The organism is Lacticigenium naphthae DSM 19658 (assembly GCF_000425865.1).
GTDB lineage: Bacteria > Bacillota > Bacilli > Lactobacillales > Carnobacteriaceae_A > Lacticigenium > Lacticigenium naphthae.
On sequence record NZ_AUEG01000002.1, the window covers coordinates 230,687 to 288,357 of the forward strand.

At 38.0% G+C, this 57,671-nt stretch carries 51 protein-coding genes and 1 pseudogene (2 of these 52 running past the window's edge); 36 read left to right on the plus strand and 16 right to left on the minus strand.

The window, feature by feature from the left end; translation table 11 throughout:
• The 5 genes from H626_RS0103870 to H626_RS0103890 all read left to right on the plus strand — a co-directional run.
• A protein-coding gene (locus H626_RS0103870; protein WP_027108168.1) for a hypothetical protein crosses the window boundary here: on the plus strand, window positions 1–564 show its 3' portion. Its footprint begins 39 nt before the window's first position; only the last 564 of its 603 coding nucleotides appear in the window; the start codon falls outside the window, past its left edge; it ends in the stop codon at window positions 562–564.
• A gap of 283 nt (window positions 565–847) precedes the next feature.
• Complete coding sequence (locus tag H626_RS0103875; RefSeq protein ID WP_051237787.1) at window positions 848–1,501, plus strand: DUF2238 domain-containing protein; 654 nt, start codon at window positions 848–850, stop codon at window positions 1,499–1,501.
• A 183-nt stretch (window positions 1,502–1,684) separates the two neighbouring features.
• The gene (locus H626_RS11735) at window positions 1,685–2,296 is read left to right on the plus strand and encodes a putative immunity protein (protein WP_035618448.1); all 612 of its coding nucleotides are present in this window, start codon (window positions 1,685–1,687) and stop codon (window positions 2,294–2,296) included.
• 615 nt (window positions 2,297–2,911) lie between these two features.
• Complete coding sequence (locus H626_RS0103885; protein ID WP_027108170.1) at window positions 2,912–4,369, plus strand: DEAD/DEAH box helicase; 1,458 nt, start codon at window positions 2,912–2,914, stop codon at window positions 4,367–4,369.
• A 201-nt stretch (window positions 4,370–4,570) separates the two neighbouring features.
• On the plus strand, window positions 4,571–5,374 hold the full coding sequence (locus tag H626_RS0103890; protein WP_027108171.1) for a ZIP family metal transporter: 804 nt from the start codon (window positions 4,571–4,573) through the stop codon (window positions 5,372–5,374).
• A gap of 397 nt (window positions 5,375–5,771) precedes the next feature.
• Here H626_RS0103890 and fabV read toward each other — a convergent pair whose 3' ends face one another.
• The gene (fabV, locus tag H626_RS0103895) at window positions 5,772–6,968 is read right to left on the minus strand and encodes an enoyl-ACP reductase FabV (RefSeq protein WP_027108172.1); all 1,197 of its coding nucleotides are present in this window, start codon (window positions 6,966–6,968) and stop codon (window positions 5,772–5,774) included.
• A 276-nt stretch (window positions 6,969–7,244) separates the two neighbouring features.
• Between fabV and H626_RS0103900 the strand changes: the two genes are divergently transcribed.
• Entirely contained in the window at window positions 7,245–7,718 is a 474-nt protein-coding gene (locus H626_RS0103900) for a YbaK/EbsC family protein (protein ID WP_027108173.1), read from the plus strand.
• A gap of 195 nt (window positions 7,719–7,913) precedes the next feature.
• On the opposite strand, the gene rluF is transcribed toward H626_RS0103900, so the two are convergent.
• Window positions 7,914–8,621, minus strand: coding sequence for a 23S rRNA pseudouridine(2604) synthase RluF (gene rluF / locus H626_RS0103910; protein ID WP_027108174.1), 708 nt, complete (start codon window positions 8,619–8,621; stop codon window positions 7,914–7,916).
• 208 nt (window positions 8,622–8,829) lie between these two features.
• Here rluF and H626_RS0103915 point away from each other — a divergent pair, with 208 nt between their 5' ends.
• Complete coding sequence (locus tag H626_RS0103915) at window positions 8,830–9,540, plus strand: DNA alkylation repair protein (RefSeq protein ID WP_245570069.1); 711 nt, start codon at window positions 8,830–8,832, stop codon at window positions 9,538–9,540.
• Between the two features lie 268 nt (window positions 9,541–9,808).
• Here H626_RS0103915 and H626_RS0103920 read toward each other — a convergent pair whose 3' ends face one another.
• Window positions 9,809–11,167: an FAD-dependent oxidoreductase gene (locus tag H626_RS0103920; protein WP_027108176.1), complete on the minus strand. Its 1,359-nt coding sequence runs from the start codon at window positions 11,165–11,167 to the stop codon at window positions 9,809–9,811.
• A gap of 476 nt (window positions 11,168–11,643) precedes the next feature.
• Between H626_RS0103920 and H626_RS0103925 the strand changes: the two genes are divergently transcribed.
• Both H626_RS0103925 and H626_RS0103935 read left to right on the plus strand, forming a co-directional pair.
• A complete protein-coding gene (locus H626_RS0103925) occupies window positions 11,644–12,042 on the plus strand; it encodes a cytidine deaminase (protein WP_027108177.1) in 399 nt (132 codons plus the stop codon).
• A gap of 312 nt (window positions 12,043–12,354) precedes the next feature.
• On the plus strand, window positions 12,355–13,746 hold the full coding sequence (locus H626_RS0103935) for an L-cystine transporter (protein ID WP_027108179.1): 1,392 nt from the start codon (window positions 12,355–12,357) through the stop codon (window positions 13,744–13,746).
• 45 nt (window positions 13,747–13,791) lie between these two features.
• Here the strand turns inward: H626_RS0103935 and srtB are convergent, their stop codons facing one another.
• The gene (srtB, locus tag H626_RS10595; protein ID WP_051237789.1) at window positions 13,792–14,559 is read right to left on the minus strand and encodes a class B sortase; all 768 of its coding nucleotides are present in this window, start codon (window positions 14,557–14,559) and stop codon (window positions 13,792–13,794) included.
• Window positions 14,560–14,693: 134 nt separating this feature from the next.
• On the opposite strand from srtB, the gene H626_RS11270 reads away from it, so the two are divergent.
• The 11 genes from H626_RS11270 (at window position 14,694) to H626_RS0103995 (ending at window position 26,040) form a co-directional block, all read left to right on the plus strand.
• Window positions 14,694–15,347: a fasciclin domain-containing protein gene (locus H626_RS11270; RefSeq protein ID WP_211221944.1), complete on the plus strand. Its 654-nt coding sequence runs from the start codon at window positions 14,694–14,696 to the stop codon at window positions 15,345–15,347.
• A 337-nt stretch (window positions 15,348–15,684) separates the two neighbouring features.
• The gene (locus tag H626_RS0103950) at window positions 15,685–17,556 is read left to right on the plus strand and encodes a DUF6792 domain-containing protein (protein ID WP_027108180.1); all 1,872 of its coding nucleotides are present in this window, start codon (window positions 15,685–15,687) and stop codon (window positions 17,554–17,556) included.
• A gap of 164 nt (window positions 17,557–17,720) precedes the next feature.
• Window positions 17,721–18,881 (plus strand): ABC transporter substrate-binding protein, encoded by a 1,161-nt coding sequence (locus H626_RS0103955; RefSeq protein WP_027108181.1) that lies wholly within the window; start codon window positions 17,721–17,723, stop codon window positions 18,879–18,881.
• Between the two features lie 68 nt (window positions 18,882–18,949).
• Window positions 18,950–19,828 (plus strand): branched-chain amino acid ABC transporter permease, encoded by an 879-nt coding sequence (locus H626_RS0103960; RefSeq protein WP_027108182.1) that lies wholly within the window; start codon window positions 18,950–18,952, stop codon window positions 19,826–19,828.
• Between the two features lie 9 nt (window positions 19,829–19,837).
• The gene (locus tag H626_RS0103965; protein ID WP_027108183.1) at window positions 19,838–20,815 is read left to right on the plus strand and encodes a branched-chain amino acid ABC transporter permease; all 978 of its coding nucleotides are present in this window, start codon (window positions 19,838–19,840) and stop codon (window positions 20,813–20,815) included.
• Entirely contained in the window at window positions 20,812–21,585 is a 774-nt protein-coding gene (locus H626_RS0103970; protein WP_027108184.1) for an ABC transporter ATP-binding protein, read from the plus strand. The genes H626_RS0103965 and H626_RS0103970 overlap by 4 nt, the downstream gene beginning before the upstream one ends.
• Window positions 21,586–22,290, plus strand: a complete 705-nt coding sequence (locus H626_RS0103975; protein WP_027108185.1) for an ABC transporter ATP-binding protein — start codon at window positions 21,586–21,588, stop codon at window positions 22,288–22,290.
• 3 nt (window positions 22,291–22,293) lie between these two features.
• Window positions 22,294–22,935, plus strand: a complete 642-nt coding sequence (locus H626_RS0103980) for a CBS and ACT domain-containing protein (RefSeq protein ID WP_027108186.1) — start codon at window positions 22,294–22,296, stop codon at window positions 22,933–22,935.
• 168 nt (window positions 22,936–23,103) lie between these two features.
• Window positions 23,104–24,003 carry a metallophosphoesterase gene (locus H626_RS0103985; protein WP_027108187.1) on the plus strand — a complete coding sequence of 300 codons (900 nt, stop codon included), beginning with the start codon at window positions 23,104–23,106 and terminating at the stop codon, window positions 24,001–24,003.
• A gap of 15 nt (window positions 24,004–24,018) precedes the next feature.
• Entirely contained in the window at window positions 24,019–25,020 is a 1,002-nt protein-coding gene (locus tag H626_RS0103990) for an acrylyl-CoA reductase family protein (protein WP_027108188.1), read from the plus strand.
• 24 nt (window positions 25,021–25,044) lie between these two features.
• The gene (locus tag H626_RS0103995; protein WP_027108189.1) at window positions 25,045–26,040 is read left to right on the plus strand and encodes a hypothetical protein; all 996 of its coding nucleotides are present in this window, start codon (window positions 25,045–25,047) and stop codon (window positions 26,038–26,040) included.
• Between the two features lie 84 nt (window positions 26,041–26,124).
• Here the strand turns inward: H626_RS0103995 and aspD are convergent, their stop codons facing one another.
• Window positions 26,125–27,759 carry an aspartate 4-decarboxylase gene (gene aspD / locus H626_RS10605; protein WP_051237791.1) on the minus strand — a complete coding sequence of 545 codons (1,635 nt, stop codon included), beginning with the start codon at window positions 27,757–27,759 and terminating at the stop codon, window positions 26,125–26,127.
• 188 nt (window positions 27,760–27,947) lie between these two features.
• Between aspD and H626_RS10610 the strand changes: the two genes are divergently transcribed.
• Window positions 27,948–30,806, plus strand: coding sequence for a DEAD/DEAH box helicase (locus tag H626_RS10610; protein WP_035618451.1), 2,859 nt, complete (start codon window positions 27,948–27,950; stop codon window positions 30,804–30,806).
• 103 nt (window positions 30,807–30,909) lie between these two features.
• Here the strand turns inward: H626_RS10610 and H626_RS10615 are convergent, their stop codons facing one another.
• The 4 genes from H626_RS10615 to H626_RS0104025 all read right to left on the minus strand — a co-directional run bounded on the left by H626_RS10615 (window position 30,910) and on the right by H626_RS0104025 (window position 33,724).
• Window positions 30,910–31,056 carry an NUDIX domain-containing protein gene (locus H626_RS10615; protein WP_035618561.1) on the minus strand — a complete coding sequence of 49 codons (147 nt, stop codon included), beginning with the start codon at window positions 31,054–31,056 and terminating at the stop codon, window positions 30,910–30,912.
• Between the two features lie 102 nt (window positions 31,057–31,158).
• Complete coding sequence (gene ald / locus H626_RS0104015) at window positions 31,159–32,271, minus strand: alanine dehydrogenase (protein ID WP_027108190.1); 1,113 nt, start codon at window positions 32,269–32,271, stop codon at window positions 31,159–31,161.
• A gap of 109 nt (window positions 32,272–32,380) precedes the next feature.
• Window positions 32,381–32,764: a VOC family protein gene (locus tag H626_RS0104020; RefSeq protein WP_027108191.1), complete on the minus strand. Its 384-nt coding sequence runs from the start codon at window positions 32,762–32,764 to the stop codon at window positions 32,381–32,383.
• Between the two features lie 24 nt (window positions 32,765–32,788).
• A complete protein-coding gene (locus H626_RS0104025) occupies window positions 32,789–33,724 on the minus strand; it encodes an alpha/beta hydrolase (protein ID WP_027108192.1) in 936 nt (311 codons plus the stop codon).
• Window positions 33,725–33,832: 108 nt separating this feature from the next.
• On the opposite strand from H626_RS0104025, the gene H626_RS0104030 reads away from it, so the two are divergent.
• The 4 genes from H626_RS0104030 to H626_RS0104045 all read left to right on the plus strand — a co-directional run bounded on the left by H626_RS0104030 (window position 33,833) and on the right by H626_RS0104045 (window position 37,977).
• Complete coding sequence (locus H626_RS0104030) at window positions 33,833–34,573, plus strand: nucleoside/nucleotide kinase family protein (RefSeq protein ID WP_027108193.1); 741 nt, start codon at window positions 33,833–33,835, stop codon at window positions 34,571–34,573.
• Window positions 34,574–34,649: 76 nt separating this feature from the next.
• Window positions 34,650–35,546, plus strand: coding sequence for a mechanosensitive ion channel family protein (locus H626_RS0104035; protein WP_027108194.1), 897 nt, complete (start codon window positions 34,650–34,652; stop codon window positions 35,544–35,546).
• A 30-nt stretch (window positions 35,547–35,576) separates the two neighbouring features.
• The gene (corA, locus tag H626_RS0104040) at window positions 35,577–36,533 is read left to right on the plus strand and encodes a magnesium/cobalt transporter CorA (protein ID WP_027108195.1); all 957 of its coding nucleotides are present in this window, start codon (window positions 35,577–35,579) and stop codon (window positions 36,531–36,533) included.
• 34 nt (window positions 36,534–36,567) lie between these two features.
• Window positions 36,568–37,977 carry a DUF2254 domain-containing protein gene (locus H626_RS0104045; RefSeq protein WP_027108196.1) on the plus strand — a complete coding sequence of 470 codons (1,410 nt, stop codon included), beginning with the start codon at window positions 36,568–36,570 and terminating at the stop codon, window positions 37,975–37,977.
• A gap of 61 nt (window positions 37,978–38,038) precedes the next feature.
• On the opposite strand, the gene H626_RS0104050 is transcribed toward H626_RS0104045, so the two are convergent.
• On the minus strand, window positions 38,039–38,773 hold the full coding sequence (locus tag H626_RS0104050; protein ID WP_027108197.1) for a glucose 1-dehydrogenase: 735 nt from the start codon (window positions 38,771–38,773) through the stop codon (window positions 38,039–38,041).
• A 234-nt stretch (window positions 38,774–39,007) separates the two neighbouring features.
• On the opposite strand from H626_RS0104050, the gene H626_RS0104055 reads away from it, so the two are divergent.
• Window positions 39,008–39,901 (plus strand): DUF4349 domain-containing protein, encoded by an 894-nt coding sequence (locus H626_RS0104055; RefSeq protein WP_027108198.1) that lies wholly within the window; start codon window positions 39,008–39,010, stop codon window positions 39,899–39,901.
• A gap of 56 nt (window positions 39,902–39,957) precedes the next feature.
• Here H626_RS0104055 and H626_RS10620 read toward each other — a convergent pair whose 3' ends face one another.
• Window positions 39,958–41,367: an MATE family efflux transporter gene (locus H626_RS10620; protein ID WP_051237792.1), complete on the minus strand. Its 1,410-nt coding sequence runs from the start codon at window positions 41,365–41,367 to the stop codon at window positions 39,958–39,960.
• Between the two features lie 187 nt (window positions 41,368–41,554).
• On the opposite strand from H626_RS10620, the gene H626_RS0104065 reads away from it, so the two are divergent.
• Window positions 41,555–42,898: a M20 family metallopeptidase gene (locus tag H626_RS0104065; RefSeq protein WP_027108199.1), complete on the plus strand. Its 1,344-nt coding sequence runs from the start codon at window positions 41,555–41,557 to the stop codon at window positions 42,896–42,898.
• A 131-nt stretch (window positions 42,899–43,029) separates the two neighbouring features.
• Here the strand turns inward: H626_RS0104065 and H626_RS0104070 are convergent, their stop codons facing one another.
• Entirely contained in the window at window positions 43,030–44,499 is a 1,470-nt protein-coding gene (locus H626_RS0104070) for a UDP-N-acetylmuramoyl-L-alanyl-D-glutamate--2,6-diaminopimelate ligase (RefSeq protein ID WP_027108200.1), read from the minus strand.
• 202 nt (window positions 44,500–44,701) lie between these two features.
• Between H626_RS0104070 and H626_RS0104075 the strand changes: the two genes are divergently transcribed.
• A complete protein-coding gene (locus H626_RS0104075; protein WP_027108201.1) occupies window positions 44,702–46,255 on the plus strand; it encodes a Mur ligase family protein in 1,554 nt (517 codons plus the stop codon).
• Window positions 46,256–46,331: 76 nt separating this feature from the next.
• Here H626_RS0104075 and H626_RS0104080 read toward each other — a convergent pair whose 3' ends face one another.
• Entirely contained in the window at window positions 46,332–47,546 is a 1,215-nt protein-coding gene (locus H626_RS0104080; RefSeq protein ID WP_027108202.1) for a carboxylate--amine ligase, read from the minus strand.
• 173 nt (window positions 47,547–47,719) lie between these two features.
• On the opposite strand from H626_RS0104080, the gene H626_RS0104085 reads away from it, so the two are divergent.
• From H626_RS0104085 to H626_RS0104095, 3 genes are read left to right on the plus strand one after another with little or no spacing between them, the layout of a single operon-like run.
• Window positions 47,720–48,178, plus strand: a complete 459-nt coding sequence (locus tag H626_RS0104085; RefSeq protein WP_027108203.1) for a CopY/TcrY family copper transport repressor — start codon at window positions 47,720–47,722, stop codon at window positions 48,176–48,178.
• Window positions 48,175–50,649, plus strand: coding sequence for a heavy metal translocating P-type ATPase (locus H626_RS0104090; protein WP_027108204.1), 2,475 nt, complete (start codon window positions 48,175–48,177; stop codon window positions 50,647–50,649). Before H626_RS0104085 ends, H626_RS0104090 begins: the two co-directional genes overlap by 4 nt.
• Window positions 50,650–50,670: 21 nt before the next feature.
• Entirely contained in the window at window positions 50,671–50,889 is a 219-nt protein-coding gene (locus H626_RS0104095; RefSeq protein WP_027108205.1) for a heavy-metal-associated domain-containing protein, read from the plus strand.
• Window positions 50,890–50,939: 50 nt separating this feature from the next.
• Here the strand turns inward: H626_RS0104095 and H626_RS0104100 are convergent, their stop codons facing one another.
• From H626_RS0104100 to H626_RS0104115, 3 genes and pseudogenes are all read right to left on the minus strand, one after another.
• Window positions 50,940–51,797 carry an alpha/beta fold hydrolase gene (locus H626_RS0104100; protein WP_027108206.1) on the minus strand — a complete coding sequence of 286 codons (858 nt, stop codon included), beginning with the start codon at window positions 51,795–51,797 and terminating at the stop codon, window positions 50,940–50,942.
• 228 nt (window positions 51,798–52,025) lie between these two features.
• Window positions 52,026–53,823: pseudogene (locus H626_RS11605) on the minus strand (ABC transporter permease/substrate binding protein).
• Window positions 53,816–55,018 (minus strand): quaternary amine ABC transporter ATP-binding protein, encoded by a 1,203-nt coding sequence (locus tag H626_RS0104115; protein WP_027108209.1) that lies wholly within the window; start codon window positions 55,016–55,018, stop codon window positions 53,816–53,818. The pseudogene H626_RS11605 and the gene H626_RS0104115 overlap by 8 nt, the downstream one beginning before the upstream one ends.
• Window positions 55,019–55,757: 739 nt before the next feature.
• Between H626_RS0104115 and H626_RS0104120 the strand changes: the two genes are divergently transcribed.
• From H626_RS0104120 to H626_RS0104140, 5 genes are all read left to right on the plus strand, one after another.
• Window positions 55,758–56,123 carry a thioesterase family protein gene (locus H626_RS0104120; protein ID WP_035618454.1) on the plus strand — a complete coding sequence of 122 codons (366 nt, stop codon included), beginning with the start codon at window positions 55,758–55,760 and terminating at the stop codon, window positions 56,121–56,123.
• A 98-nt stretch (window positions 56,124–56,221) separates the two neighbouring features.
• Window positions 56,222–56,521: a membrane protein insertion efficiency factor YidD gene (gene yidD / locus H626_RS10625; protein ID WP_035618457.1), complete on the plus strand. Its 300-nt coding sequence runs from the start codon at window positions 56,222–56,224 to the stop codon at window positions 56,519–56,521.
• Complete coding sequence (gene trxA / locus H626_RS0104130) at window positions 56,502–56,822, plus strand: thioredoxin (RefSeq protein WP_027108211.1); 321 nt, start codon at window positions 56,502–56,504, stop codon at window positions 56,820–56,822. The genes yidD and trxA overlap by 20 nt, the downstream gene beginning before the upstream one ends.
• A 42-nt stretch (window positions 56,823–56,864) precedes the next feature.
• On the plus strand, window positions 56,865–57,125 hold the full coding sequence (locus H626_RS0104135; RefSeq protein WP_027108212.1) for a metal-sensitive transcriptional regulator: 261 nt from the start codon (window positions 56,865–56,867) through the stop codon (window positions 57,123–57,125).
• A 182-nt stretch (window positions 57,126–57,307) separates the two neighbouring features.
• Window positions 57,308–57,671, plus strand: partial view of a response regulator transcription factor gene (locus H626_RS0104140; RefSeq protein WP_027108213.1) — the 5' portion only. Its footprint extends 326 nt past the window's final position; 364 of the gene's 690 nt are visible here — the first part of the coding sequence; the start codon lies at window positions 57,308–57,310; its stop codon lies off the right edge, out of view.

The window sequence follows — 57,671 nt, forward strand, 5'->3', positions numbered from 1 at the left end:
GATGAACGGATTGCAGCAACAGACGAACAAATTTATAAATTAATCAAACAGCGTAAAGAAATATCGTGTAATAACCCTGGCTTTCCGACTAAAAGATACATTACAGAATTTTCAAAAAAATACAAATTTGATGAAAATTTTCTAAATTATATTTTCGTAAATTTATTAAATGAGGATTTATATAAACCTATTGTAGAACCAAAGAATTTTCTTAAAAACACACCTATTTTAAAGGCTTTTGAAAAAGATGATATTTTTTATTCGGTTACTTTCATCCGTCAGTTTGAGAATGCAAGTGTGGTTCATTTAAATATTAATAGCAATTTTACAGGTGATGTGTCTGACTGGAATCATTCTGAAGATAGCCATTTTGAACTTTCAATAAAATCAGAAGATACCCAATTTGAATGCCGAAACGAAGGAGGCGGCGGTACTTTAGGAAACGAAACTTATTCATTCATAGTATCTCCTGCTTTACCTGATGACGTATCTAAATATAAATTGGTCTTCAAAGAATATAAAATGCCATTTAAAAAAGAAACAGCTTTTGAAGTTGTTATATAAACAATATAAAATAAGTTAGTAATTTATACTCAGCTAGAATTAACCGATGATGAATCAGGAATAACACTTCTGATTTTCTAGTCTGGATAAAGGGGTGTCACCATTAATTCCTAGAAAAACTTATGAAAATCCTACCATAAGAGAATGAAGGCTTTTTCGAGAATTTTTTCTCTTCAGGGAGAGACTAAAAACTCATTTAGACGTACTATGGAGAACCTGTATAATTAAAAATGAAAATTATGGTAAGTGTAATTTGAAAATGGAACAGGGAGGAGCAAAAGACATGGTGGATCATGAAAAAAAGTCTAAAATATTACACCTTATTCTTTTGGCGTGTGTCGCCGTGGCCTATGTTTTCTCGGCTATCCATCCCTTTGACCGCTTGGCCTGGTTTGGTCAAATGATGCCAGCGGTCCTACTCGTACTTTTACTCGTGGCTAGTTACCATCGTTTTCGTTTTAGTACATTCGTCTATGTGATGGTATTTTTTCATGTCTTGTTATTGTTATACGGTGCTCACTATACATATTCCCAAAACCCCTTATTCAATTATTTTCAAGAGCAGTTTGCTTGGCAACGCAATCATTTCGACCGTGTGGGGCATTTTGCCCAAGGATTTGTACCGGCCTTTTTGTTCAAAGAATTTTTTGTTCGCGGTGGTTATGTAAAAAAGGGGAAGGTCCTGTGGTTGATCGTAATCCTATCCTGTCTCGGTTTAAGCGCAGCCTATGAGCTGAGTGAGTTTGCTCTTGTCAAAATTTTGGCTGTACCCGCTGATTTAGTTATGGGAACACAAGGAGACTACTTTGACAGCCATTGGGATATGCTGTGGGCACTGATTGGTGCAAACACAGCTACCGTTATGTTTGGGTCATTTCATGACAAACAGATGGTAAAGATGGAAAAGCGTTCAATTAAGGGGAAAGAGTCCAAATAAATATATGTATCAAAAGTGAATACTGTTTTTTTAAAAAAACAGAGCTCAATCTGATGTGGTTCGCTAAGCTGATTTTAAAAGTCAGTCACAATTGAATTCGATGGAAATGAATTAGGCTTATGATAAATAAGGAGAGCCATTTCAAAGCGAGAGATCCAATGAATTATTGAGGGGATTGATAGGATGTTTTCTGATGTCAAAGCTAAATTTAAACGAAAGAATAAAATATTATTTTCTCGAGACAGCGAATGTTTACAAGAACTGATCCAGTTAATTCAAATACAGACTCATCGAACACTAGTGATGTGGACTTTAGATTGTGCGAGAATACCTCTAATAGAATTTGAAGAAAAATATCCTGAAGAGAGGAGACCAAGAATTTGTCTGGACATATGCGAAGATTGGGCTAGGGGAAAAACTAAAATGGGTAAAGCCAAACGTGCTATTTTAGATTCTCATGCTGTAGCGAAAGAAATTAACGACCAACGGTATGAGACCTTATGTCATGCGATCGGACATGCCGGAGCAACTGTCCATGTTGAAACACATGCTTTAGGATTGCCCATGTATGAATTAACTGCACTTATTTTAAAATATGGAATCGATAATTTTGAAGAACCAGTTCATGATAAGATTGAATTTTATCAGAAACGTCTATTGTATTGGCAAGAAAATACGGATAAATTGAAACTTGAGTGGGCCGACTTCCTATTGGATGATACGAAACCGAATAAAGAGTGGTTGTTGAGTAAAAAAGAAAACAAGGCGCTAAATGAAAATAACCAAGAGTTATAAAATGTACATGTATTTCTCATAGGGACTAATCGATTAATTAAATGAGTTTAGACGAAAAGAGTCAACAGCAAACAAAAATGCTGTTGGCTCTTTTGCTGTGAGGAGGTCATTAAGCTAATTATTTATAGGGGATATTACGGTATAGTCATAGAAAGAATCTAAATAGTTGATACGATAACCCTAATGATTTTGATGATATTAAAAATCTGATTTATTTGTGATACGGAGAACCGTACCATAAGTAGATGTTGTCATTTTTTGAAGAAAACAGGGTTTGAAGGCGTTCCTGATGGGATGTGCGGTATGGATATAAGCATAAATAAGCCTAGGCAGCAACCTTGTATTAAAGGGTTTACTGCCTTTTTTTCAATCCAATTCCATGAACGATAGTACGTTTTCAAGGAGTAAAAAGGGTAAAACTTCTGTTACACTAGAGAAGGAGCAACAATAAATTTTAGAAGTGATAAAACCATGTATTGATACGTATCAGAATGGTATACTCTAGACCGTGGAAGAGTCAGTATGAAGATTTTACGCATTTTTAGAAAAACAGTCAATCGGTTGAAATCTGTAACAATAATTCAGTAAAGAAAAAGAAAGCAGGAGAATATGAATATGAACAAGAAATCATTTGAAACATTTGGGATCAGTCCCGAAATAGTAACAGCGTTAACGAGTTTGCGTTACTTCAATCCAACAGCAGTACAGGAAGCAGTCATTCCATTGGCCTTAGAGAAACAGGACATTATCGTCGAGTCCCAGACGGGCAGTGGCAAGACCGTTGCTTTTGGTATTCCGATTTGTGAACAAGCAGAGTGGGAAGAAAATAAACCGCAAGCCTTGATTTTAGTTCCTACTCGGGAACTAGCCTTACAAGTCAAGGACGACATCATGAATATCGGTCGGTTGAAGCGGATCAAAGTTACTGCGGTATTCGGTAAGTCTTCCTTTAAAACACAGAAATCTGAACTGAAACAAAAAAGTCACATTGTTGTCGGTACTCCCGGTCGGATACTGGAACATTTAAAAGAAGGCACATTAGTAGTAGATAAAATCGGTAGCTTGGTTTTAGATGAAGCGGATGAAATGCTCAATATGGGATTCATTGATCAGGTAGAAGAAATTATTGGCTACTTACCGAATGAACGTCAAACGATGCTCTTTTCTGCCACTTTGCCACCACAAATAGAGCGGTTAGCGAGTTTTTACATGAATCCTGATCGGGCTTCTGTCCGAATGGAACCATCAGCCGAGAACACGCCTAAGATTTTACACTCTTATATCAACGTGGAAGAATCATCTAAGGAAAAACGACTCTTAGATTTATTAACTATTGAAAATCCAGATTCTTGCATTATCTTTTGTAATACTAAAGATGCCGTGGATACGGTTGAAAAGTATTTAAACAAAGCTGATTTACCCATCGATAAGTTGCACGGCGGTATGGATCAAGACGATCGCTTGGAGGTCATGGATGAGTTCCGTTCTGGGAAACTCCGTTATTTAGTAGCGACCGATGTTGCTGCTCGTGGGATCGATATTGACAATGTGACACATGTCATCAACTATGATGTTCCTTTTGAAAAAGAGAGCTATACGCATCGGACAGGACGGACAGGTCGAGCAGGCAAAACGGGACTGGCTCTAACGATGGTAAGCGATCAAGACAGAGGACGCTGGCAGGAAATTCGTGACTATGCCTTCGATGATAGCCTTGAGCTTACAGAAGTATTTGCTCCTAACGAGCGCTTAGTCAACCGTTCAAAGGCAGCTTTTGAAAAGAAAATAAACGCACGAGTTGCACCGAAAATCGCCCGCAATAAAGAGTTAAATAAAGACATTACTAAGGTTTACTTTAACGGCGGCAAGAAGAAAAAACTGCGCGCTGTTGATTTCGTCGGAACGTTGACGAGTATCAAGGATGTGTCGGCCGAAGATATTGGCATTATTACGATTCAGGAAAATGTCACCTATATTGAAATTATGAACGGTAAAGGGCCTTATGTCATTTCCGAAATGCAAGACCGTACGATTAAGGGAAAAACGTTGAAAGTCCGTAAAGCACACAAGTAAATAGAAGAATAAATTGAAGAAGCCGTTTAAATTGATAGAGAATAGCACGTTATAGTTAGCGGGAGTATCTCAGTAGTTTATATGAAAACCGTAACGATTTAATAACGAGTAGAAACAGCATTCAGGAATCATTTCTTTTGGTGTTGGTTTCAGCTTTGATTACAACGGAATTTACAATCTATAATATAAGGAGAATGAGCAATGGAATGGTTTATCGAGCAACATCCTGTAATGCAAGCTTTATTGGCGACATTATTTACTTGGGGCGTCACAGCATTAGGTTCAGCTCTAGTATTCTTCTTTAAGGAGATCAATAAAAATGTATTGACTGGTATGTTGGGATTTGCGGCAGGCGTTATGATCGCTGCGAGTTTCTGGTCATTGCTTGCGCCGGCCATTGAGATGACAGAACTGACAGACACACCCGCGTGGTTTCCTGCAGTCGTCGGATTTTTACTGGGTGGTTTGTTTCTTCTCGTCACAGATAAAGTACTTCCTCACTTTCATCCAGGAACTGAGGTAAAGGAAGGGATCAAAACAGACTGGCAACGAAGCGTCTTATTAGTGTTAGCTATTACGTTGCATAATATTCCGGAAGGGTTAGCTGTTGGGGTAGCATTTGGAGCAGCGGCCGCTGGTTATCCTACGGCTACAGTAACAAGTGCTATCGCCTTAGCTATCGGTATCGGCCTTCAAAACTTTCCTGAAGGGGCTGCAGTCTCTGTACCTTTAAGAAAAAATGGATTCAGCCGAATAAAAGCCTTCACATATGGCCAGGCTTCAGGGATTGTTGAACCAATCGCTGGAGTTGTCGGAGCGGCTTTAGTCATAATGATGCAACCTCTCTTGCCCTATGCTCTTTCATTTGCTGCCGGTGCGATGATTTATGTTGTTGTCGAAGAGCTCATACCGGAAGCGAAACTTGAACGTTGGAACGATGTCGGAACGATTGGAGCCATGCTTGGATTTGCAGTCATGATGTTCTTAGACGTGGCTTTAGGATAAAAATAGTCTAAGTGGTTTAATTGGTGAGAAAAGAAAATTGTTCTATTATAAATTGAACACAATGAATCCCAGGACGTTTTTTCTTCTCCTTTTGAGCTGGTTCTAATGTACTTGCAGCTTCTCAAAGGGTTGCAGGACCCTTTTGGTTTTCTGATGTGATTTCATTCATAAGAAGGCTCTTGATCTAGTGTGTCGTGATATCTAGATCAAGAGCCTTCTTTCTTTTATACATAGGATTCTAAGCTGAAGATCAAATAAAACACTGAATAAAGTGGGTGAAAGAACATGTATGCCCATCGCCAGCAGAGTAATAGATCACAACAAAAAGAAGGGTATGACTTCACAGTCATACCCTTTAGCGTTCATATCGGGATAATTTGATGCGGCACCAAAACAATCAATAGGTTAATGCTTTTAATTCTTCTAAAGTAACCTCTTGATCAACATAGTTGTCGACCATAAATCCACTTAAAATGGAAAATTCTTTATAGAAAAGGTTATATGCTGTGAGATCAGAATTAAAATTATCTTCGTTTAACTCTGCAATCAATGCTTTTGTTTTAGCTTGTGTGTCACTATCTAACTCCCAGCTATCGGGTCTGAGACGGCCAACTTCATCATACTCAGCTTTATCACCGTAAATCATTTCCCGGTAAATGCGATCCTGATGCATGATGGGTGTTTCGTGTGTGCCTTTTTCTGACATTATTTTGTAAAGGCCGATACAATACACTGGGAAAAACGGAATAACGGAACTTGCTTTAGTAGTGACTGCAGTAGCTACCACCATTAGGGCCTTACCGTTGATGTCATCCAGTAAGCCATTTATAGTATTCGCTTTTTCATCGCAATCTGCTTTGGCACGGCCAAGCGTACCACCGCCATAATAGGGGTGATTCAATTCTGTTCCTAGATATGAATAATTAGTTGTCAAAACGTTATCAGCCAAAACGTCGGCTTCTTTTAGTGCTCTCATCCAGAGTTCCCAATCTTCTCCACCCATCACCTTAACTGTATCAGCGATTTCTTGGTCAGTTGCGGGTTCTAGCGTTTCAGTGTAATAAGTCTGCTTTTGCATATTGATATTCGGACCGACCACGGGCTCGCCGATGGCTTTGATCGAGGAATAGTATGTCTCCCCAGTATCGGGATCTGTTCTTCGACCACTTGCCAGACTATAAACGACTAAATCTACTTTACCCCCAAATTTGTTCTTTATATAATCGATGACCTCTTGCTTGGTTTCATGGCTAAATGCGTCTTGCACAAAATTCTTGGCAGTCAATCCTTCTTTTTCAGCTGCTTCTCGAAAAGCGATGTTATTGTACCAGCCAGCTGTACCCAAAGATTTTTCGCTCTTGGGTCCCTTTTCAAAAGAAATACCAATGGTATCTGCTCCTGTACCAAATGCTAGGCTGATTCGGGTGGCTAAACCATAGCTGGATGATGCACCGATGATCAGTACCTTTTTCGGCCCGTGATAAGACCCTTTATTTTTCACATAGTCGATTTGATTTAATACTTCTTGTTTGCATCCAAGTGGATTTACCCCTAAGGCTACATTTCCCCGTATATTTTGTTTGAATTTCACCATAATTAGTTCTCCTCCATTACATCGTCTTAGGAATATAATAGCAGAAAATGATTCCTAAGAGAAATTACTTGCCATGATTTCAAGGGAGACGTACACTATGTGATAAGTAAATAATGAGGTTTTATAGAAAAGAACGACAGCGACATAGTACGCAGAACTGTACTATAAGTTAATATGGGTTTTTGAAAAGATGGAAGTAGATTTCAATGCATATTGTGATCAACTAGTCTCTAAAAACGACAAGGGAATAGATACATATAAGGAGGAGTATCAAAGATGCTAATCGATCTGGAAGAATTCTTAAGAGAACGATCCATTTATTTTGAACTATACAACCATGATCCTATTTATACAAATGAAGATGCTGTGCGCATGAAAGAAGAAAAAGGATTTACGGGTACTGAAACCAAAGCCCTTTTTCTGAAAGGAAAATCTGGGCAATACTATTCATTTATAACCTTCACAACAAAACGTACCGACTTCAAGCGATTAAAGCAAATTGTAGGTGAGAAAGTGACCATTGTGAAGTCAGATGAAATGGAAGAGATCACTGGTCAAAAAGCAGGAGCAGTCACACCCTTGGGCTATGAAGCGACCATTCCGATGATAGTAGATGAGGAAATGCTGGAACAAGAAAAACTTGTTTTTGCTCCTGGAAAGCCCAATCAAACCATGGTCATCCTGGCTAAAGATTTGAAAAAAATCATCGGGTTAATTGGAAATAAACTCTTTATTTACAGTGAAAAATAAAGAGGGGCAGAAATGGACACTCACCTGAGCAGGAAGGTTTCTGGTAGGAGAAAAATGATTCAAAAAATAATAAAACAGCAGCGCAGTTTGAGGAGAATAGACTCAAAGTGTGATGCTGTTTTATTAAAAAACGACAGAATCATTTTTAATTGGCCACGTGCTTATCGATAATTTGAATAGACTATCCATAGTTTTTTACCATTCTCGTGGCGTATAGTTTAGTTCTTTAAACAACTGGGTTTTCTCTTTCTTGGATAAGTAACGCCATTGGCCTATAGGGAGGTTGCCTAGTTGAATGTTCATGATTTGAAGTCTCTGTAATCGGTAGACGTTGTAGCCCAATTCTTCACACATACGACGTATTTGTCGATTGAGTCCCTGAGTCAGAATGATTTGAAAATCATATTTGGAAATTTGTTCTACTTTGCAAGGAAGTGTCGTTGTACCTAATATTTTGACACCTTCCGACATATTCTTCAGAAATTCCGGAGTGATGGGGCGATCAACGGAAACAACATATTTCTTTTCGTGCTTATTCTCAGAGCGCAGAATTTCATTAACGATATCTCCATCATTCGTAAGAAGGATCAATCCCTCAGAATCTTTGTCGAGCCGCCCAATATTAAAGACTCGAAATGGGTGATTGACTAAATCAACAATGTTCCCTTTGACATCTTTTTCGCTAGTACTCGTAATACCTACGGGTTTGTTTAAAGCAATATAGACATTGTTCCTTGCTACGTAGATTTGGTTTCCACCGACTCGCACATCGTCACCTGGTTCAACTTGACTACCTATCGTTGCCCGTTTCCCATTAACGGTAACTTGGCCTTCAGCAATCAATTTATCGGCACCTCGTCTAGAAGCTTTTCCCGCTTCACTAATATATTTATTTATGCGCATATTGACACTTCCTTAAATGTGAGTAATTATTATTCAATACTCACTATACTTCATATTAGACGTAAATCAAGCTACTCTATCAAAAAGTTAAGATTAGCAGTGTAAATTTCACCTTTATTGGGGGATCGCTATTCACTTGTTATTTCTAAAAATGAATTTGCTTTTTTTACAATAAGGTTGTTATGAATAGTACAGAAGGAGATACAAGATGATGAATTTCCATACGGTTATGCAAGAACTGGAATCTTTGAGTAAAGAAAGAATGAAGAAAATATATTTATCCAATGGTGCACACGAGCCACTTTTTGGTGTGACCACCGGAGAAATGAAACCTTTATCAAAGAAAATAAAAACAAATCAGCTTTTAGCGGAAGAACTTTATGCTACGGGAAACTATGATGCAATGTATTTCGCGGGTATTATTGCAGATCCCAAAAGCATGACCGAGTCAGATTTCGACCGTTGGATCGAGGTGGCGTATTTTTACATGTTGTCTGATTTTGTAGTAAGTGTAACATTGGCTGAGTCCCCAATTGCACAAGAGGTGGCTGATAGATGGATCGCAAGCGGCCACGAACTAAAAATGTCAGCGGGCTGGAGTTGTTATTGTTGGCTTTTAGGTAATCGTTCAGATACTGAGTTTTCCAAAAGTAAAATTTCAAACATGCTCGATAGTGTGAAAAATACGATCCATGATTCACCAGAACGAACGAAAGCGTCAATGAACAATTTTCTGACTACGGTAGGGATCTCATTTTCCCCATTAACTGAAAAAGCACTTGAAACAGCAGCGCAAGTTGGTACAGTGGAAGTTAAACGGGCAAATAAAAAAGATGAACACTTAAATGCTTATGAAAGTATTCAAAAACAAGTGGATAAAGGAAGGATCGGTTTTAAACGTAAATTTGTCAGATGCTAAAACGGATTTCAACTAGTCTTATTGGATCAGCGGAGTGACTTGTTTAAAACGCAGCTAAGTTTATGGAGAAGAACTGTAGCATAAGTGAATTATCTACCACAATAAAGAATGTGGAAATAGCAAAGAGCCATTTGAGTTTGTCCTCAAATGGCTCTTTGTGTCTTATCTTAATAGGATCTTTTTACTGCTTGAATCAATAGTATCCTCAAAGAATCTGATCAGTAGAGAACTGTGTATTGAATTAAAAAGTAGATTTGATTTCTAATTTTTAAAACAACATGGTGTCGCTGCCGTATGATTCGCCTAAGGCTTTCATTGCGAGGACATTCAAGTAGTTCCATGGACGGTTGTATTCTGGTTGAAAGAAGAAGTCGGTACGAGCTAAGTGTTCGAGCGTCCATCCTGCTTCTATCACAACAGCCATTGTGTTGATCGATGCGGTAATGTCTTCTTTAGACATTAATTGTGCACCTTTAATGATATGAGATTCTTTTTCATAATAAATTTTCATCATTACGGTATTATCTTTCTCGTACATAAAGTCTGGACGGATTTTTTCTTCCACATAACAACTAGTGACCTCTTCTTCACATTGATAAGCATCAAGAGCCTTGACACCTGTAGTCGCGAAATGGTAGTCAAATAGTGCCAATCCAGAAGTTCCTTGTACGCCCATCATTTTCATCACAGGTTTTGAGATGTTTTTTGCTGCGACAATTCCTTGACGACGTGCGTTGGAAGCCAATGCGATGTTCACTTTACTGTGTGTAGGGTTAAATGGAATAGTGGTAGCATCTCCAGCCGCAAAAATGTCTGCTTCTGAGGTCTGCATGTACTCATCCACTTCGATCATACCTTTAGAGTCCAATTTGACAAGCCCTTTTAGCCACGCAGTCGCTGGTCTAATACCGGATGCAATGACAACGGTGTCTGCTTCATATTCGCCTTTATTCGTAATAACTTTTGTGACGGCTCCGCTTTCACCAATAATTTCTTTGACCATTTCCTTCGTTTGAACTTTTACGCCTCTTTCTTTGAGGTCTTTTTCTAGAATAGTTGTAAATTCCTTATCTAAATAAGTGGGGAGGATTTGATCGAGAGTATCAATGATGGTCGTATCCATACCCTTTTTAGCAAAAGCTTCCATCACTTCTACACCGATATAGCCAGCTCCGATGACAACTGCTTTTTTTGCTGAATCCATGCGGTTTTTTACTTTGTCAGCCCAATTGCGTCCACGAAGATAAAAAACATTTTCTAAATCTGTTCCTTCTACGGGTAATTGGAATGGGATCGCTCCAGGAGTAAGAATAAGTTTGTCGTAATTTGTTTTAGATTCACCGTCTGCTGTTTGTACAGTAATCGTTTTTGCTTTAGCATCGATGTCTGTCACTTCACTGTTGGTATGAACATGAACACCTTGTTCTTCATAGGATACCTCATTAGCATAATGCAATTCGTCCAAGGAGTTTGAAACCCCTTCTAAATAGGATTGAATCCCACAAGATAAGAATGAGACAGTCGAACCTTTTTCGTAAAGATGAATATCACTCTCGGGTGTGTCTTTTAACAATGTTTGAACAGCCTCATAGCCTGCATGAGATGAACCAACTACTATAATTTTCATAAAAATAATCCTCCATGTCTAATTCACTAAGAGAAACAAACAGCTACCACTTAAAGTGCCAGTTGCTATTCACTCTACAAATGAGCTATATATTTTATTACTTGTTAACTTTAACACAGAGATAAGGGAGATAGAAAATGAAAGGCTTCCGTTTAAATAAGAAGAAGGTTTTCATCTATTTTAAATAAAAATAGGGTCGATGGAAAATAAATTTCATTGTTAAATAGCGAATCATCCATGTGGGGATTTTACTTTCATTAGTGATGGTTCTGTAGTGTTGATCAAGATAAATGGAGAAGAATAGTATCCAGAAAATCTTCAAGGAGACCGGTAGTTTGGTGAAAACGGAGAGAAAATCAGAAACGACCAGAAACTACCTTGACAAAAGCAAAGAAAACGCTTAAAATTAAAAGTCCTACATACATTTAGTAGGGAACTGAATCAGTTCATTTCAAAATTAGAGGATGACTACTGATATGGAAAAAGAAAAATTAGTTGAAATGGCAAGAGATATTAATAAACGAGCATATGTTCCTTACTCTCATTTTCCAGTTGGGGCAGCAATTCTCCATCCCGATGGAAAAGTTACCAAAGGAGTCAATGTAGAAAATGTATCTTTCGGTGCAACAAACTGTGCAGAGAGAACAGCATTCTTCACTGCAATAACCAATGGATATAAAAAAGGTGACTTTAAAGCAATTGCAATTGCAGGAGATACAGAAGACTTTCTTCCTCCGTGTAGCATTTGTCGCCAAGTCATGGCTGAATTATGTTCGCCTGAAATGCCGGTTTATTTGACAAACGAAAACCATGAAATCAAGGAACTAACATTAAGAGAATTACTTCCTTACGCATTCACTGATTTGGATATGTAAGATTAGTACGTAGAGGTAAATAGTAAGACCCTTTTTAGATTCTTTCTAAAAAGGGTCTTTTATTATGGTCAGAAAAAAGCAAATAGAGCAAAGGGTCATACCGAATTTTAAAAAACGGGAAAGACTTACAAAAAGTAATAAAAAATGGTTGCAATTTAATTGTGTACCCGCTATTATTATAAGGTCACGTTATCAAGCTATTACAATAAGTAATCGTAGCGGAAAAGCATTTCGGAAAAAATGCTTTTCTAGGGCCTTTAACCCTATGATGATTTCTTTTCTTCGGAAAAGGCAATTAAAGGAGAGTCTATTATGAATATAATAGGAATAATCAGTGTTCTAGCCCTTTTTGTTTTAACCCTATTTGGTTTGTGGAAATTACAGCAAAAGCATGTAAAGTTTTCCACACGGGTATTTGCTGGGTTAGGTGCAGGAATCGTGTTTGGTGGGATTTTGCAACTTGTGTTTGGATCCCAAGGTGAAGTTACGAATGGAGCTATGGAATGGATCAATATAGTAGGAAACGGATATGTCGCGTTCTTACAAATGTTGATCATGCCGTTGATTTTTGTATCCATCATTGGTGCCTTTACCAAAATTCAAGGAAGTAAAGATCTAGGTAAAATAAGTTCTTCTGTTTTGATCACATTGATTGCGACCACTGCAATTGCGGCGTTTATCGGAGTAATGAGCATCAGGGCATTTAATTTAGATGGTGCTGAATTTGTTCAAGGTGAGCAAGAAACGCAGCGAATCGAACAATTGCAAGAAACTCAAACTCAAGTCGCAGATTTATCCATTCCGGAACAAATTACAAACTTTATCCCTCGGAATGTTTTTGCAGATTTATCCAATTCAAGAAGTACAAGTACTATTGCTGTGGTAGTTTTCTCTGCATTTGTTGGAGTGGCGTACCTCGGAATCAAACGGAAAGATCCTGAGCAAGCTGAATTCTTCAAAAAAATAATCGATAGTTTGTATACTATTGTGATGCGGATCGTAACACTCGTATTGCGCCTGTCTCCATATGGGATATTTGCGCTGATGACCAAAGCGCTGGCGACAAGTGATTTTGCAGCGTTGCTCAACCTTGGTTTATTCGTAGTGGCTTCGTATGTGGCGATAGCCGTCATGTTTATCATTCACTTGATCATATTAGCAGGTTATAAAGTCAACCCGATCACTTATGTTAAAAAGGTTTGGCCTGTATTAAGTTTCGCGTTCACATCTCGTTCGAGTGCAGGAACGTTGCCCTTGAATATTGAGACACAAACGAAGGCCTTAGGAGTCGATTATGCTTCGGCTAACTTCGCAGGGACATTTGGCTTATCTATCGGGCAAAATGGGTGTGCAGGTATTTATCCTGCAACACTGGTAGCGATCGTGGCCCCTTCGATGGGAATCGATATTACGAATCCGATGTACATTTTGACGATCATGGCTGTCGTAGCAATCAGTTCATTTGGTGTTGCTGGTGTAGGTGGCGGAGCAACTTTCGCTGCATTGATCGTTTTAGGTTCTTTGGGTCTCCCCATTTCTATTGTGGGATTAGTTATCTCAGTCGAACCCATTATTGATATGGCAAGAACAATGTTGAATGTTAATGACAGTATGGTAGCTGGTATTATTTCATCAAAAAACATCAATCAGTTTGATGAATCCATGATGAAAAACACCCAGGCTGTAATTGAAACAGAGATATAAAAAAAGAGTCTACTTCACTTTAATGTGGAAGTAGGCTCCATTTTTTTATTCACCGGATGTTTCGATAGCATGAACGTATAAGCGCCCTTCGTCGACGACATAATTGCAAGTAAGCAAACTGAGCATTTTCATATCTTTAGTAGCCTCAGCAGTCAAAGGAACAATGGATTTTTCTTTTAAGGACTGAAAATAAGATGCCAATTCTTCTTCTTCAAAAGAAGTTTGAATAAAGTAAGGATCAGCTGGGGCAATATGAACTGAAAAAATTTCATAAGTCCTTTCGGTATACATATCCTCGAATGTAAAAGTAGGATGGGCAAGTAAGAAGTCTTCTGTCAAAAAGTTCTCTAAATCAGCAAACATATGACCATACGCACTATGATGACCGTAAATGATCCCGTGATCATCTTTACCTAAACCAATATTTCGATGATCCATAAAAATCGCACCTAAAACATCTTTTTCTTTGTAAAAATTATGAGTGAGGTAAAATTCATTGTCTCTTCCTCTTACGACAGGGTAATCAATCTTAGTGTCGTTGAGAGTCAGCCAGCCAACATAATCGGGATTTTGAAAAACATACTCAGAAGCCGGATTGGGAGTAAAGGAGTCTTGACTATAAGAAGAGAGGGGTGTCAGAGTTTCAGAAATAGTTGTTTCTTGATCATTGTTTGCTTCATTCGAACTTGTTGTGGCATCTTCAACACGCGGAACTGTTACTGGATTCATTTGAGCGTAAATATCTTGGAAGAGAAAAAACAATTGAATAAGAAAAGCGAGACTTAAAAAGGTCACGAGTATTTTCTTTTTCATCACAATTTTCCTCTCTGTTGGAAAGTTTTGAAAACGGGTGTTACTTAATTGATATCGCTTTCATATAAAGTTAGTATAAGGTAGTAAAGTTGGAATTGCAACTTTATAAAATCAGAAAAAAGGAGAGAATGGCTATGAAGAAAGTAGTTAATGCGTTCTTATCTCTCGTCACTTTACTTGCACTTGTCTTTTCCTTTTCGTCACAAGTTTTTGCTGATAATCACGAGGAAGGCTCTCAAGACATTGTCGAAACCGCTATGGGGAATGAAGATTTCAGTATTTTAGTTTCTGCTTTACAAAAAGCTGAACTAGTAGAAACGCTTCAAGGTGAAGGACCATTCACAGTATTTGCACCGACCAATGCAGCTTTTGAAGAATTGCTTGCACAACTCGATATTACTGCTGAAGAGTTACTTGCCCAACCTGATTTAGCAAATGTATTGACCTACCATGTAGTGTCAGGTAAAGTATTGGCCGCTGATTTGACCGATGGAATGGAAGCTGAAACAGTTAACGGAGAAATGATCACGTTTGATTTGAGTGGAGATCCTATGGTAAATGAATCCATGATTTCTACAACAGACATCGAAGCAACTAATGGTGTGATCCATGTTGTCGATTCTGTTCTTGTTCCATCTAACTTCACATTACAAGAAGTAGATATGGTAGAAGATGAAGTAGCTCAAACAGGCATTGAAACCAATATTTTCCTTCTTGTTTCATTAATCGCAACTGCATTCGTTGTCATTTATCTCTTGATCAAAAAACCAGCGAAAATCAACCAATAGGTTTTTGTCTTACACAAAAGAAAGTGGAGCAAAACCGGTCAGACCCGAATAGAGCTGCACGTACTCTATCCGTAAATTGCAGGCCAATGACTATAGCACCATCAAGTGGCTGTCGGGTCTGTTTTTTGGAGCACCTTTTAGAAAGTACGATTTGTAAAATGAGTAGAAGCTGAGACTTTTGTCTCAGCTTCTTTTGTCGTGGATAGTTATAATTTGAGTAGAATACATTCTTGAAGCGTAGTTGATTTCTGGAAGAGAGATTATTTGCTATACTGAAATTAAAGAAAGCCTATACAATAGTGAGAAAAAGGGTTCAATAGAAAGTCGAGGAATCGGTATGACAATTCTAGAAAAAAGACAAATAGACACCATACTTAGCCAGCTTGAAAACATATGGCTATTGGTAGAAGAAAAAGATACGCTCTCTTTTGAAAATGAAATGAAACGGTATCAGTTAATGAAAAATAAGAATACTGCGGGGAAAGAGCTTGAAAAAGAATGGGTAAAAATGCAGGCTGCAGTAGACAATTTGAACTACCGAGTAACCGGTAGTCTGCGAAAGCTAGTGCATTATTTAGAGGAAGAAAAGTTAGATAGCTCCTTTTTTGAAAAGGAGAACCGCATGTTTCCTATATATAGGAAGTTCTCACTTGTTCCAAAAAAATGGACATTGAAACGTATTCCGTTTACGGATCGTGTGAACCAGGCACGTTCTTTTGCCACACTCTCTTTTTTTAAAGAGGAAAATAGTGCAGAATACAAAAAAGCAATCCTTGCAACTATGCAGAAGAGGAATCAATATTTTACAGAGCATAAAAAATGGTTTGAACTGAAGAGATGGTTGATTCAAATTTTTCAAAATAGCATCACAAGAAGCCAAGCAAACCTATTGAATAAAACAAAGAAAAAAAGTGGTGTATCTGATTTGATCAAAGAAAGACTGCTGATGCAAGAATTGCTTTTATTTGAATATGAAAAGTTCTTTTATACAAAGACAGAGCAAAGAGCTTATATTCAGTGGTTGATTTATCGGCATACAAAGGAAATATGGTCCACCATCGAATATATAGATGCTCGTGAGTCGTTGCCTTCTTTACAGACCTCAGGATTTTCTGGTTCAGCGCTGATTGTTCATTCAAATGAAGAATCAGAAGTATTGTATAACTTTAAAGGAAGTGAGAATTCTTTAAAGGTATTGAAAAACAAACTGCCGACACACTTTTATCAAGATTTTTTGTTAGAAGCATACAAAGATTGGAAGTATAATGTAGAATCCGTCATGATTGGAGTGGGCACAGAACAATTGGACGATGCTCAGAAATTTATTCAGGTCATCGATAATAAAATCTCAACTAAAAGGTTTGCAGCTTATGGTATAGGTCATTCACTTGGTGGAAATCTACTGCAAATGATCCAACTGATCGATCAGCCATTTAAACACATCTATTCGGTGAATGCTTCACCGATCCAAATGAAGCAAGTTTTTCAAGTGGCTCCTGATCTTTTTCAAAAGGAAGAATGGGAAGAAATATTTACTTCTCCTGCTTCCTGGGATTCATCGACAAACATGGATTTAAAAAGGCGGTTAGCAAAAAAAGAATTTCACAGTTTCCATGACCGTTTTCAACAAGATTTTACAGGTTTGTTCTTATTTATCCATTCGACAGCATTTCTGGGAGATACAGAACAAGTGACGATGCCTGTTTTTACTTTTCACTTTCCAAAAAATATGCGCTTATACATTAGCGAGAAAGATATGTATGTCTGGTATGATACGATTTATCAGGTGTTCGCCTCACTAGATGAACAACCGTCACTGGGTGATTTTTATCATGAATTGACGGAACGATTGAAACATACTTTATTGACGGATCACCCTTCTTTAAATCAACAAGCGTTGTTTACGTTGATCCGACATTTTTTTGATTTTGTCGAGGCAGCTCAAATGATACAAACAGAAGATTTACAGTCAGTATATCGGACGTTGGATACACTTGAACATACACAGTGGGAAGAGAAGAATCACGAAAAAGATCAAACGTATAGAAGGGAAGTACTTTTACTATTCCAGCAAGTATTTAGTTTACGCCATGTCATCGATACCGAAACGATTAAACTGTTAAGTTATTTTCATCGATTGGATGGTTTTAAAGAATTATATAAAAAAATGGAATTAAAAAGGAATAAAAAGGAGAGTAAAAGCAATTAGTTTGCTCTTTTTTACAGTATTGCGAACAAATTGAAAAGTTTATAAAATAATTTGCACTAAACCCTTGAATAAAAGATTGAGCTTTCATATAATGATAAAACAATTAAAATTTTATAATCGTTTTATCATTTTTGGACAGGAAGTAAAAACTAGGGGGAATAATGATGAAAAAGTGGGTAGCGGGTGTGACAGCAATGACTGCTTTGGTATTGGCAGGATGCGAAGCAGGAGATGTAGAAAACCAGACAGGTGATGAAGGATCCGTGAAATTGGGCTCCATGTTTGAATTGACAGGAGCTGTTTCGGCGTACGGAAATGCAGAGGCGAATGCGGTGAGTTTGGCTATCGATGAAATCAATGAAGAGGGTGGAATCGATGGAAAAACGATCGAGTTATTTGAATACGATACAAAATCAGAAGATACAGAGGCGGCGAGTGTAGCAACTAAATTAGCAACTCAAGATGGTGTAAGTGCCATTATTGGACCCGCAACTTCTGGGGCTACTAAATCAGCAATTCCAAGTGTGAACAGGGCAGAAGTACCATTGGTCTCACCATCAGCTACAGACGATACGGTGACTATTGACGGAAACGGCGATGTCCAACCATTTGCATACCGAATCGGATTTCAAGACTCATTCCAGGGTGTATCTTTAGCAAAATTTGCTGAAACTGAATTAGATGCGCAAACAGCTATTATTTTGGGCGACAACTCGAGCGATTATGCCACCGGATTATCCGCTACATTTAAAGAAAATTTTAGTGGTGAAGTGGTAGGGGAAGAAAACTTCACTGCTGATGAGTCTGATTTTAGTGCGGTCCTAACACGTATTAAAAATGAAGACTTCGATGTACTCTTTGTACCAGGCTATTATGAGCAAGCTGGTTTGATCATCAAACAAGCCCGTGAAATGGGAATCGAACAACCTATTTTAGGACCAGATGGATTCGGGAATGATACATTGATCGACTTAGCAGGTGCAGGGAATGTGTCGGATGTTTATTATACATCGCATTTTTCTGTAAATAGTGAGGATCCAAAAGTCCAAGGATTTATTGAAAGTTATGAAGAAACGTATGGTTCTGAACCGGATATGTTTTCGGCTTTAGCTTATGATGCAGTCTTTGTAGTCAAGCAAGCAATCGAAGAAGCAGGAGACAATGCGCCGACAGCTGTTAATGATGCTTTAGCAGAATTGTCAGACTTTGAAGGAATTACTGGTGCCTTTTCATTTGATGAAAATCACAACCCTATTAAATCTGTCACGATCGTTGAATTGCAAGATGGAGAAGAAGTCAATACGACAGAAGTCTCTCCTAAGTAAAGAATACGGCAAAAAAAGGTCTGGAGAGATACTCTCTTGGCCTCTTTTTTCTAAAAGGGGTGAAACACATGGAAAATTTAATTCAACAATTGATCAACGGGCTTTCGTTAGGTAGTATTTATGCGTTGTTGGCTCTAGGATATACAATGGTTTATGGAATAATAAAGTTGATCAACTTTGCTCATGGAGAAATTTATATGATCGGAGCATTTGTTGGGTATTATGTCATTAATTATTTAGGTGTAGGGTTGATTCCTGCTTTACTTTTATCAATGTCCTTTACAGCCGTTTTAGGAGTCATTATCGAGAGAGTCGCATACAAACCCTTAAGGAAATCTTCAAGGATCGCGGCCTTAATAACGGCTATAGGGGTTTCTTATTTATTGCAAAATGGCATGATTTACTTTGTAGGTCCGGAAGTACGCTCTTTTCCTCAAGTAGTCGAAAATAGTTTGTACACGATTGGGTCTTTTCAAGTTAGTAAGATGCAGGTCTTGATTATTGTGACTACTTTTATTTTAATGGCGGGTCTGCAATTTATTATTCAAAAAACAAAAATGGGAAAAGCCATGCGCGCAGTTAGTATCGATTCTCAGGCCGCTGAGTTAATGGGGATCAATCCCGATTTAGTTATTAGTTTTACTTTTTTCCTCGGTTCAGCTTTAGCGGGAGCAGCCGGTGTATTGGTAGGGATGTATTATAATTCCATTAATCCGATGATGGGGTATGCACCAGGATTAAAAGCATTCATTGCTGCTGTGCTCGGTGGAATAGGTATTGTTCCAGGTGCAGTTCTAGGAGGGTTTGCGATAGGATTGATTGAAGTACTGATTTCTGGATACGGAAATTCAATGGTACGAGATGCAGTAGTATATGGCATACTCATCGTGATCTTACTTGTCAGACCTTCAGGTATTTTAGGTAAACATGCCAAAGAGAAAGTGTAGGTGAAAAAGATGAGGATTCTAAATAAAACAAATGGCATCTGGATGATACTGATCGTGCTCTCCTTTGGTCTTCTCCAAGGTGCAATATTGCTTGGCTTGATCGATGCATTCTATGAGATCACTTTGGTGACGATTTTGATAAATATGATCCTAGCCATCGGATTAAATGTCATTATAGGGTTTTCGGGGCAATTCTCATTAGGCCACGCAGGTTTTATGGCAATTGGAGCGTATGCTACTGGGATCCTAACCAAACAGTTTCCGAACTATGGAGGGATGGCCGCAGGAATCGTAGTAGGCGGAATCATTGCCGGAATCGTTGCATTGATTGTAGGGATCCCGACGCTTAGATTAAAAGGAGATTATTTAGCCATTGCTACTTTAGGGGTGGCGGAAATAATTCGCATCATTATATTGAATATGGGAGATTTGACCAATGGAGCAGCAGGGTTAAGTGGAATTCCCTATTTAAGTACTTGGTATATTGGTTTCTTTTTGGCAGTAGTGGTCCTGATTTTTGCAGCAAATTACAAGTACAGCAGTGTTGGGAGAGCAACGATATCTGTCAGAGAAGATGAAATTGCAGCAGAATCTCTAGGGATCCATACCACGCGGTATAAAACGATCGCTTTTGTAATGGGAGCTGTTACGGCGGCTATTGCAGGGTCCATCCATGCAACGTATTTCAGTGTGATCTCACCGGATCAATTTAACTTTATGAAATCGATCGATATCCTTATTATTGTTGTTTTTGGAGGAATCGGAAGTCTTACTGGCAGCGTGATCGCTGCAACGGTATTGGGTGTATTAAACGTATTTTTACAACCTTTTGGATCTTTCCGGATGATTCTATATGCGATTGCTTTAATTTCGATCATGATCTTTAAACCTTCCGGACTGATGGGAACAAAAGAATTAAACATCAGCTCTTTTATACGTAAAAAAGACAAATCAGAGAATAAAAAAAGAGAGGAGAAGGTCAGATGAGTTTATTGGAAGTGAAAAATTTGACCAAAAACTTTGGCGGGTTGGCAGCTATCTCTCGTGTGAATCTAAAGTTAGAAGAGAATGAACTTGTGGGACTTATCGGGCCGAATGGAGCCGGAAAAACGACCCTCTTTAACTTATTAACGGGCGTATATATCCCAAGCAGTGGATCCATTGAATTGAAGCAAAAGGATGTTCCTCTATCTTTGATAGGTAAACAAACAAGTCAAATCGCAGGGTTCGGGATTGCACGAACATTTCAAAACATTCGCTTGTTCAAAGACTTGACTGTTTTAGAGAACGTACTCATCGGCCTTCACAATAGTCGCGGTGCGAATACGTTTAGCAGTTTATTTCGCACCAAGCATTTTTTTGATTCTGAGGAATTGATGCATAAAGAAGCACGTGAATTGCTTGCCTTGTTTGATCTTGAAAGCAAAGAAGAGTATGTAGCCAAAAACTTGCCCTATGGGGATCAAAGAAGACTGGAAATCGTACGTGCTTTAGCGACAAGACCCAAAATACTATTTTTAGATGAACCAGCTGCAGGAATGAATCCACAAGAAAGCGCAGATTTGACGAAATTGATTTTGCGTATACAAAATGAGTTTAAACTGACAGTCGTTCTGATCGAACACGATATGTCGGTCGTAATGAATGTCTGTGAACGTATTTATGTATTAGAACACGGTAGAGTATTGGCTCAAGGAACACCACAAGAAATCAGGAAAAACAAAGAAGTTATCCGAGCCTATCTGGGAGGTGAGTAAATGTTGAAAGTACGAGATTTAACTGTTTATTATGGTGTGATCGAAGCGATCAAGGGAGTATCTTTTGAAGTGAACGAAGGCGAGATCGTTACCTTGATCGGCGCAAATGGTGCGGGGAAAACAACGATATTAAAAACAATCTCGGGCTTAGTTCGGCCTTCACAAGGTGAAATCATCTATCAGGAACAGCCGATTCAACGGGCGACGCCCCGTACAATTGTTCAAAGCGGCATTTCTCATGTACCAGAAGGACGACATGTTTTTAGTGGGATGACGGTAATGGAAAACCTCGAAATGGGTGCATTTTTACGTAAAGACAAAGAAGCGATAAAAGAAGATATAAAGAAAGTATTTGATCATTTTCCTATTTTGGAAGAACGGAAAAATCAAGATTCTGCAACGCTCTCTGGTGGAGAACAACAAATGTTAGCTATGGGGAGAGCTCTGATTTCCAAACCAAAATTATTGCTTTTAGACGAACCTTCAATGGGGTTGGCCCCTTTGTTTATTCAAGAGATTTTTCAGATCATCAAAAAAATTAATGAAGAAGGGACCACGATCTTGTTGATCGAACAAAATGCATCTGTTGCCCTTGAGATCGCTACAAAAGGCTATGTACTCGAAACAGGAAAAATAGTAGAATCAGGAGTAGGGAAAGAATTACTAGAAAGCGAAGCTGTTCAAAAGGCTTATTTAGGAGGGTGAAAAATGAATGTTGAACATTACATGACAAAAAACGTCATCACAGTATCACCGGATACGATCGTGTTGGAAGCCTTAGATATAATGAAAGAGAACCATTTCCACCGGCTACCGATAGTCAAAGATGATCAACTTGTTGGATTGATCACAGAGGGCATTGTTCAGCAGCATTCCCCTTCACGGGCTACAAGTATGAGTATCCATGAAATGAATTATTTACTGAATCGTACACGGGTCGAACAGTTGATGGAGAAAACAGTCATTACAACTTCAAAAGACACACTCATTGAAGAAGCCGCGCTGATCATGCGCGAAAAAGACGTCAGCGTTCTTCCAGTAGTGGATGAGAATAACCACGTCGTAGGTATCATTACAGAAAAAGATATTTTTAGTGCCCTCATTGATCTGACGGGCTACAATGATCCAGGCGCACGCTTGGTCATTAGTATAAGTAAAGATCAAGTAGGTGTGTTAGAAAAAATCACGACTATTTTAGCAGAGGCCAATATTGGGATCAGCCATCTATTTGTTCAGCATCCAGGTGAAAAAATAGAAGTGACGATTCAAATAGATCACACCGAGACAGAGGAAGTAGAAAAAATTTTGGAAGCCAACGGTTATCCCGTTGTTCAAACAGTTAATAAATAACAAAGAAACTCTCCGTGTTCTTATCGGAGAGTTTTTTATATTTATAGGAAAGTGAAATTGGAATTGGAATACTGTATAAAAGTAGACAATAAATGCTATGATAAATGTAAGAAAAAGGGAATAGGAAAAAGTAGTGTAGATTACCATTTATTTAGAGGGAGGCAACCTATGAAACAGTTACGACAGCTAACTCTTAGCTTATTCAAATTAGTATTGATCACAGGGATCGTTATTTTAAGTTGGGGTTTGATTGAACCATACGTATTAGACAAAGAAGAACACGATGCAGAAATCACGAACTTACCAAGCGATTGGCAAGAAGAAAAAATAGCTGTAGTAGGAGACTTCCAAGTCGGCATGTGGCTAGATAACACGGTCGCCATTCGGTGGATGGTCGATGATTTACTGGAAATGGAGCCTGCCGCGATCCTGCTTACGGGAGACTTTATTTACAAGGTAGAATCAGGGAGTGAAAAAGAAATTGATGAAATAATAGAATTACTGCGACCCTTAGGGGAAAGCACTATTCCACTATATGGCGTACTGGGGAATCATGACTACGCGATGGAATTAAAAGAGGATAAACCAGATGTAGAGTTGGCAGAAGCACTAGTTAAAGCTTTAGAAGAGGTAAACATTGATATGCTTGAAAATGAAAATGTAGTTATTCCGCATGAAACAGCGACAGAAGAGCTCCATTTAGTTGCTGTAGGTTCGCATTGGGCAGGTAGAGACGACCCAAGGAAAGCATTGTTCACACTAGATGAAGATGCGGCGCGCTTTACCTTGATGCACAATCCGGACACCTTTGCGACATTCCCAGAAGGCTCAGCCCCAATAGCCGTTGCTGGACATACACATGGGGGACAGTTTCGAGTCCCGTTTTTTGAGGCATCCTATTTACAAATGATGCAACCGGGAAATATTCAAGTTGCCGGCTGGATCGAAGAATATGCGGATGCCGATAATAGGTTATATGTGAATCGAGGAATTGGCTTTAGTCTTATTCCACTTCGAATTGGGACTCGACCAGAAATCACTGTATTTACGTTAAAAAATAAAGAGTAAAAGAAAGGAAAAAAAATGAAGACATTTCGCGCACTGTGGTCGACAGCCGATGAAGAAGGAAAAGTTAGTCATGAAATTAAAGAGATGAGCACAAATGATTTGCCTAGAGGAGACTTACTCATTAAAGTTCATTATTCTAGCGTGAATTATAAAGATGGGTTAGCCGGAACCAACGCAAGAACGGGAGTGATCAAGAGTTATCCAACCATCTTGGGAATCGATTTAAGCGGAGAAATAGTTGAATCGGCTACAGATGAATTTAAAGTAGGGGAACTGGTAGTTGTAACGGGGTTTGAGTTTGGAGTGAATCACTTTGGAGCGTATAGTGAATACGCTCGTGTTCCAAAAGAATGGGCGATACGGATACCTGAATCTTTAACGACAAGAGAAACCATGATAATAGGAACAGCAGGTTTTACAGCCGCCCAGTCCATTGTAAAATTAATAGAGAACGGACTAAATAGAGAATCTGGACCTCTACTAGTGAGAGGAGCTACAGGCGGACTGGGTTCTCTAGCAATTCAAATGCTGTCTAACCTCGGATTTACAGTCATTGCTGAATCAAGAAAAAAAGCAGAACAGGAAGCATATTTAAAAAAATTAGGAGCGTCAACAGTAACATTGCCTGGTGATAATCAACTGAGTAAAAAAAGGCCTTTAGCTAAGCAATTGTGGCAAGCCGTTATTGATCCAGTAGGTGGAGCTGGTTTGGGCGACTATCTTGCTCAAATCAAACACAGTGGCTACATCGCCTTGAGTGGAAATGTAGGTGGACTTGTATTTGAGACGACAGTTTTACCATTCATACTTAGAGGGATCACACTTTTCGGTATTGATAGTGTGCAGTATCCAATCGAAAAGCGCAGAGAATTATGGGAAAGATTAGGCAGTGATTTAAAACCGACCTTATTGGAGGAAACGGTAGACCACGAAATCACGCTAGAAGATTTACCGCAAGCTTTCAGACAAATTATGGATGGAAAAATGAAGGGCCGTATATTGGTCAAAGTGAATTAGGAAAAGATAGAGAGAAGGGGAGCTATGGAAACTGTTTATCTCATCTCGGGAACAGTACTTGTTTTAATTACAATAGGTGATTTGATTTGGACTGCTCTATGGGTCGACGGAGGGGCGGGGCCCATTTCGAATGGAATAACTACCTTTATATGGAAAATCATGGTTGGACTTAATAGAAAGAAAAGCTCGATACTCACTGTATCAGGCCCTGTGATTCTCACGCTGACCTTACTTGGCTGGATCCTGTTATTATGGGCTGGCTGGACTTTGATATTTGCTGGTAGTCCTCAATCCATTATTGATACAGCAGAATCGCAACCCATTACCTGGAATGATTTGATTTATTATGCGGGCTACGTTTTATTTACTCTTGGAAATGGTGGTTTTGCACCAGCCAATGCCTATTGGCAAATCATGACAACTGTTGCTACGGGGACAGGGATGCTGTTTTTGACTTTAGGAGCTTCCTATATACTTTCAATTGTTAATGCAGTGGTCAGAAAGCGATCTTTTGCAAGTAGTGTATTAGGAATTGGGAAGTCTGCTGAAGAAATCGTCGCTATTGCCTGGGATGGAGAAGGATTTTCTCACTTGGATCTGTTACTCAATACGTTGGCTTCAGAATTAAGCACATTGACGCAGCAGCATAAAGCCTATCCATTGCTCCATTACTACCATACGCATAAACCAACACAAGCGATAACGGTGGCAGTGCCCACCCTGGATGACGCTCTTTCTATGATCGAACAAGGAACACCCAAAAAAGCTATGCCCAATCCCTTACTAATGAAAGAGATGCGCTCATCGATCGAAGAGTATCTAGAAACATTAAATCAAGCGTTCATAGAACCTTCTGACAAAGTACCACCTATCCCTTCAATGGACTTGTTACGTAAGAAGGCAATACCGGTCTTGCCCGAAGAAGAATTCAAAGAAAATATGAAAAGCTTAGAAGGAAGAAGAAAGAAGCTTTTAGGATTAATGACCGCAGATAATTGGGATTGGGACAATGATCGCTGATCAAGACAAACCAATAGGGAACGGAATAGAAAAAAGCAGGAAGGAAAGTCTCCCAATGGGATTCTTCTTCCTGCTTCTTTTTTTCTATTCCAAAGCGAGTGGCAGTCTGGAAGAAAAGTTAATTTCTTCTGGTGTAGCTTCTTTTTCTAGCCAATCGTCGTGTAGTTGATCAGATAAATCAATGATCCGTTTTCCCACTTCTTTGTATTGATTTGTCGGGAGATTCGCTAAAGAAATGCGAACGGACCACTTGCTGCTTCCAAACGCGTCTGCTCGTAACAACATGAGCTGTTGAGTTTCAGCAAACCGAGTAATGATTTGAGTCATCGTCCATACTTTTGTGATGTAATGTGAAAAGCTTATTCCATAGCGGTTTTCCAACCAATTTGCAAAGTCGATCTCACAATAATACGCAGTATCCAAAGATTCAAAAGGTTGTTCCATTTGAAGAGTATCGAACAAAATTTTCTCTCTTTCATGACAGATCTCCATGACTTCTTTTTTGTACTGATCCTTTTTATCTAATAAAGAATAAAGGCTAAACAAGGTCATCATGACTTGTTGCGGGCTGGATAAGCCAGAAGCATGATTCAAAGCTACATCACGGCTATCAGCTACCATTCGGTCGATGAAGGCTACTTCCTCTGGTTGAGAAGTGAGCGATTCATAACGATGAGCCAATTCTTTTTTAGTTTTTTCGGAATGTTGCGCTAATAGTTCATCAAATAGATTTTCTTTAGCTATTGTAATCGTACCCACACGCCAGCCTGTGGCTCCAAAATATTTTGAGTAGGAATAGATGCAAGCTGTATTATAAGGGATTTCGGTGAAGAGGGATGTAAACTCTTCTAAAAAGGTACCATAAACATCATCTGTTAGAATCATCAGATGCGGATTATCTTTTTCGATCACATCTTTCAGCAAACCAATTGTTGTGTCACTGATCGCATTAGATGTAGGATTACTTGGATTCACTACAAAAACAGCTTTTATTTCGGGATTCCGTAACCGATTTATTTCTTTTTGAGGAAATTGATAACTGATTTTCCCTTCGATTCGCACAGGTTCAGACTTGATATATTCTACGTCAAATCCATAATGTGGGAGTTGAGGGATCTCTAAATAAGGTGCAAAAGTAGGAATCATCAGCACGATTTTATCTCCTTGATTGAGAAGTTGATTGTTGACTAAGGAGTCAAATGTATAAACGATTCCTGCTGTTCCGCCTTCCACTGCAAATAAGTCAAAAGGTGCAGAGCGGGATTGAAATAATTCGTGATGTAAATATTGTTTGATCGGCTTTTCGACCGCAGCTAAACATCTTTCAGGATTAGGATAATTGTCTCCTATGATGTAATCCATCATCTCTGTTAACCATTCTTCTTTAGGCATTCCTAAGTAGTCTTCACCTTCATCCCAAATAGCTTGCAAAAATGTGCTGCCATCACAGGGATTATCTTGTAAAAAACCAACAAATTTTTCTCCGACAAAATTATGTTTATTGATCATATTTCCCGTTAGGTATTTATTGTTCTGCATCGTTTCACGGGTTGCAAATTGTCCTAAAAGAAAGAAAGCTTCTCGAGGAATAGGAGCTGTCCAATTGGGATTTCCACGTCCTGCATTTAATAAATCGTGGGTAGCTTTTGTTTTATCCATATTTTTTTCTAAATATAAACTCAATTCAAAAGGACTCAACGCTTCGAGATCCTTGACCATCTAGATTCCATCTCCTTAAATTTATTCATAGGGGCGACATTCATTTATGCTTATACCTTGGAGAGTATAACAAACAAAAAGTGATAACCCAAATAATAAGAAAAAAATATGAGAGCAAGATGAGGATGAACAGATCAAGCAAGAGTGGGTGAGATCTGGTATGATAAAAACAAAAGGGGAGGGTCCTAATGTTTCAATTGGTGACAAATTCGAGAGAAACATCGATGTTAAAAGAAATTACATATTCTATTGAAACATGCCAAAAATTCTATATAAATGTTGCTTTTGTCAGCTATTCGGGTTTGCAACTTCTGTTAGATTCTTTAAGGGAATCAGAAAGACGTCAAGTAAAAGGAAAGATACTTACAGGGACATATTTAAATTTTACGGACAGTCAGTCGTTAAGAAAATTGACAGAGTTTACTAATCTTGATGTGCGGTTATTTATAGCTTCTGCCAACAAAGGATTTCATCCAAAAGCCTACATATTTGAATATACGGATTATTATAAAGTGATTATTGGTTCCTCAAATATTACTCAATATGCATTAAAAAGTAATGTGGAGTGGAATGTTAAAATCATAACTAAAAATGAAGATAAATCAGAGGGGCAGGTCTTTATTGCTCAACTAGTGAATGCGTTCAATGAATTGTGGGAGACAAGTGAACCGACTGATGAACACTTGCTCAAGGCATATGAAGCTTTTAAAGCAGAGAAAAGAGAAGACCGCTTAGAAGATCCTCATTCACATGTAACTTTTCAGTATACAAAACTACCAAAAATCATTCCAAATAGTATGCAGCAAGAAGCTATTGAAGAGTTAGAGTGGCTCAGAAGCAATCAACAAAAAAGAGCACTGGTCATTGCTGCAACGGGGACGGGGAAAACTTACCTGGCAGCATTCGATGCAAAGCAAGTGAACCCTAAGAAGTTATTATTTCTTGTTCACCGAGAAAATATATTAAAAGCTGCACAACAATCTTTTGAAGAAGTTTTGTCCTTCAAATATCGCAAAACAGGAATTTTTTCAGGGAACCAAAAAGATAGAGAGGCAACCTACTTGTTTGCTACCCTTCAAATGATGGCGAATCATTTAAACGAATTTGAACGAGATGAATTTGAGTATATCATCATAGATGAGGCACACCATGTCATGAGTCCATCCTATCAAAAAATCACGGACTATTTTACTCCGCGCTTTATGCTTGGCATGACAGCTACACCGGAGAGAACAGATGGCGGGAATATCTTTGATGTATTTGATCAAAATATTGCGACTGAAATCCGACTAAGAGAAGCCTTAGAAGCTGATTTGCTTGTTCCTTTTCATTATTTTGGAATAGCAGACATCAACAATGTCGACTTAACTGATGTAGACATACAAAATATTGACCTAGTAGCCCAACGCCTCATGATTCATAAACGTGTTGAATTCATTATTGAAAAAATGAATGAGTATAGTCAAGATGGGCTTTATCGGAAAGGGTTAGGCTTCTGTGCAACAATAGAGCATGCTCAATATATGACGAAAGAGTTCAATCGTAGAGGGATTCCAAGCGTTTGTTTAACGGGAGAAGATTCTATCGATCACAGAGAAAAAATGATGCGCGATTTGGAATCAGATAGAGATTCTCTGGAAATGATCTTTACGGTCGATATATTTAACGAAGGCATAGATATTCCCAGCGTGAATCTAATTTTGATGTTGCGTCCCACCCAGTCTCCCATAATCTTTACACAACAACTGGGAAGAGGACTTCGAAAAAAAGAAACAAAAGAATTTCTGACGGTATTGGATTTTATCGGGAATCATCAAAAAGCCTATTTATTGGCAATTGCTCTTCATGGCTCAAAATTTTATGATAAAGATAGCTTGAAAGTAGCTGTGAAAGAGGATTTTCCGGATACACCTGGAGCAAGTAATATTCGGATGGATAAAATAAGCAAAGAGATTATTTTGGATAAATTAGAAAGCGAAAACTTTTACAGCATGAAATATTTACGCACGGCGTATGAAGAATTCAAACAGTTATTAGGTGGAGAAATAGTGTGGAACCTACAAGCGTATTTAATGGTTGAACAAGCTCCAGACCCTTTGGATTTTTTGACAAAAAGTTCTAATTATATTCGCTTTTTAGAGAAAGTAGAGAAACAGGATCCTGGCGTTCTTGAACAGATCAGTGACCCTTCGTGGATGGCATTATTGGATTATGTATCCAATTATCTACCCTTAAAGAGACTGCATGAATTTGTTCTCTTGAAGTTGGTCAAGGAGAATAGTGTTGTCAGTGTTCATGAACTCACACAAGAAATGAAACGGCACAGTGAGAATGTGGATAAAAAAACGATTATCCATGCGATAGAAAATATAGCTTTTTATTATGCAGATAAGGGTGAACAAAAAAGAGGACCCATTCTGATCGAATGGAAACCTTCCGAAGAAAAAGTTTACGCGAGCAAACTTTTTCTTGAGATACTTAAAATAGAAAAGCACGCTAAGATTCTCGCCGATTTATTAAACTATGGAATTCATCGCTATGAAAAAGAATTTGGGCATCATTATTATGGGATCCCTCATTTTAAATTGTATGAAGAATATTCCATGCGCGATACAGCTCTTCTTTCGAATTACACAAAAACCTTCTCTTCTTTCAGAGGTTCAGGAGTCTTACGCAATAAAGAAACAAATGACTACTTTTTGTTTATTGATCTGCACAAGGATGAAGGAATAGAAAGTAGGTTAAATTATCAGGATAAATTTCTGTCTAGAAAAATTTTCCAGTGGGAATCGCCGAATAATATGAAAGTGACTAGCGAGAGAGGGCAAGACCTGGTCTTTCCAGAAAAAGAGAAAGCCACGATTCATTTGTTCGTTCGAAAATTCAGAAAAATAGATGGAGTCATTTCTAAATTTATTTATATTGGAAAAGGAAATCCGATTGCGCATGAAAATGAGAAACCGATTCAGATCCATTATCAACTAGAGCAAAAACTTCCAGCCCATATAGCAGAGGAATTTGAGATTTCGCAAGAAATATTCGTATAGAAAAAAGGAACACGAGTGATACTTCAAGTATCACTCGTGTTCCTTTTTTCCTTAATCAGTTGATCAACGATGGGAATGTCAGCAGGAGCTCAATCTAAAGCAGTTAGATCTTCGATGGCTGACCAGATTCAACTTTCCCTCCAGGAAATTCCCACATTAATGGCAGGCTTTTATTTTCTGAACGCTGGGCACATAAGACTTTATCCTGATCCAGAATGATTGCTCCAACAACGAGTATATGTTTTTTCATGAGTATACCCCTGATCCAAACATGGAATAAATAAAAACGACTAGAAGGATGAACTTCTAGTCGTTTTGTCAATCAGTATTGGCTATAATTTTTTAAAAAATCTTACAAAGCATCTTCAGGTTCGACATAATCATAACCTAAGTCTTCAGCAACTGCTTTATTGGTCACTTTTCCGCCTAATACATTTGCTCCAGATGAGATACCTTCATTATTATGAAGAGCATCTTTCAAACTGCTGGAAGCAATTTGAATAGCATAAGGAACAGTTGCATTGGAAAGTGCCTGAGTAGCTGTACGTGGAGCTGCTCCAGGAATGTTTGCTACTGCATAATGAATCACATCATGAACCACAGTGATTGGATTATCATGAGTTGTTGGTTCTGAAATGGTTGCAAAGTTTCCGCCTTGATCAATTGCAACATCGACAACAACAGAACCAGGTTCCATAGATTTGATCATCTCTTCGGTTACTAGAGTTGGAGCCTTTTTACCGGGAATCAATACTGATCCAATAACGATATCAGATTCTTTAACTGCATCAGCAATATTATAAGCATTGGACATTAAGGTTTGGACGTTACCTTCGAATAAATTATCCAACTCTTTTAGGCGAGTAGGATTTAAATCTAAGATATTTACTTGAGCGCCTAAACCTAAAGCCATTTTAGCTGCAGCAGTACCTACGACGCCGCCTCCGATAATGGTTACTTTTCCTTTGCGTACGCCAGGCACACTTGAAAGAATAATTCCTTTTCCGCCTTGGTGTGCTTCTAAATAATGCGCACCGATTTGTGTTGCCATTTTACCTGCGACAATACTCATTGGAGCAAGTAAAGGTAACGCACCATCTGCTTCGATCGTTTCATAAGCGATTGCTTTAATTTTACTTTCTACTAAAGCTTTTGTTAATTCGGGTTCATTAGCCAAATGTAAATAGGTAAAGAGAATTAAATCTTCTCTAAAGAAAGGGTATTCAGATTTTTGTGGTTCTTTAACTTTAATGATCATATCTGACTTTTCCCAAACTTCTTTGGCAGTATTCAAAATAGAAGCTCCGGCTTTTTCATATTCCGTATCTTTGTAATTACTTCCTAATCCTGCGCCCAGTTCCATGTAAACTTCGTGACCAGCACGAATAATATCTGAAACTCCAGCAGGTGTTAGTCCTACACGATTTTCATTGTTTTTTATTTCTTTTGGTACGCCGATAATCATTGAATCATCCCCTTAAGTTTTTGTGGTAAAGTCTTTTAACTATCTTATTATACCGCAAAAAAGACTTATTTAAAAACAAACAGCATATGTGATGGTTTTCACTTAGTGTTTATATAGTGATTTCTACTAAATTTCCTTCGGTATCTTTTACGACACTCTCATAGTAACCGTCACCAGTCCACCTTGGTTCGCCAACGATTTCAACTTGGTCAGCTCTCAACTTTTCTGTCAATGAATTGACGGTTTCTTCACTGCCTACACTCATAGCTAAGTGAGCCCAGCCCAATTTTTCCTGTGTGTTTTTTTCTGTTATAGATACCTTATTCATTATTTCTAAACGAACTTCACTTTCTGGAAAAGAAAGAAAATAACTAGTAAATCCTTTGGTCTTATTCTCGTATCTATCTCCTGAGCGGGCAGCGAAATATTTTTCATAAAATTCTTTGCTTTTTTCTATATCCGTTACCCATAAAGCTAAATGTGCGATTTTCATGGAATTCCTTCTTTCATTATTTTTTTAACTATAAGTAGAAATAAAAGATTCAACTATAGCCTTGTACCGTTTTTTATCAGACACATAACTTTCTGCATGTTTAGCTTCAGGAAATAAATGTAATTCCTTTGATGAAGGATTTGCGGCATACAATTTTTTAGACATATGAACAGGAACAAAACTATCCTCTTCCCCGTGAATAAATAAAGTAGGTAATTTATTTTTCTTGATTTGCTTCAATGGAGCTGCTTCTCGAAAAAAATAGCCTGAACGAATTTTGGTCAACGCACTAGTCAAAGGAATAATAGGGAAAGCTGGTAAATGATACAGTGTTTTCAGCTGATGAGCCATTTCTTCCGACAATGAACTGTATCCGCAATCTTCAATAATGAATTTGACTTGAGGAGGAAGTTTTTCTCCACTCACATTTAAAACGGTAGCAGCGCCCATACTTAGACCGTATAATGCAAGCTGACTTTCTTCGCCAAATCGATTCAGTAAATAAGAGATCCAGCGTATATAGTCCAAACGCTCATGCCAACCAAAACCAATATAATTTCCTTCACTCAGACCATGTCCTCTAGCATCAGGAACTAACACACCGTAGCCTAAATCGTGGAATAGTTTGACAAAAGGAGCCATATCTTTAAAACTACTGGTGTATCCGTGTGCCACGATCATGTATCGGTTTGTTTCCTTCTTTGGGGGAACAAAAATACCCGATAAAGCTAATTGATCATACGACTGAATGGTGATGACTTCTCTTTCAACTTCTCGATACCAAATTTTTTCTTGTCTCCACGGGTCATTTTCATAAATGTTTTCCATCTCCATAGACTCGATAAAATCTTTTTCTCCCAGTCCGACAGCCTGACTGTAAAAATAATGAGCTGCGTATGATAAACTTCCAGCCACGAGCACTCCCCCGGTAAAGAGCCCTTTTTTTAAATGGGTATTCATTCCTGCTCCGCCTACCTTTCTATAGACTAAGGATACTCTATATAGGTTTACTATTTCAAACAATGTTTATTATGAAGTATACTAGAGAAAAGAAAGGAGGCGGTACTAATGAAAGAAATACTACTGGTCAATGATCTGCCGATAGAAGTTGAATTTACCATGTTTGAAATCGAATCCCTATTTGTGCCTTTATTAAAGAGATTAGAAAAAATGCACCTGGAAACAGATAAGAGAGTGATTTGCATCTTAGCAGCCCCTCCTGGTTCTGGCAAAACAACAACGAGTCTATTTTTAGAACGGTTATCCAAAAGCGTCCTGTCCACTGCGACATTTCAATCCGTATCTCTAGACGGGTTTCATTATCCTCAAAACTATTTAGTCGATCACTGCATAGAAAGTAATGGAAAAAAAATAAAGTTAGCGGCAATCAAAGGTGCTCCGGAAACATTTAATACAAAAGAACTAGTGAATAAAATGGAATCATTGAAGACAGGAGAAGTTGATTGGCCCATATACAATCGCAGATTACACGATGTCGGTACTGAAGGTGTGAAAATTACGGGCGACATCGTGTTGATCGAAGGAAATTGGTTGTTATTAGATGAAGAACCATGGGGAAAAATCAAACAACTGAGCCATTACTCTGTGCGCATCCATGCGAAAAAAGAACAATTAAAAGAAAGATTGATTGAAAGGAAAATAAAAGGGGGTTCTGCTCGAGAAGAGGCTGAGGAGTTCTATTATCAGAGTGATCAAAAAAATATAGAACGTGTGGAAACTCATTCTCTACGGGCAGATGAGCAGTGGATGCTAGATGAAAAAGGGCACCTTCAACGTCTGACTCAATAAGTTGAGCAAAAGTTTAACGAAAATACGGTAACTATTGGTATGATAAGAGAAAAGAAAATAGGAGAGGAAGGTAGAGATGGAAGGCATTCGTACATTTATTGATAGTTATCCGACCATGATCTATATAATCAGTTTCATAATATTAGCCATTATTCTTTATATTATTCGTCAATTTCTATTGAATCGTCTATACCCTCGGCTAAAAGAAAGTGAGCACTGGTATTTGACCCGTAAAATAAGTCGGTGGCTCAATGGATTTGTTTTATTTCTCTTATTTTTAGCTTTGTTTGGTAATAGACTATCTGGTTTTTCAACTGCTATCGGGTTAGCCGGTGCGGGGATCACCTATGCTCTGAGGGAAGTGATCGTTAGTTTTGCTGGCTGGTTTGCCATTCTTTTTGGTGACTTTTTTAGCACAGGAGATCGTGTTCTACTGGGCGGGATCAAAGGCGATGTCATTGATATTGGTGTATTGCGCACAACCCTGATGGAGATGGGCGAATGGGTAGAGGGAGATCAATATACTGGCAGAATAGTACGCGTTGCCAATAGCTACATTTTTACTTCGCCGGTATACAATTATACTGCGAATTTTGAGTTTCTGTGGGATGAAATACATATACCCATTCGGTTTAGTAGCGATGTGATTTTGTCGAGAGCCATACTATTGCAAGTAGCTGATGATGTGCTAGGTAAAAACCATCCGAAAACAGAAGCAGCATGGGCCAATATGAGAAGAAAATATCGTGTAGAGGAGACATCATTAAAACCTTCTGTATTCATCTCTTTTGACGATAACTGGATAGAACTCAGTTTACGTTATGTAGTAGATTTTAGAGAAAGAAGAATTGTAAGAGATCTTTTGTTCACAGAAATTTTAAAACGATTTAAAGATGAAGGGAAAAAGATTGAATTGGCTTCTGAAACAGTCGAAATCATACACGAAATCCCTCCGATCAATCAAGAAAAATAAATTTCGATACTAGTAAAAAGGATGAATGATATGATCAAGTATATAGGTGTATATGAAGACAATAGGATCGAAGTAGGCGAAGAGATCGATGAAGTGAATTTGAATAAGTTTGATTGGTATTGGGTGGACTTTAACAATCCAACTGCAAGTGAATTTCAATTACTTGCTTCTAAATTTAACTTCCATCCATTAGCTATAGAAGATTGCGGGATCTTGTTACAAAGACCCAAACTTGATTACTATGATGGCTATGATTTTTACGTAACCCACACGGTTAGAGAAACCGATAGGGAGATAATAAAAGACGAATTAGACTTTTTTGTATCGACAGACTTCATTGTGACGTTTCATTTTGAAGAATTAAAAGAAATAACACAGGTCCAAAGAAGATTGACCACACAAGCAAAAGTAGAAGAATGGGATCCTTATTATGTCTTTTATCAAGTATTAGATAAATTAGTTGATGGCTACTTTCCATTAGTCTATACGATCGAACAGAATTTGGATGAAATCGATGACAATAGTGGGGAAAAATCGATGGATACTTTGATGGATGAATTGTTCGATGCACGGAAAATGTTGATGCATATTCGGCAAACAATTAATCCTATGCGAGATCTACTGTATCGAATGTTGAATTCTCAACATTTAGATGGGATCCGTAACCGACGGGAATATTTTTCAGATATTTATGATCACTTGTTAAAAGTATCTGAATTAGTCAGTTCAAACCGGGAAATTACGACAGATATTCGAAATAGTTACCTATCTACGACTTCCCATCAGTCGAATGAAGTGATGAAAGTTCTTACAGTCATCACAACGATATTCACACCACTCACTTTGTTGACTGGGATTTACGGAATGAACTTTAGTTATATACCGGAACTCTATCATCCTTATGGGTATTTTATTTTATTGGGAGTGATGGCAATCATATCTGCTCTTTTATTCGCTTGGTTCAAGAAAAAAGGGTGGCTTGACTAGATAGCTGAGTAAAAGGCGAGGAGGATGGGCACCTATGATAGAAAAATGGAATTTAAAATTTCAAGAAAAGAAAATATGGGTCACTTTGGGAGGCTTTGTCTTTTTTTCTTTCTCCTTAGCTATAGTGGTCATCTCGTTTGATATGCGGATGATTCCTTTAGTGGATTCAATGCCTAGCTGGGCATTAACTAGTGTTGAGTTGGCAAAAGAAATATTGAGTCTATTGGCTGGGTCTTTATTTTCAGTAGCAACGTTTACTTTTGCAACTATGTTAACAATCATCACTTTGTATACCTCCAATTTCAGTCCACGGGCGGTTGAAAATTTTCTCTTGAATAAAACATCGATGCAGACTTTAGGTGTTTTTTTAGGCGGATTTATTTATTGTTTAGCTTCTCTCTTCTTTATGCGAAGCTCAGAAGATGAATACCTAGTTATCTCTGCCACGATAGCTTTGTTTTATGCGCTAGCTTCGGTTATTTACTTTATACGATTTGTATATAATAGTTCAAATTTTGTACAACTAGATAAATTGATCAATAGTTTGTATGAAGAAGCAGACCAAGTATTTGATAAGCATGTGGAAGTATTTGAAAAAATGCAAACACTCAAGCATTTACCAGAGTTTGATACAGTTTATCAATACACGTTAACGGCTGAAAAAAGTTCTTATGTGGAATATATTCAACTCGATTCTTTGACTAAAACGGCTGAGGATTTTAAAGGGATTCTCGAATTGAGTATTCGTGTAGGTCTATTTGTTTCTCATAATCAGCCAGTAGCAACTTTTTATTCGAATAGAAGAGTAGAAGATGAAGAAGAATTACGTAGACGCATCAATAATGCATTCTCTTACGAAAGAGAAAAATCGACAATGTATGATCCAAATTTTGCGCGATCTAAATTAACAGAAGTGGCTTTGCGGGCAGTTTCGCCAGGAATCAATGATCCGAATACAGCGATTCATATTTTGCATTATAAATCATTGCTAGAGGCAAAATTGGCAACTTTACCAGGGAAATATACTATCTCTGGAGAAGTAGATGAAGAAAAAGAGTTAGATGATACACTAAGATATCTGGGATGCGTATTTTATCGCTATAATGATTTTGCGGAAGATCTGCATGAAGGATACTGGCAACTTGTTTTTTATATGCAAAAAGATATATCCGGAGTGAATGCATTGTTCGATGCGCTAGCAACGATTGCTTACTCTGCACATCCAGATAATGTCGGATACATTAAAGAGTACAATGATTATTTGTATAATATGACAAGCGACAATTTCCAACAGCCTTTTGATCAGCAAATAATCGAGAGAAGTTATGAGACAATTAAAAAAATCGTTCTGTCAGTTTCCAAAGAAGAAAAGGAGAAAGCATTACAAGAAAAAGAAGAACCCACCGATGAGCAAGAAAAAGAACATACAAAGAGCAAAGGATAAGCCTGTGGCTCATCCTTTGCTTATGCAAGAATAAAATAGGCGAAGGTTACTTGAAGTCCTCCTATTGAGCGGTAATGCCACCATCGACTATGAATTCTGAACCAGTAGAATAACTGGATTCGTCGGAAGCAAGGAACAAGACTAAATTCGTGACTTCTTCTGGCTTAGCTATTCTCCGCATAGGAATAAATTTAGCGAATTCTTCTATAGCAGCTTTGGAGTCTCCTTGGCTGATCATAGGGGTTTCAATTACACCTGGATGAACAGAGTTGGCACGAATGCCTAGCTGAGTAAGATTTAAAGCGGCAGCTTTTGTCAAACCACGAACGGCAAATTTTGTATCTGTGTAGCCGAACGCTCCACCAACTAAACCATTGATTGAAGAAATATTGATAATGGATCCGATTTTAGCTTTTTCCATAGAAGGAACTACATACTTGATACCAAGAAATACGGATAGTTGATTAATTTTCACTATATTCATATAATCATCTTCACTTAAGTCAAATAATGATTTATTCATAGAAATCCCAGCATTGTTTACTAAAATGGACACAGGACCAAAATGTTTTTCGGTTTCTTCAATGACATTCTTCCATTCTTCGCTTTTGGTAACGTCATGAGAAATGAAATGAGCATTTTCTCCGAGTGTTTCGGCTAACGCATTCCCTTCTTTTTCCAAAATGTCTGTAAGTACGACCTTAGCTCCCTCATCAATAAAACGACGTGCATGAGTAGCCCCCATTCCTCTTGCTGCACCGGTAATGATAGCTACTTTCCCACTTAAACGATTCATACTATTCTCTCCTTTCAATATGTATACGCTTACTATAGCATGTTTAAATAGAATAGTCCTAGATATATGTATAATTATTTCTTTTTTATGTTATTTCAGAGTTTTTATATTATAAATATACATTTTTCGTTATAATACAATGAAATAATAAGTAAATACCTATACAAGTTGATTGCCTTTTATTTTTCTCAAGCTTAATTTTAAAAATTGTACTAAATCAAGGGAGGAATTGGAATGAAGAAACGGTTTTGGATATGGGGCGGTTTTATTGTTCTTCTTTTTTTAATTGGATGTACAAGATCAGGAAATGATTCTGTAGAACAAGTTTCTGACTTGGATATAGAATCAAGGGAATTTCAGGAAGAAAGTAATCAAAATCCAGCAGGAAATGAAGATGTATCTGACGATTTGATGGGTGAAAAAGTTTCTACCAGTATTTATTTAACGTATGAGACAAAGCAATACGTTGAATCAATAGAGTATCTGAAAGAAGCAATCCGTTCTCATAAAGGCGAAATCGAATCATCTGTAGAATCAACCCCGAAAGCACAAGTAGAAGATTGGGAAACAGAGTGGGATAGAGAGCAAAAAATTGGAGAATTCATTGTGCGTATTCCCGTTAATGAAACTGACCCTTTTTTAGCATCTTTGGAAGAGAATGTGGGGATCAAATCACATGAAGAAATGAGAAGCGTTGATCAAACCCAACAATATACGGACTTGACAACCCGACTGGAAACTCTTGAAAATACACAAGTTCGTTTGGAAGAACTTTTAGAACAAGCAGAAACTGTTGAAGATATTCTTTCTATTGAGCAAGCGTTGATCGACATCATCACCGAAAAAGAAATAGTGCAAAGGCAGATAGATGGGATCGATCAAAAAGTTGACTTTACAACAGTCTATATTACAATTTTAGAAGAATCCAGACCGAGCAACCGTAATGGGGAAACCGGTTTTTGGTCGCGAGTAAAGGAAGCTTTACTTGATTCACTTTATGCTTTTTATTATTGGATACAAGATGCAGCGATTTGGATCATATATGCTATACCTTACATCCTGTTTCTTAGTTTGGGAGGATGGCTATTAATAAAAATAGGAAAACGGTTAAAAGCTAAGAAGAAATAGAGACTGCATAAACAAAAAAGAAGAAACGAGATTTTTCTCGTTTCTTCTTTTTTGTTTTATAACTTTTTATCAGTTAAGGGCTGAGAGACTCGTTTCTTTTGAGAAAAAACGGGTTGTTTTTTCTTTACTGCGGGTTCACCCAACTGAATACGGCGTTTTGTTTGAAAATAAGCAATAAGCAATGGAATGGTAGCACCGATCCAAGCTAACGGATTAGCCAAGGCGGCACCTGCAAATCCAAAGAATTGACTTAAGATAACTGCACCAAACACACGGGAAGCTAATTCCATGATCCCAGCAATAGTAGGAGCAAAACTATTGCCTAAACCCTGAAGAGTATGTCTGAAAATGAATACAAAGGATAAGAAAATATACATAGGTGCATGGATAAGAAAATATTGTTGTGCCATATCAAGGGCTTGGACATCATTCGCATCAATAAAGACTCCCGCTAATGGACGTCCAGCAACGAACAATAGAAGGCCGATAAGGATACTATATATAATGACCATCTTTAATGCAGCTCGAACACCATCCCAAATTCGGTCCATCTTCCGCGCACCAAAGTTTTGGGCAGCGTATGTGGACATAGTGATTCCGAAGCTTTGAAGCGGCATAGTTAATAATTGATTGATTTTTGAAGCAGCAGTATAAGCTGCAACTGCGGTGGAACCTAACTGATTCAAGGTTACTTGGACCGCAACTGCTCCAACAGCTATGATAGAATATTGAAATCCATAAGGTAAACCAATCCGAAGATGTTCTTTATATTCTGACCATTCTAAAGTCCAATCGTCTTTGTAAATCCGTAACATGGGAACTTTTTTCCCGATATATATCAAACAGAGGAGGGAGGCAATAAATTGAGAGATGACAGTTGCGAAACCTGCACCAGCCACACCCATATTGAATCCCAATATGAAAACATAATCCAGTATAATGTTTAAAATGGAAGTAACGATCAAGAAATATAGAGGTGTTTTACTATCTCCGATTGCTCTAAGAATATTTGATAATAAATTGAAGAACAGAGTAGCTCCTACTCCGGCAAAAATAACTACAATGTATTGATAAGCTTGATCGATGATTTCAGGAGGAGTCTGCATGACCACCAGAATTTGTTTTGCAAAAGTCACAGCGAAAATGGTTAAGAGGATCCCGATGACAAAGGAAATGACTACACTCACACCTAAACTTTTCCTTAAGGATCGTTCATCTTTTTTTCCAAAACGTTGCGCTGTAATAACCGATAAACCAGCTGTTAAACCAATTGCCAAGCCTATAATAAGAAACATGATACTTCCAGTGGACCCCACTGCTGCCAATGCATCCATCCCTAATGTTCGACTAACAATAAACGTATCAGCCATACTATAAAATTGTTGAAAAATATTACCTAATAAAAGTGGATAAGTAAACAATAAAATCAGTCGCGCAGGACTGCCTTTTGTCATATCCTTTCCCATATATTCACCCCGTCAAATTTAAATACTTACTAAAGAAAAGAAACGCTTCTAAATTAGTATAGTCATTTTATAGAATAATACAAGTGTTTTTTAGTGAAACGAAAAAATTAGAAGTGGTTTAGAAAACTAGATAAATAGTAAAGAAAGCGTTATACTTCAGTTAAGAGATAAAAAAAGGAGAATGTTTATGACCACTTGGATTACAGATTCAATCAAGGAAAAAAGTTTAGAGGAATTGAAGAAGTTAATTGCTATTCCATCGGTTAACCGTACGGAGGGCGTCCAATCCCACCCGCCTTTTGGTAAAGATATCGACGCTGCATTGAAGCAGACCCTTGAACTGTGTGAATCTTTAGGAATGAAAACCTACTATGATCCAGAAGGTTTTTATGGTTACGCTGATTATGGTGAAGGATCTGAAACAGTCGGAGTATTATGTCATCTAGATGTAGTTTCACCCGGAGATAAATCTTTATGGAATTCCGAACCCTTCACTGCAACGATTATTGATGAAGTAGTTTACGGAAGAGGAACGCAAGACGATAAAGGCCCTACTATCGCTGCATTGTACGCTTTTAAAGCTGTTGTAGATTCCGGGAAAACATTTAACCGAAAAATCCGCTTCATATTTGGTACGGATGAAGAAATTTTGTGGCGCTGTATGGATCACTATCATAAACATGAAGAAACTCCAGACTTTGGTTTTGTTCCAGATAGTACCTTCCCGCTTACTTATGCAGAAAAAGAATTATTGCAACTACAACTTGTCGGCCCAGGCAGTGACAAAATTGCTCTTGAACTAGGTGAAGCACCGAATGTAGTTCCGGGCAAAGCTATATACGATAAAGAAGATTCCGAAGAAGTTGCACACATTTTAGAAGAAAAAGGAATCAAATTTGAAAAATCCGGTGATACTATTACAGTATTAGGAAAATCTGTTCATGCAAAAGATTCAAATTCCGGTATCAATGCAATCAATCAGTTAGCTAAAGCGCTGAATGAAGTATACGCACATCCCGTATTTTCTTTCTTAGCTGAAAAAGTTGGCGATGAAGGAAACGGAAGAGCCATCTTTGGTAAAGTAGAGGATGATGTTACCGGTGAATTAACTTTTAATGTCGGAAAGCTAAAGATTAATAAAAATGAATCTGTTCTGGATATCGATATGAGAATTCCAGTAAAATACAGTAAAGAAGATTTAGTTCCCAAACTCGAAAAAATCGCTAATGAGTACGGGCTCGAATACAAAGAGTTTGATTGGTTACCTTCCTTATATGTACCAAAAGATAGTTCTTTGGTTCAAACATTATTAAATATTTACCGTGACAAAACAGGAGATGAAAGAGAGCCATTTGTTAGTGGAGGAGCAACATATGCTCGTCAAATGGAAAACTTTGTAGCTTTTGGTGCACATTTCCCTGAATCACCTTCTCTAGAACACCAAGAAAATGAAGGCATTAAGCTAGAAGATTTTTATAAAGCAATGGATATCTATGCCGAAACAATCAATAAATTCTGTTGTGAAGAGTAACAAATGGATAAGCAAAAAAGAAGCTGAGACTGCTGTCTTAGCTTCTTTTTATTTCATAAATTTTCTTTCTCAAACATGTTCTAAAAAATAGACCCAATATCCACTTCACGATGCTATAGCTCGATTCGGATCTAAACGTTTTTTATCTCACTCAATTTAGTGGCAAAATAATCTGTTAATTCTTGATCTGATTTAACTGGATAGTGAAATTCATAGTGATAGTCTTCATGGCCCATGCCCATTAAAACAATGAAATCGCCTGCTCTTGCATCTCCAACTGCTTTTTCAAAAGCAGTTGTTCGATCCATATCGATAACGATGGGCTCAGTATAAAAGAAAGAGTCAACAATATCGGCAGTTTCTTTTCGAAGATGATCTGTAGGTACGTCGTGTAAATCATCTGTGGTGAGATACACTTTCTTGCTCCAAGAGAGTGCATTCTCTAACATATATCGGCGTTTTACTTTGTCACGTTTGCCTGTAAAACCGAATATGCTGAATATATTGTTATCTGCTGCCAAGCTGGAAACAGTTTGCAGACAATAATCTATTGCTTCAGCGGTATGTGCATAATCTATAATGACTCGAACATTATTGGGTAGCATGTATTGTTCGAAACGACCAGGCACACCCTCAAAGTCTTTTAAATAGGCATCCACAGAGTTAAGGGGCACGCCTAATTGTTGAACAGTTGCGATAGCCATGGAAAGATTTTCAATATTATACTTTCCTGGTAATGGAGAGAGGATTTTAATGGGTATATCATTTTCAATTAGTGTGAATTCCTCTTCAGAAGGACTAGGTGAAAGAACTACCAAGTCACTTTTTGGATTGGATCCGACTCGAATCGTTTCTTTGTCTTCTTGGGCTAAATTTCGTAACAATTTCCTTCCCCAAAGATCATCCCCATTAATAATACTGATTCCCGTAGCTCGTAATTGAGAAAATAATAGAGATTTAGCCTGGAAATAACTTTCCATCGTTCCATGGTAATCAAGATGATCTTTTTGAAGATTGGTAAACAAAGCAAAATCAAAAGGAACGTTATGCATTCTGTTTTGAACTAAACCATGTGAAGAAACCTCCATTAAAATCACGTCATCGTTAGATCGATTAAATAAATTATACAGTATACTCGTGCTGGGTGTGGTATTGGAAGAGGCTAAGAATACACCATTTATTTCATACCCGATCGTCCCGATCACACCAACTGTATACCCGTGTTTTTTTAATAAGTGCTTTATAAAATAGGTCGTCGTCGTTTTTCCATTCGTTCCCGTAACACCAATGATTTTTTTGTTTTTGAAGGGGTTTTGATAAAATCTATATAATAGCTCCCCTAGAATTTGTCTGCTCTCGTTCACGCGTAAATAAGGGACAGCTAAATCGCTCAGTTCATTTTCACCAATGATCAAGCTTGCGCCTCTATTGATACTGTCTTGTATAAATGCATGACCATCCAAATCATTTCCCGTAATCGCAACGAAAATATTTCCTGGAAGGACATGACTGGAATTTTCAGTAATGCCGGTTATTTCAGTAGCTAGATCAACAGTATCCAAATCTAGCGATAATGTTTCAACCAATTCTGACAACTTCATATTATTATCCTTTCTGGTGGTACTAATGATATAATTAAAGACATACTTATAAATAATAACATATCTTTGAGTAGATAATAAAGACTAAATAATAATATTTGGAACTAATGGTCCTATTTTCCCTCTAATTAATTGATTTTGTATGTCCGGAATTTCTTTCAGGACATTAAAGGCACATCATTGAAAGGGGTAAGATTTAAAAATGAAATTAAGCATATTAGTAGATGCAATCATCCCTTTAGAAGTATTAGGAAATGAAGATTATTCAATAGAAATAGAAAAGATAGCCTATCATTCGAAAGATGTGACCCCGCAAACCCTATTTGTCTGTATTAAAGGATTTGAAACGGACGGACATGATTATGCGATCCAAGCAGTGGCCAAGGGAGCCGATTGTCTCATCGTTGAAAAATTCATACCAGACGCGGACGTTCTCCAAATCAAAGTTGGAGATACACGGTATGCTTTAGCAGCGTTAGGGGATGAATTTTATCATCATCCCTCAAAAGATTTGAATGTTTTTGGAATTACTGCAACCAATGGGAAGACATCCACGTCATTCATGGTCAATGCTATTTTAGAAGAAGCCGGCTTTACTACCGGTCTTGTAGGAACAGTCATGGTGAAATACGGAGACAGGGTAGTTCCAAGTATTCTAACTACCCCCGAATCATTGGACCTGCACCGGTTTCTTGCAGATATGCGTGATCAGGGGATAACACATGTAACAATGGAAGTATCCTCTTTTGCATTAGAATTAAACCGTGTGGGTAAGGTAGACTTTAACTATGTGGCTTTAAATAATATCAGTAGAGAACATATCGATTTGCACGGATCGTTTGAGGAATACTATAATGCAAAAGCGAGTTTGATTCGAACAGCGAACAAAAATGAATGGGCAGTTCTCAATCTCGATGATGAGCATTCTGCTTCTTTAGTAAATGAAACAGAAGCGCAGGTGCTCACGTATGGAATCAAAACAGATAGCGGAGATCTTTATTGTAAAGACATTGATTTATCAACAGGTCGCGGAACATTCACCGTCGTTATCCAAAAGCCGATCCATTTAAACGAAAAGATCATTGAACCAACCGAATTTAAAATAGCCCTTTCTGTGCCAGGGTATCATTCTGTCTACAATGCCATGGTAGCCATCTCTTTTGCCCTGTTAAACGATATTTCGATTTCAACGATCCAACGAGGCATTCAGCAATTTAAAGGAGTAGAACGACGATTCCAATTTATTCATGAAGGTGATTTCATGATTGTAGATGATCATTTTGCAAATCCTGGGAACATTAATGTCTCCCTTGAAACGTTAACAAAAATGAAATTTAAGGATCTTCAACTTGTCTATGCGATCAGAGGGAGCAGAGGGGTGACGACCAATAGAGAAAACGCAGAAACACTCGTAAAATGGTTGCCAGATTTGGGTGTTAAAAGAGTCATCGCAACAACGAGTGAACCGTATGTTGCTAAGAAGGACAAAGTATTGCCCGAAGAATTGAAAGTTTTTCAAGAAGTCATGCAAGAAGCAAATGTGGAAGTGGATCTGTATCCTGAACTGGAAGAAGCGTTACAAGTCGGATTAGAGAGAGTTGGACCTGGCGATGTTTTATTGATGGCAGGTAGCCAAGGAATGGATTTCGGAGGAAAAATCGTACTAAATCAACTGGTGTCTAAACGCCCAGACTTAGATGCAGAAAAAATTCTCGCCCCCCTAAAAGACAGAGTTGCAGGCATAGAAGAACTATAAACTAACAAAAATAAAGAAGAGGAACGGGGAGATCCCTGTTCCTCTTCTTTATTTTGCTAATCAGTAAAAGCTAGGTTTACCATTGATTTTGAGAATACTTTTTATAATAATTCACTTGACGCAAAAAGAGGAAAAGGGTCCTTTTGAGGTTTTTATCTGGCTTATAAAATAGTGGATTCCCCCATTTACCTTCTTTTAATAGCTCGTTCACTTCATTTCGGATTTCAACATTTTGAACAAACTTTTTCAGCACTATTTTAGGTACGACCGTAAATAAAAAATCGGCTTTAAGATAATGCAATTCTTTCTCTTTGTGATATAAAACGTCATCTACGATCATCTTAGCCATGTTTTTTCCACACTGAGTCGTGTAGTAACTTGATCGCCCTTGACGAAGATTAACTTCAAACACTTTGTATTTTCCATCTCGTTCATCAAATTTTATATCAAAATTAGCAAAACCAGTATAACCTAACGTTTTCAGGAAATTAGCTAACTTATCCATCAAGGGACGATCGTGACGGACAATCAAAGCTGTGTAATTCCCTATAGCCGTTATTGTGTGTTCTTGTAAAACGACTTGTGCGAGGGTGATCAGCTGAGGCACACCGTTAGTGTTCGCATAAAAAACAGAATCCCACATAAAGGTATCATCACCGGGTATAAAGTCTTGAATGATCAGTTCGTCTGTATACCCACTATTTTTTATTTTAGAGATGATTTCATTGATTTCTTCATAACTATTTACTTTGTATACTTTTTCCATTCCTTCAAAAGGATTATGGTAATAAGCAATTCCATTACTGGGCTTGATGATGACAGGAAATGTGACTTCTTCCGTAAAGAAGTCATCATTTTGAGAAGAGTAAAAGTAAGTTTTGGGTGTAGGGATCCCATGTTGTGCACACAGTTTGTAAAAGTTTTTTTTATAGTAGATTTGTTCCATCAATTCTTTTTTGACGACATTGAAGAGGTAATAAGGGCGTAGCTTCTCTTGATTTTCGACGAGCATCTTTACATAGAAATCGTTGGTCCCAATCAAAATCAAATGATCGGTCTCGTGATGATATTTTTTTGCGATGTCAATTAAAAGGTCGACAAATACTGTTGGGTCATGAAAGTTTTCATCTAAATATTCTTCTCTTTTTAAAGTGCTAAAGCGAGTGAATTGTAAAGTAGACTTCCCAACAAGTATTGATTTTTTATTATATTCTTCGTGAAAAGAAGCCGCCATTGTATAAGCGTTCATGTCTGTACCAATAATGACAGGTATAAATTTTTTCTCTGCCAATTCAAAAACTCCTTCAAGTAATTTCAATACTGTTTTTTCGTTACGTAACTCTCATTGTACTATTTAAAATTTAATACTGCAAAAAATATTTTTATTGACAAACTATGTTTACAAGCGTAAACTTTGATTAACGATTACAAATGTAAACGAAAATGAGAAGAAGGTGTAAAAGTATGAAGGAAGTAGTTCGGCAAATCAGTGATGCAGAATGGCAAGTCATGCGAGTAGTATGGACGCAAAAACAAACGACGAGTAAAGAAGTTGGAGAGATATTAAATGATCAGATGAGTTGGAAACCCGCAACGACAAAGACACTGATTGGGAGATTGGTTAAAAAAGGGTTGTTGAAAACGCAGGCTGAAGGAAATCATTATCTTTATTCAGCTACCGTGTCGGAAGAAGCGAGTATACAAGAAGCGATGACGAATGTACTCGACCAAATTTGTTCGACCAAGAATGGGGAAGCTATTGCACAGATGATTGAGAAGGCTACACTGAGTCAAAAAGATATAAAAAAATTGATAAAAATGTTGCATGAAAAAGAAGAGACAGCCCCCGAACAAGTAAAATGCAATTGTTTACCAGGGCAATGTCAATGCAGTGCAGTACGAGAGGGGAGGAATGCTGAATGATGAAAGAAACATGGGAAGTTGAAGGCATGACCTGCGCATCGTGTGCTCAGACTGTAGAAAAAACTGCGCAGAAGGTACCGGGGATCCAAGTGGCTAATGTGAATTTAGCTACGGAAAAAATAACGGTGGAGTATGACAAGGATAGTTTTAAAGTAGAAAATTTACAAAAGATGGTAGAAGATGCTGGGTATAAAGTCTTACCAAAACAGGAAAATAGCATTCAAACTTTTTCTATAGAGGGGATGACCTGTGCATCGTGCGCTCAAACAGTTGAAAAAACTACACAAGGCTTACAAGGAATGAATACAGCAAGCGTAAATTTAGCAACTGAAAAAATGACGGTTTCTTATGACCCTCTCTCTTTGGCTCCTTTTGATATCGTGGAAGCTGTTAAAAATTCTGGATACGAAGCCATTTTAGAAACAGATGACCAGATCCAATCGGCGAATAAGGAAAAAGCTGCTAAAAAAGAAGAAGCAGCCAAAAAATTATGGAGGAATTTTTGGGTTTCAAGCCTGTTTACGCTACCGTTATTAATTATATCAATGGGGCATATGGTTGGAATGCCACTCCCGGATAGTGTAACTCCACATATGAATCCGCTAAACTTTGCTTTATTGCAACTGGCATTGACCGTCCCGGTAATGTGGTTGGGAAGAAATTATTTTCTGAAAGGATTTAAAACACTGTTCAAAGGTCATCCGAATATGAACTCTCTTATTGGTTTAGGAACCACGGCAGCTTTCGTTTACAGTTTAGTTGCCACTGTGAGTATCGCAAATGGGAATACGGAGATGACAACGAATTTATATTTTGAAACATCTGCTGTGATCTTAACCTTGCACACTTTAGGAAAATATTTAGAGGAACGGTCAAAAGGACGTATGTCTGAAGCAATTCAAAAGTTAATGAATTTAGCTCCAAAAATGGCCCGTGTTGTCAGGAATGATGAAGAAAGAGAAATACCTGTGGAACAAGTTGCTTCCGGGGACGTATTACGTGTACGCCCTGGAGAGAAACTTCCTGTCGATGGAGTAGTTATTTCAGGACACACGGCGATAGATGAATCCATGCTGACGGGGGAAAGTATTCCGGTTGAAAAAACAACTGGGAAAAATGTGATTGGTGCAAGTTTAAACAAAAACGGGACAATTGATTACCGCGCAACACGTGTCGGTAAAGATACAACTCTTTCGCAGATCATTCAGTTAGTAGAGGAAGCTCAAGGGTCCAAAGCCCCGATTGCCAAACTTGCAGATATCATAACTGGCTATTTTGTGCCTATCGTTATGGTACTTGCCGTATTGGCTGGAGGAGTCTGGTTACTTGCAGGTGAAACGGGCGTATTTGCCCTAACGATCACTATTTCTGTTTTGGTCATTGCTTGCCCATGTGCCCTAGGTCTTGCTACTCCAACTGCAATTATGGTCGGTACGGGTAAAGGTGCCGAGCAAGGCGTACTCATTAAAAGTGGGGAAGCATTAGAAACAGCCCATGCGATCGATACAATCGTTTTTGATAAAACAGGAACGTTAACCGAAGGAAAACCTGTGGTCACAGACATTGTCACGGCAGATAGTTATTCTAGGAACGCGCTCCTACAATTTGCAGCTGCAGCAGAAAAAGGATCAGAACATCCTTTAGGAGAAGCTATCGTACTCAAAGCGAAAGAAGAGGGGTTACATTTACCCAAAGCAACGGGGTTTGAGGCAATTCCTGGTCACGGAATCAAAGTGATTTTAGAGGGGAAAGACTTTTATTTTGGAAATCGAAAATTAATGGTTGATAAAGGAATCGGCTTGGCAGATTTAGAGGTGACTTCTGATCAGTTGGCAGATGAAGGAAAAACGCCGATGTATTTAGCCGTCGATGGGAAAATTGAAGGAATCATTGCTGTAGCGGATACTTTAAAGAAAAATAGTCGTTTAGCAATCAAAGAATTGCAAAGTCGTGGGATCGAAGTGGTAATGATCACAGGCGATAATAAAAGAACAGCAGAAGCGATTGCACGTCAGGCTGGTATTAAACGTGTTCTTAGTGAAGTGCTGCCTGAAGATAAAGCAAATGAAGTTGTCCATTTGCAGTCTGAAAATAAAAAGGTCGCTATGGTCGGAGATGGTATCAATGATGCTCCGGCACTCGCTCAAGCAGATATTGGCTTAGCTATAGGTTCAGGGACAGATGTCGCGGTAGAATCAGCAGATATTGTCTTGATGCGTAGTGATATAATAGAAGTGATCACAGCAATTGATTTAAGTCATGCAACGATGCGAAATATCAAGCAAAATCTATTTTGGGCTTTTGCATATAATGTGGTCGGGATTCCAGTTGCGATGGGCGTCTTGCATGTATTTGGAGGACCGTTGTTGAGTCCCATGTTTGCAGCTGCTGCAATGAGCTTTAGTTCAGTATCCGTTTTATTAAATGCTTTGCGTTTAAAAAACTTTGCACCAACAGTTGAAATCAAATAAATTATCAAAAGGAGAGCGAGTATGAAAAAATTAGTCAAAATAGAAAATATGAAATGTGAAGGATGCGCAAAAACAGTAACAAATAAGTTTAGCGAAGTCGACGGAGTTAGTCGTGTGATCATTGATTTAAAAGAAAAAGTAGCTCATGTAGAAACAGCAACAGAACTGACGAAACAACAGTTAAACGCGACGTTAGCTGATACGAAATTTGAAGTAACGGCAATTACTGAAGAAAAATAAAAGCGTAAAAAGAAGACCTTCTCAGCCTGGTACAGGTTAAGAAGGTCTTTTTATTTTTGATAAGATTCAATCGGAGAAGAAATAGATTCGCCGACAGTTTCAGAATAGGTCGCTGCTATTTCGTTTAAAAATGAATCATATAGAGTATTAAAATGAGTATAATTATCCATATTTGCATTGTGAGCAGCATTTTTCACTACAGCTAAAGAGTAGTTTTCTTCTCTTGACCAATTACGGTTGATCCATTGAATACGCCAAACAAAATCCCGAGAGCCTTGAATAATTAATACGGGAATGTTTTTTTCAATAGTCAAAGGTTTGCGATAAGATAAAAATTCTGTATAGACGATACGCAACAAATTGGCAATTTCAACTTTAGAAAGTTCATGTAAAGATTTTTTTGTAATCAATTTTGCAGGTTGATGTTTAGCTGAAAAAAAAGAAACCAGGTGAACGATAAATCGATGAGAAAGATAGGGCACAAAGCGATGCATATTTTCGAATGCCCATTTTTCAATTGTCCAATAATAGTTGTGTCCTAAGGGGTGGGAACCGCTAAACACTATAGAAGCAACTTTTTCTGGGAAATGATGCGCATAGTATTGCAGTAGATAACCCCCCATAGATTCGCCAATAAAATGAGCAGCAGGGATATTTTCTATACGCAATAAGTGGTTCATAAGGAGAGCCATTTCTTGATAATTAAAGACAGAATAGTCTTTTGAGCGACCGTGTTTTGGTAAATCAAGTGCAATCACCGTAAATTTTTTATTGAAGTGGTCTATTTGACCCTTGAAAATATGATGATTTAAACAAACTCCATGCAAAAAAACAAGTGTTTCTGGACCCCGTCCAGTCTTCCAATAATGGAGCACCCCATTTTTTGTGTGTAATATTTTATGGGTCATACTGTTCACCTATATTCTATATTCTATATTCTATTTTCTTAGTGCAAGTTTATCACGAAAGGGTGGGTTTCCAAAGAATAGACAATTTCAGAATGAATAGAAGCCCTTGAAGAGAATTCTATATATAGTTGCTTCGATCAGTACCTCGTTTGATTGTTCGTAGAAAGAAAAAAGGCTGAGACGTTTGTCTCAGCCTTTTCTTATTCATTTTTAGTGTTCGATACTTATTTATTCAACGTCTGCTGTCCATTCAGAAACAACGTCTTCGTTTTCGTCAACCCAAGCTCTTGCTGCATCTTCAGGATCTTCGCCGTCTTTAATAGCTAACATAACGGATTCAATATCTGCTGAAGTCCATGAGAAGTTATCCAAAACTTGGTAAACATTTGGAAGGTCTTCTTCTAAGCCTTCGCGAACCATTGTGTTGATCGTTTCAGCATCACCGAAACTACCTTCAGCATCTTCTAGATATTTCAAGTCATAAGACTGGAACATCCAGTGTGGAGACCAACCGGTAACAATGATTTCTTCTTCGTTCTCGATTGCTTGAGAAAGTTGAGTAGTCATAGCACCAGATGAGGAAGTTTGAACAGACCAATCACTCAAGTTGTCATAGTCTTCTAATGCTTGCTCAGCAGCAGCGACAACACCTGCACCAGGTTCGATTCCGGCAATAGTTTGATCAGCTTGATCACTTAAGTCAGCGATAGAGTCAACATCCATATAGGCAGGAACAACTAAACCAATTTTTGCGCCCTCTAAGTTTGGTCCTAAATCTTGCATTTGATCGCCGTAGCTTTCAAGTTGTGAAGCATGTGTTCCGGGTAACCAAGCAGCGACCATTCCATCAGCTTCGCCGTTTGCTACAGCTTCCCACATAATTGCGTTATCGAGTTGAGTAAGTTTTACGTCATAACCTAAATCTTCTAAAACTGTTCCTACGACATTCGTAGAGGCAATTTCAGTATCCCAGGCTACAAAAGCCAATTCAACTTCTTGACCAGCACCTACAGATTCTTCTCCAGTATCATCAGTAGTATCTTCAGCTGGGGAACAAGCTGCTAAAAATAGAGCGGATGTTGCACCTGCTGTTAGTCCTATACGTTTCCATGTTGATTTTGTCAAAATAAATCTCTCCTTCTTTTTTTAAAAATTTTTAAACTAATTAATAAACAAATTCTTAACGGTTAAAGTTTTGCAAAATACGGTCCATAATAATTGCTAAGACTACAAGTGCAAGTCCAGAAACAAATCCAGAGCCTACTTGAGCACGTTGAAGTGAAGAAAGCACGTTTTCACCTAAACCAGGTGCTCCGATCATAGAAGCAATAACGACCATAGATAAAGCAAGCAATACTGTTTGGTTGATACCAGCCATAATCGTTGCTTTTGCAAGCGGTAATTCCACTTTAAACAATTTTTGGTTAGCAGTACTACCAAATGCATCAGCAGCTTCGACCATTTCTTCAGAGACTTGGCGAATACCTAAGTTTGTAAAACGAACAGTAGGGGGCAACGCAAAGATCACGGATGAAAATACGCCTGGTACTAAACCAATTCCAAAGAATGCAACTGCGGGAATCAAGTAAACGAACGCGGGCATGGTCTGCATGAAGTCAAGTACGGGTTTCAAAATAGCTTCTGCCCAATCACTCTTAGACATCCAAATTCCAACTGGAACACCAATGAGAATAGAGACTAAACTAGCGATGACGACTAAGGTGATCGTACTCATCAAAGGTTCCCATAGTCCTTGGTTTTGAATATACCAAAGTCCCACTACAGTAAAGGTAGTCAATCCGATTTTCTTCCCTGAAGAGAAGAATGCTAAGATTGCAATGAGTAAAATAAATACAATAGGGGGGATGACTAGGAGTAAGTCAGTCATTCCTTCCATCAACCATTCGCCACTTTCTTTTAATGCGTCAAAGATGAAAGATAGATTATCTGTTAGCCAATCTACTCCGTTTTCAATGGCCTCTGCGACGGGTACTTCTGGTATAAAATCTAATATACTATTATTCATTCGGTTCAGCCTCCTCTTGAGTATCTTTAGCTAAAGCACCAATAACAAGGCTTCTTACTATAATACCAAGTAATTTTCCATCTTCCACAACCGCAACCGGAGTTTGTGAGTCATGAATAACTTCAAATAACTCATTAACAAGAGTTGTTCTTTCAACGGTCGGAATATCTGTACGTAATATGCCTTCGAAATTTGTTTGGCCTTTTTTCACTGCTTTAGCCACATCTTCATCCGTTACATAGCCATAGAATTTTCTGTCAGAGTCAACGACCATCATACTGGATAAATCTTCTTTGGTCATGCGCTGTAATGCAACACGGGGACCATTTTTTTTGATATCTAAGAATGAAGGGCGAACCATAATGTTTTCTGCTGTTAAGACTTTTCCGCGGTCAACATCTTCTACGAAACGTTCAACGTAATCGTCTGCAGGATGTGTTAGGATTTCTTCTCCTGTGCCGATTTGAACGATTTCTCCACCTTTCATGATGGCGATGCGGTCTCCTAAACGAAGAGATTCATTTAAATCATGTGTAATAAAAATGATCGTCTTATTCAATTTTTTTTGCATTTCAATTAATTCATCTTGCATGTCGCGACGAATCAACGGGTCAAGTGCTGAGAAAGCTTCGTCCATCAACAATATTTCTGGATCATTTGCCAATGCACGTGCTAAACCTACACGTTGTTGCATCCCACCAGATAATTGATTGGGGAGCTGATCTTTATATGGGAGAAGACCAGCATTGTCCAAAGCTTGTTCAGCTTTTTTCTGACGGGTTTCTTTGTCCACGCCTTGAACTTCTAGACCATACTCTGTGTTTTCTAAAATCGTCCGATGAGGGAAAAGGCCAAAGTTCTGAAATACCATACTGATTTTTTCTCTTCGAACTTTCCGCAATTGTTCTTTATTCATTTTTGAAACATCTTCATCATCGATAAAAATATGTCCCTCTGTCGGTTCGATCAATCGGTTCAACATACGAACCAAAGTGGATTTCCCACTTCCTGATAGCCCCATGATTACGAATATTTCTCCTTCTTCAACTGAAAAACTTGCACGGTTTACACCGACTGTTGCACCAGTTTCTTTAAGGATTTCTTCTTTCGACTTACCTTCATTTACCATCTTAATTGCCTGGTCTTGTTTTTTACCAAAAATTTTAACCAAGTTTTCTACTCTTACTTTGGTCAAAGGAATCCCTCCATTTCTTTTTTTGTTTATATACAATAAAAGTCTAACGTAATTTGCCACTCGTTGGCAAGCACGACAACTAGCTTACCAAATTCCACCCCCGCATGTAAAATGAGCGCTCTGTACCAATGCATCATTAACGCTTACATGCTTTATTATAACACATTTCTAAGAATTTGATTAGAAAAAGAGATTTGATTCATATTCTGGTTTTTCTTCTTAAGAAGTAAGTAGAACGCACTATCGAATTGGTTTATAGTAGCAAATAAACTGTGTGGATCCCAATAAATAGCTAAAGTTTAAAAAAATTACTCGGAGGACTGGTTGAACAGATTAGAAAAGGGAACTAGAAAAAGAGAAATTCATCATCAAAATCTTGTTCATATTTAATGAAGAGTTCAGGTGCATAATAATTGTGTGAAGTGAAATTTTGTTGGGATAAGCAGAAGACCAGTGAACAGACTTATGCGATAAGGGGGGATTATGCCGTAGCTGATATAGTGACGTAAATCCATGTGCTGATTAGTTCAAATAGCTGAATAAGAGAGGGATGATAGTACGTAAAAAAATTGGAGTATATATAGGAAGACTTTAGATTTAACAGTTTACTTCTACTAATAGCAGCATTCTTTTTTAGACTAAATAAATAAAAGAAATACAGAGAACGAAGAACTGTGAATGGAGTCCGATGTGGATGTGTGCTACGATTTAACTAAACAACTAAGGGGCGTGGGCAATAATGAATGATTCTATGAAAACTGCCTTATTTAGAGTAGATGTAAAAGATTCCGCTAAATATTTACAATCTGGAGAACTAAATGTGCTGGCCACATCATCTTTAATTCGTTACATGGAAATAGTAGCCCATCAGTTAGCTACAGAAGAGTTACCTTCTGATCAAACAACCGTAGGAATAGAATGTAAAATAAGGCACTTAGCTCCAACGGCGATGGGTAAAAATATAGTTATTAAAGCCAAATTGATGAAAAAAGAAGCAGGAAAGTTCTTTTTTGAAATTGTCGCTTACGAGGGTGAAAAGTTGATAGGAGAAGGTAAGATGACACGTATGGTAGTAGAAAAAGAAGATTTTTTAAAAAAAGTATAAATAGATTTCCTAGAAAAAGAATAATTTTTTGAAAAACTGGCTCTTTACAATAATACCTCTGGGGGGTATAATGGAAATTGTTAGGAAGGAGCAGAGACATGAAAAAAGTTTTAATATCTGCTGTTAAAGGTTACCAGAAAGCTATTTCGCCATTATTCCCCCCCACTTGCCGTTACTATCCAACGTGCTCACATTATGCTGTTGAAGCGATTGAAAAACACGGTGCAGCTAAGGGAACGATGATGGGGACTGCACGTATTTTGCGCTGCCATCCGTTTGTAAAAGGTGGAGTAGATAAGGTGCCAGATAACTTTTCCTTGAAAAGAAACCAAGAACCGCTAGAAAAATCTCAAAAAACCAAAAGGAGAGAAAAGAAATATGCCAGTAAAAGTCACTGATACAACATTACAAAACGAAGTACAAGAAGGATTTACACTCGTTGATTTTTGGGCTCCGTGGTGTGGACCATGTAAAATGTTAGGCCCTGTATTAGAAGAAGTAGAAGGCGATTTGAATGGGAAAGTTAAAATTGCCAAATTAAATATTGATGAAAATCAAGCAACCGCTAGTGAATATGGGGTAATGTCTATCCCAACGATGATTTTATTCAAAGATGGAACACCGGTTGAAAAAGTTGTCGGTTATCATCCTAAAGAAGTTTTGATGAATTATCTATCAGAAAAAATTGCTGCTGAATAAAATTTTCTAAATGGCTGTTTGTAAATGGGAGGAAGTGAATTCGTGCTATACGATAAAAAGATAGTCAATCGTATTAAGCGTACCGAAGGGCAAATGCGTGGTGTCATTGCTATGATGGAAAATGACAAACAATGTCAAGATGTTGTTACTCAATTGTCGGCGATTCGTTCGAGTATCGATCGAACAATTGGACTAGTAGTAGCAGAGAACTTGGTTCATTGCGTGACCAATCCGGATGATGATGAACGTTCATCAGAGGATAAGGTACAAGAAGCGATTAAACTGCTCATAAAAAGCAGATAAATTCATTAAATCAAAAGGGAGCAAAGACATTCTGTCTTTGCTCCCTTTTTGATAGTGTGACGAAAAAAGTTCTCTCATGTTAGTTTGGATCTGGTTGTGAGAAACTTAAGGAAATCTTTCCGTTTGCTCCTTTTTATTTATGCTAAAATGTAGTCACAATGGATAAGAACGGAGCGATAAGAGTGAAAATCTTAGTTGTGGATGATGATAGAGAAATAGTAGACTTACTTGGTATATATTTAAAAAATGAAGGCTATACAGTAGAAAAAGCGTATGATGGTCAAGAAGCGTTAGATGCACTTTATTCAAATGAAGAAATAGAGTTGCTAGTTTTAGATGTAATGATGCCGAAAAAAGATGGTATCCAAGTAGTAAAAGAAATCCGACAGTCCTCTCAAATCCCTATTTTAATGTTAAGTGCTAAGACAACAGACGTCGATAAAATCAAAGGATTAGTGAATGGTGCAGATGATTATGTAGTCAAACCCTTCAATCCCTTGGAGGTAGTCGCAAGGATCAAATCTTTGCTAAGAAGAAGCACCTATG

Coding starts and splice junctions, on each gene's coding strand:
- H626_RS0103975 (WP_027108185.1), top strand. CDS start 21,586: ATGTTGAAAGTACGAGATTTAACTGTTTATTATGGTGTGATCGAAGCG.
- H626_RS0104045 (WP_027108196.1), top strand. CDS start 36,568: ATGATAGAAAAATGGAATTTAAAATTTCAAGAAAAGAAAATATGGGTC.
- H626_RS0104085 (WP_027108203.1), top strand. CDS start 47,720: ATGAAGGAAGTAGTTCGGCAAATCAGTGATGCAGAATGGCAAGTCATG.
- H626_RS0104100 (WP_027108206.1), bottom strand. CDS start 51,797: ATGACCCATAAAATATTACACACAAAAAATGGGGTGCTCCATTATTGG.
- H626_RS0104065 (WP_027108199.1), top strand. CDS start 41,555: ATGACCACTTGGATTACAGATTCAATCAAGGAAAAAAGTTTAGAGGAA.
- fabV (WP_027108172.1), bottom strand. CDS start 6,968: ATGGTGAAATTCAAACAAAATATACGGGGAAATGTAGCCTTAGGGGTA.
- H626_RS0103990 (WP_027108188.1), top strand. CDS start 24,019: ATGAAGACATTTCGCGCACTGTGGTCGACAGCCGATGAAGAAGGAAAA.
- H626_RS0103935 (WP_027108179.1), top strand. CDS start 12,355: ATGAATATAATAGGAATAATCAGTGTTCTAGCCCTTTTTGTTTTAACC.
- H626_RS0103900 (WP_027108173.1), top strand. CDS start 7,245: ATGCTAATCGATCTGGAAGAATTCTTAAGAGAACGATCCATTTATTTT.
- H626_RS0103925 (WP_027108177.1), top strand. CDS start 11,644: ATGGAAAAAGAAAAATTAGTTGAAATGGCAAGAGATATTAATAAACGA.
- ald (WP_027108190.1), bottom strand. CDS start 32,271: ATGATTATCGGCGTACCAAAAGAAATAAAAAACAATGAAAATCGTGTA.
- H626_RS0103885 (WP_027108170.1), top strand. CDS start 2,912: ATGAACAAGAAATCATTTGAAACATTTGGGATCAGTCCCGAAATAGTA.
- H626_RS0103890 (WP_027108171.1), top strand. CDS start 4,571: ATGGAATGGTTTATCGAGCAACATCCTGTAATGCAAGCTTTATTGGCG.
- H626_RS0104035 (WP_027108194.1), top strand. CDS start 34,650: ATGGAAGGCATTCGTACATTTATTGATAGTTATCCGACCATGATCTAT.
- trxA (WP_027108211.1), top strand. CDS start 56,502: ATGCCAGTAAAAGTCACTGATACAACATTACAAAACGAAGTACAAGAA.
- H626_RS0104120 (WP_035618454.1), top strand. CDS start 55,758: ATGAATGATTCTATGAAAACTGCCTTATTTAGAGTAGATGTAAAAGAT.
- H626_RS0104075 (WP_027108201.1), top strand. CDS start 44,702: ATGAAATTAAGCATATTAGTAGATGCAATCATCCCTTTAGAAGTATTA.
- H626_RS0103970 (WP_027108184.1), top strand. CDS start 20,812: ATGAGTTTATTGGAAGTGAAAAATTTGACCAAAAACTTTGGCGGGTTG.
- H626_RS10620 (WP_051237792.1), bottom strand. CDS start 41,367: ATGGGAAAGGATATGACAAAAGGCAGTCCTGCGCGACTGATTTTATTG.
- rluF (WP_027108174.1), bottom strand. CDS start 8,621: ATGCGCATAAATAAATATATTAGTGAAGCGGGAAAAGCTTCTAGACGA.
- H626_RS0104025 (WP_027108192.1), bottom strand. CDS start 33,724: ATGAATACCCATTTAAAAAAAGGGCTCTTTACCGGGGGAGTGCTCGTG.
- corA (WP_027108195.1), top strand. CDS start 35,577: ATGATCAAGTATATAGGTGTATATGAAGACAATAGGATCGAAGTAGGC.
- H626_RS0104055 (WP_027108198.1), top strand. CDS start 39,008: ATGAAGAAACGGTTTTGGATATGGGGCGGTTTTATTGTTCTTCTTTTT.
- H626_RS10610 (WP_035618451.1), top strand. CDS start 27,948: ATGTTTCAATTGGTGACAAATTCGAGAGAAACATCGATGTTAAAAGAA.
- H626_RS0104020 (WP_027108191.1), bottom strand. CDS start 32,764: ATGAAAATCGCACATTTAGCTTTATGGGTAACGGATATAGAAAAAAGC.
- H626_RS0104095 (WP_027108205.1), top strand. CDS start 50,671: ATGAAAAAATTAGTCAAAATAGAAAATATGAAATGTGAAGGATGCGCA.
- H626_RS0103960 (WP_027108182.1), top strand. CDS start 18,950: ATGGAAAATTTAATTCAACAATTGATCAACGGGCTTTCGTTAGGTAGT.
- H626_RS0103915 (WP_245570069.1), top strand. CDS start 8,830: ATGATGAATTTCCATACGGTTATGCAAGAACTGGAATCTTTGAGTAAA.
- H626_RS0103965 (WP_027108183.1), top strand. CDS start 19,838: ATGAGGATTCTAAATAAAACAAATGGCATCTGGATGATACTGATCGTG.
- yidD (WP_035618457.1), top strand. CDS start 56,222: ATGAAAAAAGTTTTAATATCTGCTGTTAAAGGTTACCAGAAAGCTATT.
- H626_RS0104050 (WP_027108197.1), bottom strand. CDS start 38,773: ATGAATCGTTTAAGTGGGAAAGTAGCTATCATTACCGGTGCAGCAAGA.
- srtB (WP_051237789.1), bottom strand. CDS start 14,559: ATGAAAAAGAAAATACTCGTGACCTTTTTAAGTCTCGCTTTTCTTATT.
- H626_RS10615 (WP_035618561.1), bottom strand. CDS start 31,056: ATGAAAAAACATATACTCGTTGTTGGAGCAATCATTCTGGATCAGGAT.
- aspD (WP_051237791.1), bottom strand. CDS start 27,759: ATGGTCAAGGATCTCGAAGCGTTGAGTCCTTTTGAATTGAGTTTATAT.
- H626_RS0103955 (WP_027108181.1), top strand. CDS start 17,721: ATGAAAAAGTGGGTAGCGGGTGTGACAGCAATGACTGCTTTGGTATTG.
- H626_RS0103980 (WP_027108186.1), top strand. CDS start 22,294: ATGAATGTTGAACATTACATGACAAAAAACGTCATCACAGTATCACCG.
- H626_RS0103985 (WP_027108187.1), top strand. CDS start 23,104: ATGAAACAGTTACGACAGCTAACTCTTAGCTTATTCAAATTAGTATTG.
- H626_RS0104090 (WP_027108204.1), top strand. CDS start 48,175: ATGATGAAAGAAACATGGGAAGTTGAAGGCATGACCTGCGCATCGTGT.
- H626_RS0104030 (WP_027108193.1), top strand. CDS start 33,833: ATGAAAGAAATACTACTGGTCAATGATCTGCCGATAGAAGTTGAATTT.
- H626_RS11735 (WP_035618448.1), top strand. CDS start 1,685: ATGTTTTCTGATGTCAAAGCTAAATTTAAACGAAAGAATAAAATATTA.
- H626_RS0103920 (WP_027108176.1), bottom strand. CDS start 11,167: ATGAAAATTATAGTAGTTGGTTCATCTCATGCAGGCTATGAGGCTGTT.
- H626_RS11270 (WP_211221944.1), top strand. CDS start 14,694: ATGAAGAAAGTAGTTAATGCGTTCTTATCTCTCGTCACTTTACTTGCA.
- H626_RS0103950 (WP_027108180.1), top strand. CDS start 15,685: ATGACAATTCTAGAAAAAAGACAAATAGACACCATACTTAGCCAGCTT.
- H626_RS0103995 (WP_027108189.1), top strand. CDS start 25,045: ATGGAAACTGTTTATCTCATCTCGGGAACAGTACTTGTTTTAATTACA.
- H626_RS0103875 (WP_051237787.1), top strand. CDS start 848: ATGGTGGATCATGAAAAAAAGTCTAAAATATTACACCTTATTCTTTTG.
- H626_RS0104070 (WP_027108200.1), bottom strand. CDS start 44,499: ATGAAGTTGTCAGAATTGGTTGAAACATTATCGCTAGATTTGGATACT.